Here is a 57,671-nt window from a genome sequence, read left to right on the forward strand (position 1 = left end):
ACCGCGCACGGGGAGATTTTCAAAAAGGAATTTGTTCAGTTCGGACATGGTGTGTCTTGGCTCAGGTTGATGACCACGGATGCAACTCGCGCGCGAAGCGGCGGGCATTGTCCACGTAATGGGCGGCACCTCGGCTGAAGCGGGCGATTTCTTCGGCGCTCAAGGGTCGAACCACCTTGGCGGGACTGCCCATGATCAGCGACCCAGCGGGGAACGCTTTGCCTTCGGTGACGAGCGATCCGGCCCCGACCACACAGTTGGGGCCGATGCGGGCGCGATTCAAGAGGATGGCGCCGATACCGATCAGTGAGCCGTCGCCGATCTCGCAGCCGTGCAGCATGCAGCGGTGGCCGACGGTGACGTCGTTGCCGATGCGCAACGCCATGCCGGCATCGGTATGCAGAACGCTTTGATCTTGGATGTTGCTGCGCTCGCCGATCAGCAGCCGGTCGGTATCACCGCGCAGCACGCAGCCGAACCACACACTGCTATCCATGCCGATCTCAATCTGGCCGATCAGTTGAGCGTCGGGTGCCACCCAGACGCTGGGATGAAGCTTGGGGGCATGGTTGCCGAGTTGGTAAAGGGCCATGATGAAACCTGTTGGAAAGCGGATTGAAAAGCGGATTGAAAGTCAAGATGGGCAAAATTGTAGGGATGGAGCTGAGACAACTTGCCTTGGAGGCCCTGTGCCTCACTGACCCCACCGCCAAACTGGCGGCCGTGCATGGCTTATGGGCCCAGCGACAGGCTCTGCCACTCGTGACGGCAGCCATCCCTGTGACGCCGGACCGTGTCTCCCAAGTGCCCGGTCGCCCGGATCGGCCGCAACGCATTGAGCCCTCCAAAGTACCCTCGCGCTCGCCCTTCACCCCTGAAGGCCGGGCGGCGTTGTTGCATGCGATCGCGCACATCGAATTCAATGCCATCAACTTGGCGCTTGACGCGGTGTGGCGCTTTGATGACTTGCCCGAAGCGTTCTACTTGGACTGGCTACACGTGGCCGAAGAAGAGGCCAACCACTACAGCTTGCTGGTCGAGCATATGGCCCCCATGGGGTACGCCTACGGCGACTTCGACGCCCATGACGGCTTGTGGTTGATGGCCATGCGCACCCAAGACAGTGTGCTGGCCCGCATGGCCTTGGTGCCGCGCACGCTCGAAGCGCGCGGTCTCGATGCCACGCCCGCCATCCGGGCCAAGCTGGCACAGGCGGGGGATGCGCGCGCGGGGGTGATTTTGGACCTGATCTTGCGCGAAGAAATCGGCCATGTGGCCATCGGCAACCGTTGGTATGCCTGGGCTTGCGAGCAAGCGGGTATCACCGATCATGAAGCGCACTATCGCGAACTCTTGCACCACCACGGTGCACCATGGCCACGTGCCATGAACCATGCTGCACGCCTCGAAGCGGGCTTCACGGCGGAGGCGTTATCCGCTTTAACGGCCGTCTCAGCTCAGCGTCATAACCATGCCTGGCCTCGGCGGTGACAATCTGCACCATGACTGAGGATTTGTAGCCGTGCATATTTCCAACCTGACCTTGGCTGACATTCTGACGCGCGATGTCGCCTGCATCGATATCGATGCTTCCGCTGAAGCGGCGCGTCAGCAGTTGTGTGAGCCAACCATCGGTGCTGTGGTGGTCTTGGCTGGGATGCGTCCTGTGGGGGTGATCACCGGACGGGATTGGGTTCGGGGATATGCCCAAGGCATGCGTTCGGTGCGTGAGGTGATGGGGCCCATGTGGGTCGAGCCCATGCATGCCGACTATCGCGGTGCTTATCGCCGCATGGTGATGGGGGCCGTGCGGCTGGGGGTGGTGGTGGATGCCGCCGGTGAACTGGCTGGGATCGTCACCGAAGAAAATTTCATGCGCCATCTGGGCACAGAATTTCTCTGGCATTTGCGGCATGTCGATCAGGCCATGACGCAGGAGGTGTTGGTGCTGGAAGTGCCGGCGCTGGCGTCGGTGGCGTTGCAGCAACTCGATGCCACCGCGTCGTCGTGTTTGGTGTTGATGGCCAACGGTGTCCCAGTGGGCATGTTGACCGAGCGTGATTGGGTGCGTTGGTTGCCCATGTTGCAGCCCGACACCCCCGTCACGGCGATCATGAGCAGCCCGATTGAAACGGTGCAAGCCAACGCCTCGTTGGTCCAGGCCTATGACCAGATGAGTGCTCGACGCATGAGCCAATTGGTGGTGCTTGATGGCCGGGGTAACTTGCAGGGATTGCTGCGTCGGCAAGACATCGTGCGCTTGATCTACGAGCGCTGGGTGGAGCGCCTCCAAAGCCAAGAGCAACTTCATTTGCTGCATGCTTTTCTGGATCACTCCAGTGAGGCTTTTTTTGTCTCGCGTGTCACCGATGGGCGGCTGGTTTATGTGAATCAGCAGTGCTGTACGTTCAGCGGCTACACCCAAGCTGAGTTGTTGCGCATGCGGGTGCAAGACATCTCGGACATCTACACCACCGACACTTTCACCGAGCGTCTTCAAGAATACCGCCGCGTGGGGCGATTGGTGTTTGAGACCAAGCATCGCTGTGCCGATGGCCGCCATGTGCCTGTGGAGGTGAGCCTGAGCTATGTGACGGGGCCACTGGGCGATCACACCGTGGGGGTGGTGCGTAGCCTAGAAGAGCGTGAGCGCATCGCGTTGAGCCTGCTTGAGGCCGAGGATCGTTGGAAGTTCGCCATCGAAGCCACAGACCGAGGGGTGTGGGATTGGCATGTCCAGACCGACCATATTTATCTCTCGCCCAAATGGAAGGGCATGCTGGGCTTTGAAAGCGATGAATTGCCCAGCCAGATCGGATCGTGGTGGTCCCACATTCATCCCGATGATTTTGCCGGGGTGCAAGAGGCCATCGACCGGCACGTTCGCGGTGAGGTGGATGTCTATCGCTGTGATCACCGCTTGCGTTGCAAAGACGGTGCTTACCGTTGGGTGCAGTCGCGTGGCAAGGTGGTGACGCGTGACGCCGAGGGACAGGCTCTGCGCATGATTGGCACCCACACCGACATCACCGAGCGCAAACGCATTGATGCCGAGTTGGCGCTGCGTGAACGCATGGCGCGCTCGCTGCTGTTGCTTTCGCAAGCCTTGGAAAGGGCGCAGACCCTGAAAGAAATCCAACAAGCCGCCCAACATGAGGTTCAGCTCATTTTGGGGTTGCCGCGTTTTTGGCTTCATCAGCTCCATGACACTCAAACGCAGCCCGAGCAGAGAAGTCCCCTGCAAATTCCATCGGTCATGGGCATGTTGATGGCCTCACCGTCGGAGCTGATTTGTATTGCCGATGTCGGGCAGGAACCGCGCACTGCTTTGATGGCCGACATGGGCTATCAAAGCATGTTCGGCATGAGTTTGTGCCAGAACGAAGTTTCCTTGGGGGTGTTGGGTTCGGCCATGCTGGTGCATGAAGAGGGCCGTCAGAAGTTCTCCTCCATTGAGCTGGAGTACCTCTCCAGTTTGGGGGGGCGGGTGGCTGCGGCCTTGGAGCGTGTGCAAGTGCACGCCGAGTTGCAGCAAGCGGTGGAGCAGTTGCGGGCCAGCGAAGCGGTGCTGCGCCATGCCCAGTCGATTGCTGAAGTGGGCAACTGGGTGTGCGAGTCCGATACCGGCTTATTCATCGATTCGGGACCCTTGGCACGTGCACTGGGCCGCGAGCCGCATGAGCACTTCACGTTCGAAGACTTGCTCAACGTGGTGCATCCTGAGGATCGCCTGCGGGTGATCCAGCATTGGAAGCCGGTGCCGGATCGTCAGCCGCGAGAAATCGAATTTCGTTACCTCTCCGCCGGTCAAATTCGCTGGGTGCAAATCCGGGCCGAAGCCCAGTTCAACGACGCCAACTGGATCACCCGGGTGGTGGGTGTGAGCCGGGATATCACCAAACGGCGCTTGGCCGAGCTGATTCAACGCACCCGACTGGCCGTGCTTGATCGCGTGGTGCGCGCGGACCCACTGGCCCAAGTGCTCGAAGAAGTGGCGCATCGTTTAGAGGAGGTGCATGCCGAGTGGCATGTCTCCATCGTGCTGGTGATGCCCGATAACCGGCTGCATACCGTGGCCGCACCCACCTTGCCGATGTGGTACACCGAGCTGGTGGATAGCCTCACCATCGGCGTCGGTGTGGGTTCCTGTGGCACGGCCGCTTATTTGGCCGAATCGGTCTGGGTGGAGGATGTGCAAGTCAGTCCGTATTGGCAAGACTTCCGCGCCCAAGCGGAACAGATGGGGGTGCGTTCGTGCTGGTCCACGCCGTTCAAAGATGAAGGCGGTCGGGTGTTGGGGACTTTTGCGGTGTACCGCGCGCACGTGGGGCTGCCCAATCAAGCCGAGGTTGATCTGCTGACGGAGTTTGTCGATATCGCTGCCTTGGCCGTGCAGCGGGTGCGAGCGGGTGAAGCCTTGCGTCAAGCCGCCGCCGTGTTTGAAAGCACCCATGACGGTGTGCTGATCACCGATCTGAACGCCAACATCGTGGCCGTCAACCAAGCTTATTGCCGCATCACGGGCTATGGCGAACAGGCTTTGCTCGGTCAAAGCCCGAGCATGTTGAAGTCCGGGCGACATGACGCCGATTTTTACGATCATTTATGGGCTGATGTGAGGGCCCAAGGGTACTGGCAGGGCGAAATGTGGAACCGCCGCCGCAGTGGCGAGCTCTATCCACAATGGTTGACGATCAATACCGTGCGTGATGAGCGCGGTGAGCCCAGTCATTACGTCGGGATTTGCACCGACATCACCCGTATCAAGCAGTCTGAGCAGCAACTTGAGCACTTGGCGCATTACGACCCGCTCACGGGGTTGCCCAATCGTTTGTTGGCGCAGTCGCGCTTGTGTCATGCCTTGGAGCGGGCCTCAGCACCACAGGCCGGTACCAACAGCGGTGCTTTGGCGGTGCTCTTCATTGATCTGGATCGCTTCAAAACGGTCAATGACAGTCTGGGCCACCCGGCTGGGGATGAGTTGTTGGCGGGTTTTGCCCGGCGCATCCAAGCGCTGCTGAGCGAGGTGGACACCTTGGCCCGTTTGGGCGGCGATGAGTTCTTGTTGTTGCTCGAAGACATCCAGAGTCCGGCGCAAGTGGCTGCACAGGCACAGGCCTTGCTTGACGCCTTGGTGCCCCCGTTTTTGCTCTCTTCGGGTCAAGTGCTCTATGTGACCGCCAGCATCGGTGTGAGCCTTTATCCCGAAGATGGGCGCAGTGCTGATGAGCTGATCCAGCATGCGGATTCGGCCATGTACCAATCCAAGGCTCAGGGGCGCAATGCCTATCACTTCTACACCGAAGCTCTGACCCAAGCCGCGCATGAACGCTTGGAGCTGGAGTTGCAAATGCGCCGCGCCTTGGCACGTGACGAATTCCATCTGCATTACCAGCCGATTCTGCCCACCTACCGCGATGGTTGGGTGGGCGTGGAGGCTTTACTGCGTTGGGATTGTCCTGGCCGTGGGCCGGTGGATCCCTTGCGCTTTATCACTTTGGCCGAGGAAACCGGGCTGATCGTGCCTTTGGGCGCTTGGGTGTTGCGCGCCGCTTGTCGGCAGGCGCGGCAGTGGTTGGATACTGGTCAACCCTTGTGCGTGGCGGTCAATCTTTCGGCGCGGCAATTTATGCAGTCCGATCTCGTCAAGACGATTGCCGAGATCTTGGGCGAGACGGCGTTGCCACCGCAATGGTTGGAGTTGGAAATCACCGAGAGCATCCTCATGGCCTATCCCGAGGGCGCCATCGAAACCTTGCGTCAGTTGCGGGCGCTGGGCCTGCGCTTGTCGATCGATGACTTTGGCACCGGGTACTCCTCACTGGCGTATCTGACACGCTTCACGGTGGATAAGCTCAAGATTGATCAGAGCTTTGTCAAAGGCTTGCCACAGCAGCAAAGTCAGTTGGCCATCGTGCGGGCCATCATCAACATGGCCCATAGCTTAGGCATGGTGACGTTGGCTGAAGGGGTGGAGAACGCGGCGCAGTACCGTGCTTTGCGGCGAGCTGGCTGCGATTTGATGCAAGGCCACTGGTTCTCTCCGGCGTTATCGGCCGATGCGGTCCAGCAGTGGGTCATGGAAGCTCGGGAGCGTCACACGACATGTCTGGTGCCTGTCGTCGCGCTTGAAAAAGACGTCGCTCACACGCGCCATCCCCGCATCGTCCGCAAACGTGATGCCAGTTGGATGAAGCCGAATTGACGGATCGTGCCTTGGCCTTGGGGTGCGCCGCCGCCCGATCAGCGCCTAAGGCCTGATCCACCGCGCTTTGCTGCTCGGTCAGCGTGGTGCGACGGATCACTGCGAAGTTCAAATTGGCGCTCAGCAAGGCTTGGCGCCAGCGACCGAGTCGGGCGCTTTGAGCCGGCGAGGCGCTGCTCAGTAGGCACAACAGCACCAAGGTCGGCAACGGGTCGCGGATCGCAAGGATCTGTTCGGGCTCAATGTCCGAACACATCAGATCCAGCGTGATCACTGTGGCCGTGGCGGTGTTGGCGGCTGTACGGATGACGATGACGTGGGCTGTTGCTGAAGGGTGTACTGCACCAAGATCTCATCCGGCTTGATCATGCCGAGCTCACCCCGAGCCTTTTCCTCGACCATCTCCAGCCCCTCTTGCAGATCGCGCACTTCCGCCGTAAGGCGAGCGTTGTGCTCGCGTTGCTCGGCGTTGCTTTGCTGCTGCTGGGCCAGTTGCCGGTTCAGATCCATGACCCGGCCCATGCCCCCACGCCCGAACCAGAGTTCGGCGTGCACCAGACCCAACAACACGAGCAAGGTGATGGTGACAACACGCATGGGGGATGAGGCTTTTCTTCAGCAGAGAGAAGACGTGATCAGCGCAGGTTGTAGAACGCGCTACGACCGGGGTACACGGCCACTTCGCCGAGGTCTTCCTCGATGCGCAGCAGTTGGTTGTACTTGGCCATGCGGTCCGAGCGGCTCATCGAGCCGGTCTTGATCTGACCCGCGTTCAAGCCCACCGCGATGTCAGCAATGGTCGAGTCTTCGGTTTCACCCGAGCGGTGCGACACCACAGCGGTGTAGCCGGCGCGCTTGGCCATCTCGATGGCGGCGAAGGTCTCGGACAGGGTGCCGATTTGGTTGATCTTGATCAGGATCGAGTTGGCGATGCCTTTCTCAATGCCTTCTTTCAAGATCTTGGTGTTGGTGACGAACAGGTCGTCGCCGACCAGTTGCACCTTCTTGCCCAAGCGCTCGGTCAGGATCTTCCAGCCGTCCCAGTCGCTTTCGTGCATGCCGTCCTCGATCGAGATGATCGGGTACTTGTCCACCCACGTGGCCAGCATGTCGGTCCATTGGGCCGAGGTCAGCTTGATGCCGCCTTCGCCTTCGAGCACGTACAGGCCGTCGTGATAGAACTCGCTGGCCGCGCAGTCCAGACCCAGCGCGATCTGGGTGCCGGGGGTGTAGCCGGCTTTTTCGATGGCTTGCAGGATCAACTGGATCGCCGCTTCGTGGCTTTCAACGCTGGGGGCAAAGCCGCCTTCGTCGCCCACGGCGGTGCTCATGCCCTTGTCGTGAATGATCTTCTTGAGCGCGTGGAAGGTCTCAGCACCCCAGCGCATGGCTTCGCGGAACGACGGTGCGCCCACGGGGATGATCATCAACTCTTGCAAGTCGAGGTTGTTGTTGGCGTGTTCACCGCCGTTGATGACGTTCATCATCGGCACCGGCAATTGCACCCCGCCCATGCCGCCGAAGTAGCGGTACAGCGGCAGGCCGGCTTCTTCAGCCGCAGCACGCGCCACGGCCATCGACACAGCCAGCATGGCGTTGGCGCCCAGGCGACCCTTGTTGTCGGTGCCGTCCAAGTCGATCAAGGTCTTGTCCAAGAACGCTTGTTCCGAAGCATCCAAGCCCAGCACGGCTTCGGAGATTTCGGTGTTGATGTTGTTGACCGCCTTCAGGACGCCCTTGCCGAGGTAACGGCTCTTATCGCCGTCACGCAGTTCAATGGCTTCGCGCGAACCGGTGGACGCGCCTGAGGGCACAGCAGCGCGGCCCATCACGCCGCTTTCCAGCAGCACATCACATTCCACGGTCGGGTTGCCCCGGCTATCCAGAATTTCGCGACCGACGATATCAACGATGGCACTCATGCAATCACTCCAGGTTTGAAAAATCGTTTTCGAGCAGCGGCTGGGCCTTGACGACGCGGTCCAGCGCTTTGAGTTGTTCGAGCAGGGCTTTCATGCGCTTCAGGGGCACGGCGTTGGGGCCGTCGCTGAAGGCCTGGGCCGGATTCGGGTGGGTTTCCATGAACAAACCGGCCACGCCGGCCGCCACGCCGGCCCGGGCCAGCACCGGCACCATCTCGCGCGCGCCACCGCTGGTGCTGCCAAGCCCACCGGGCTTTTGCACCGAGTGGGTGACATCGAACACCACCGGCGCACCCGAGTTGCGCATCTCGGCCAGGCTGGTCATGTCGGCCACGAGGTTGTTGTAGCCGAAGCTCACCCCGCGCTCGCAGGCCATGAAGCGGTCTTCCGACAGGCCGGCTTCGCGGGCAGCGGCGCGGGCCTTGTCGAGAACGTTTTTCATGTCCCAGGGCGCAAGAAACTGGCCCTTCTTGATGTTGACCGGCTTGCCCGACTTGGCCACGGCGTGGATGAAGTCGGTCTGGCGGCACAGAAAGGCCGGGGTTTGCAGCACATCGACCACGCTGGCCACTTCGGCAATCTGCGCCTCGTCATGGACGTCGGTCAGCACGGGCAGGCCGGTCTGGCGACGCACCTCATCGAGGATCTTCAGGCCGGCTTCCATACCGACACCGCGCTTGCTGGTGCCGGAGGAGCGGTTGGCCTTGTCGAAGCTGCCCTTGTAGATCAGCGGGATGCCTAAGCTGTCGCAGGCTTCCTTGAGCTGTCCGGCCACGTCGAGCGAGATTTGCAGCCCCTCGATCGAACAGGTGCCGGCGATCAGGAAGAAAGGCCGGTCCAGGCCGACGTCGAAGCCGCACAGTCTCATGCCGATTCCGCCTCATCACCAAGTTGCTCGGCCACCTGCGCCATCATGGCTTGGTGGTGGAGGGCCGCAGCCACAAAGCTGTTGAACAGCGGGTGTCCGTCCCAAGGGGTCGATGTGAATTCGGGGTGGAACTGCACGCCCACGAACCACGGATGCGCTTCGGTGGGCAGCTCAATCATCTCGGTGAGCTTTTCACGCTGCGTGATGGCACTGATGATCAAGCCGGCTTGCTGCAAGCGATCCAGATAAAGCTCGTTGGCTTCATAGCGGTGGCGATGACGTTCGGTCACCACGTCGCCGTAGATCTTCTGCGCCAAGGTGCCGGGCTTGACGTCCGAGCTTTGCGAGCCCAGACGCATCGTGCCGCCCAAGTTGGAGCTGGCGTCACGCTTTTGGATCGAGCCGTCGGCGTCTTGCCATTCGTCGATCAGAGCGATCACCGGATGCGGCGTTTCAGGATCGAACTCGGTTGAGTTGGCCCCGGTCAAACCGGCCTTGTTGCGAGCGTATTCGATCGTGGCCACTTGCATCCCGAGGCAAATGCCGAGGTAGGGAATGCCGTTTTCACGCGCATAACGCGCCGCGGTGATCTTGCCTTCGACGCCGCGCTTGCCGAACCCGCCCGGCACCAAAATGGCGTCGTAGCGTGCCAGTTGTTCGGCGTTGTCGTCCGTGAGCGATTCCGAATCAAAGTACTCGATGTTGACGCGCACGTGGTGGTGGATCCCTGCGTGGCGCAGCGCCTCATTGAGCGACTTGTAGGAGTCGGACAGGTCGGTGTACTTGCCGCACATGGCGATGGTCACGTCGCCGCGCGGATGCTCGACTTCGTAGACCAGCTTGTCCCAACGACGCAGGTGGGCCGGGCGGGTGAGCAATTGCAGCTTCATGCAAATCAGCTCGTCCAGACCCTGCTCGTGCAGCATGCGCGGCACTTTGTAGATCGTGTCCGCGTCCCACACCGAGATGACCCCTTGGGGTGCGACGTTGGTGAAGAGCGAAATCTTCTCGCGCTCTTCGTCAGGGATCGGGCGATCCGCACGGCACAGCAACGCGTCGGGCTGCAAGCCGATTTCGCGCATCTTCTGCACGGTGTGCTGCGTGGGCTTGGTTTTGAGCTCGCCAGCGGCCGCGATCCACGGCACATAGGTCAGATGCACAAAGGCCGAGTTGGTCGGCCCAAGCTTCAGGCTGAACTGCCGCACGGCCTCCAAAAAGGGCAGGGACTCGATGTCGCCCACCGTGCCGCCGATTTCGCAGATGGCCACATCCACCGCTTCAATCTGGCTGTCAGGCATCAGGCCTGCACCGCGCTTGATGAAGGTTTGGATCTCGTTGGTGACGTGCGGGATCACCTGCACGGTTTTGCCGAGGTAGTCGCCGCGACGTTCTTTTTCTAGAACGGTCTTGTAGATTTGTCCGCTGGTGAAATTGTTGCTGCGACGCATCCGCGCTGTGATGAAGCGCTCGTAGTGGCCCAGGTCCAGATCTGTTTCGGCCCCGTCGTCTGTGACGAAGACCTCACCGTGTTGGAACGGCGACATCGTGCCCGGATCCACGTTGAGGTAGGGATCGAGCTTGATCAGGGTGACCTTCAGGCCGCGCGATTCGAGGATGGCTGCCAATGAGGCGGCGGCAATGCCCTTGCCGAGAGAGGACACCACGCCACCAGTGACGAAGACAAACTTGGTCATGTCAGAAGGCCCACGCTTACGAAGAGATCGCTCGGAAGTTGTTCCAAGTCGCCTCCCCCGAATGGGCCGTGATGGTAAACCGCGATTATAGGCGGGCGGGGGTGGTCGGCCCCATGCCTTGTTTATGCAGATTTCATCTCGGCCAACAAGTCGAGCACCGTGGCAGCACTCTCTTCGGGGTGTTCCAGCGGAAAAAGGTGGCTGCCTTCGATCCAGCGCAAGCGGCCTTTGGTCAGGCTTTGGGTGGCGGCCATGCCGACTTGACGGATCTCACGGCTGCGGGTGCCGCCCACAAAAGCCACCGGCGCTTTGGGGGGATGGCGCTTGAGCAGGTGGGGCATGTGATGCGGCAAGGTGTTGTAGATCCGGCTCTCGACGTGTCGATCAAAGGCCAAGTGCACGCCGCCGCCTTCGCCGGGGGCGGCCTCCAAGCCGCAAGCCATGTAGTCCTCCAGCACGCGCCTCGGCCAACGGGCAAAGAGCGGTTTGCTGGCGAAGTGCGCCAGAGCCTCGTCGGCGCAGGCCCAGCGTTCACGGCGACGGTGTGAAACCTGCGCGGGCGAAAAGCGCTTGATGAGTCCCGTGGCCTTGGCGAACTGCACGGTGGTGGCGCGCCAGCCGGCCACCACGGGGGAGTCGAGCAAGACCACGCCTCGCACCCACTCAGGCCGCTGGCAGGCCAGCAACAAGCTCACAAAACCACCCATCGAGTGACCCACCAGATACACCGGGCCGGTTTGCAGCGCTTCGATGAAGGCGCGCAGCTCATCGCTCAGATGCGGCCAGTTGCTGCTGACTGGAAAACGCGGGTCGTGGCCGAATTTGGGCAAGGCTTCCACCCGCCAGCCCGCTTGGCGCCAGATCTCGAACAAGGCGTTGTAGGTGCCTGCGGGAAAGCTGTTGCCGTGAGAAAAAACCAAAGTAGGTGAGGTGGGTGAAGTGAGGGATGTCATGACGCTGAATGCTTTATTTTTACCCGGGTATAATTGATCATCAACTCAATCCCGAGCGTGAAAGATCATCGTATGGATTCTTCTTACACCCAGCCCACATGGATCGCCTTTGTGGCGTCGCGCCGACTCGCCATCGGCACCCCCACCGAGGTGGCGACAGCCGTTAAGGCGCACTTCGAGGCCTCTCCCGACGCAGGTGTCTTGATCTTCGATGCGCACAGCAGCACACCAGTGGAGCTCGATACCCGTGGCACGCTCGACGCGGTCTTGAGCCGTTTGCCCATACCGCCGATGCCTACGGTGCGCACACCCGGTCGGCCCAAGCTGGGCGTGGTGGCGCGGGAGGTGACTTTGTTGCCCCGGCATTGGGACTGGCTGGCCGCGCAGCCGGGTGGGGCTTCGGTGACGCTGCGCAAACTGGTCGAGCAAGCGCAGCGTGCACATCGCCAAAGCGATCAGATGCGCCAAGCCCGTGACGCTGCCTACCGCTTTATGCACGCCATCGCGGGCAACGAGTCGGGCTTTGAGGAAGCCTCGCGGGCGCTGTTTGCCGACGATAGGGCCCGGTTGCAAGCTTGTTTGGCCCCTTGGCCGGCCGATGTGCGTGAACACACCTTGAACCTCGTCCAAGGCACGGGTGTTGGCCTATAGTCCGCACCCTGTTTCAAACCCTCGAACCCTTTTTTCTATTTCTGATCTGCCATGTCCGCCACACCCGCTTGCCCCCAATGCACCCTTGAAAACACCTACCAAGACGGCGACAACTTGGTCTGCGCCGACTGTGGCTTTGAGTGGCCCGCCGTTGCTACGGCCGCCGCCGGCGACGACGAAGCCGATGCGGTTATCAAGGACGCCAACGGTCAAGTCTTGGCCGATGGCGACGCCGTGGTGCTCATCAAAGACCTGAAGGTCAAGGGCTCTTCGATCACCTTGAAGCAAGGCACCAAGGTCAAAAGCATCCGCTTGGTCGGTGGCGATCACGAAGTGGACTGCAAGATGGACGCTGGCAACTTCATGCTGAAGGCGTGTTTCCTGAAGAAGGTGTGAGCAGCCTGAATGCGTGGGCGGCTCCCCAGTCGCCCATGGCTTGCAAGATGGGTTCCAGTGATTGCCCCAAAGGGGTGACGCTGTAGACCACGATCAGCGGTTTGGCTTGAACCTGTTCGCGCTCAATCAAGCCGAGCCGTTCAAGATCACGCAACTCTTGGGTCAGCACCTTTTTACTGATACCGGGCATCATGCGTTCCATCTGACCGAAGCGTTCGATGCCGTGGGTGATGGCCCAAAGGATCACCATTTTCCATTTGCCACCGATCAGTTGCAGGGTGGCTGATACCGGGCAGCGATAACCGCCGGTGGCGGGCATGGGTGGGTTTTCCATGGTTTCCTTCAGGTAACTACTTGAGATTGGTGAATTCATGGTTAAGCTGCGCGATTGGATGTCTTATCAATCGTAGATAAAGCAAGTAGAAACACCATGGATAATAAAGAAGTCGCTTTGACCGTTTCGCGTTCGATCATGAATGGCGATTGGAAAACTTTGGATGGATTGTTGGCTGACGATTTTACATATACCGGTGATGGCTTGGTTTTTACCAAGAGTCAATATATCGGTTTTATGCAGGATCTGAAAGCCGCGATGGCGAACATGCATATGGAGTTTACCCATGTGATGACCGATGGTGATTTGGTCAGTATTCGCTTTGTGACGACCGCAAAGAATACCGGCAAGTTCATGGGTGCTCCCGCCAGCAACAAGAATCTCACGATCAACGGCATTTTCATGCGCAAGATTTTGGGCGGCAAAGTGGTGCAGGAATGGCAAACCACTGATTTGCTCGGCATGATGACCCAAATGGGTTTTGGGGCGCTGTTTGGATATTCGGTGGCGGTGGGATTGTTCAAAATCAATCCCAAGCCGCCAGTCATGAAACCCTACTGACGAGGGTTGCCCCAGATTAGACGATTTTTTCGTTCGGGGTGGTGATCTTGCGCACCGTCTCGAAGCGGCCCGAGCCCACCATCAGCGGATGGTCAGCGTCGCCACCGTCCCAGCGCGGATCGTCGATGGCTTCAAAGACTTCGCGCAGGCGCTGACCCCACGTGGTGTGGATCATTTTGAAGTAGGGGTTGTCGTCGTCGATGCAGACCACCTGATCGGCCTTGAAGCTGCCTTCTTGGTAGACCACCAAATCGAGGGGCAGACCCACGCTCAAGTTGGATTTGAGGGTCGAATCCATCGAGACCAAGGCGCACTTGGCGGCTTCGTCCAGCGGGGTGATGGGCGTGAGGACGCGGTCGAGGATCGGCTTGCCGTATTTGGATTCACCCACTTGGAAAAAGCACGTTTCGCGCGTGGCTTCGATGAAGTTGCCCGCCGAGTAGACCAAGAACATGCGCATCGCTTCGCCCTTGATCTGCCCCCCGAAAATCATGGAAACGTTGAAGTCGATGCCCGCAGCGCGCAGCGCGGGGCCGTCTTGTTCGTAGACCCGGCGCACGGCCGAGCCCAGCACGCGGGCAGCGTCGAACATGCTGGTGGCGTTCCAGATCGTGATCGGCTCGTTGTCGCCGTTGTGGATCTTCTCCACCTGCAAGATCTCGCGCACCGACTGGCTGATGCTCAGGTTGCCGGCCGACAGCAGCACCATGAAGCGGTCGTCAGCCTTCTCGTAGACCATCATCTTGCGAAAAGTCGAGATGGCGTCCACGCCCGCGTTGGTGCGTGAGTCCGAGAGAAAAACGAGGCCAGCGTTGAGCCGGATGCCGATGCAGTAGGTCATGGTGGTACAGCTTGAGAGTGAAACGGAGTTATGAAAGCAGGGCCTTGAGGCGATAGAGCGCGTCCAGCGCCTCACGCGGCGTGAGCAGATCGGGATCGAGTTCGATCAGCGCGTCCAAGGCCGGGGCGTTGGGTGGGGCAGTTTCTGGGACGACTTCTGGGACAGTTTCTGGGAAGGTCTCTGGGACGGTTGCGGGGCTGGCAAAGAGATCGATCTGCGCTTGGCCCGTGCGGGCTTGGGATTCGAGGGCCGCCAAGGTGGTGCGCGCTTGGCGCAGCACGGTTTGGGGCATGCCCGCCAGTCGGGCCACTTGCACGCCGTAGCTTTTGCTCGCTGGTCCCGCTTCGATGGCGTGCAGAAAGACGATGTCGTCTCCGCGCTCAACCGCGCTCACATGCATGTTGGCGGCTTGCGGATGCCGGGTCGGAAAGGCCGTCAGCTCAAAGTAGTGCGTGGCAAACAGCGTGAAGGCGTGATTGCGGTTGTGCAGGTGGCTGGCGATCGAATCCGCCAGCGCCAAGCCGTCGAAGGTCGAGGTGCCCCGGCCGATTTCGTCCATCAAGACCAGTGAATGTGCGCTGGCGCTGTGCAAAATCGCCGCCGCCTCGGTCATCTCCAGCATGAAGGTCGATTGAGCGTTGGCCAGATCGTCGGCCGCGCCGATGCGGGTGTGGATGGCATCGATGGGCCCGAGTCGGCAACTGCGGGCTGGCACGAAGGAGCCGACCGCCGCCAACAGCACGATCAGGGCCACTTGGCGCATGAAGGTGCTTTTGCCGCCCATGTTGGGGCCAGTGACGATCAACATGCGCCGACCCAAGTCCATGCGGCAGTCGTTGGCGATGAAGGTTTGACCGGCCTCGGCCAGACGGGCTTCGACCACCGGATGCCGGCCGGCTTCGATCTCGATGCACGGCGGGTGGACGAAGCTGGGGGCGCACCAGTTCAAGGTGTTGGCGCGCTCCGCCAAACAGGCCAGGGCGTCCAAACTGGCCAAGGCCTCGCCCACATGCACAAGGCTTTGGACATGGGCTTGCAAGGCGTCGAGCACCTGCTCAAACAGCCACTTTTCGCGCGCCAAAGCCCGGTCTTGGGCCGAAAGCGCTTTGTCTTCAAAGGCTTTGAGTTCGGGCGTGATGTAGCGTTCGGCGTTCTTCAGCGTCTGGCGGCGTTGGTAGTCGGCCGGTACCCGGTCCAGACCGCTGCTGGTGACTTCGATGTAGAAGCCGTGCACCTTGTTGAACTGCACGCGCAAGTTGCCGATGCCGGTGCGGCTGCGCTCGCGGGTTTCCAGATCGAGCAAGAAGGTGTCGCAGTGCTGGCTGATGTTGCGCAGCTCGTCAAGCTCAGCGTCAAAGCCGGGCGCGATCACGCCGCCGTCGCGCAGCAGCACCGCCGGCTCAATGGCGATGGCCTGATGCAGCAGGGCGTGGATGGCCGGATCGGGTGCCAACGCGGCGTGCAGCTGGTCCAGCAGCATGGAGCCTCCTTGGGTCGCCACAGAGGGTACGTGCTGGCGCAGTTCGGGCAGCGCGGCCAAGGTTTCGCGCAGGCCGGAGAGCTCGCGCGGGCGCACCTGACGCAAGGCGATGCGCGCGCTGATGCGCTGCACATCGGCCACGCCGCGCAGGGCTTCGCGCAGGCGCTCAAAGCCGTGGACGTGCAGGGTTTGGATGGCGCTGTGGCGCTCTTGGGCTGGGCTGCGGTCGCGGCTCGGATGCGTCAGCCAGTGGCGCAGCAAGCGGCTGCCCATGCCGGTGCGGCAGGTGTCGAGCAACGACAGCAGTGTCGGGCTGCGTTCGCCGCGCAGGGTGCTGGTGAGTTCGAGATTGCGATGGGTGGCCGGCGGCAGGTCGATCAGCGCGTCGCTTTGTTCGACGTGCAGCGTGTTGACGTGCGCCAAGGCTCGGCCTTGGGTGTGCTCGGCGTAGCTCAGCAAGGCGCTGGCCGCCGCGTGCGCCAAGGACAAATCCTCGGCCTTGAAACCGGCCAAATGGGCCACGCCCAGTTGTTCGCACAGTTTGCGCTGCCCCAAACTGGCCTCGAACTGCCAGACCGGCCGAGGGGTGATGGCCGCGCCGCAGTCGCGCACGGCAGCCGGTAAACGCTCGCCGTGGACCAGCACTTCGGCTGGGGCCAAGCGGGCCAGCCACGCGGGCAGTTCGGCTTGGCTGCATTCGCACAAGCCCAGCGGCCCGCCGGTGAGCGATAACCAGGCCAAACCAAAGCGCAGGTTGGCGTGGTCTTTGGCCCGGCTGGAGGACGCTGTCAGGGCCAGCAGGCGTGTTTCGGTGCGTTCGTCGAGCAGTTCGGTGTCGGTGACGGTGCCGGGCGTGACCACCCGCATCACCTTGCGCTCCATCGGCCCCTTGGTGGCCCCCGGCTCGCCGACTTGTTCAGCAATCGCGACCGCCTCGCCCAAGCGGATCAGCTTGGCCAGATAGCTTTCCAAGGCATGCACCGGCACGCCCGCCATCACCACCGGCTCGCCTGCGCTTTGGCCCCGGGTGGTCAGGGTGATGTCGAGCAAGCTGTGGGCCCGGCGGGCGTCGTCGAAGAACAGCTCGTAAAAGTCGCCCATGCGGTAGAACACCAACGCGTCCGGATGCGCCGCCTTGATGCTCAAGTACTGCGCCATCATGGGGGTGTGGGCGGTGGGGTCAGAAGCCATGCTGGGTCGGGTGGGGGTGAAAAGGGGAGAAGGGTCAGGGCCGTTCAATCAAGATGGCGCGGAAGTCGTTCACGTTGGTGAGCGTCGGGCCGGTGATGATGGCGTCGCCCAAGGCTTGGAAGAAGCTGTGGCCGTCGTTGCGATCGAGACTGTCTTGGGGTGCGATGCCCAGCGCCCAAGCGCGCTCCAGCGTGTTGGGGGCGAGGTAGGCGCCGGCAATCTCTTCTTGACCATCCACGCCGTCGGTGTCACCGGCAAGGGCGTGGATACCGGGCTCGCCTTTCAAGGCCACACCCAGCGCGAGTAGACATTCAACGTTGCGCCCACCCCGACCTGTGCCGCGCACGGTCACGCTGGTCTCCCCGCCCGAAAGCAGCACGCACGGGGCTTGGAAGGGCTGGTTGCGGCGCGCCACTTGCAGCGCGATGGCCGCCAGCACCTTGGCCACATCGCGCGCCTCGCCTTCGAGGCTGTCGCCCAAGATCCACGCCGAAAGGCCCGCGTCTTGTGCCACGCGCGCAGCCGCTTCGAGCGCCTTTTGTGGGGTGGCGATCAGGTGGGTTTCGGCTCGGGCCAGACGCGGATCGCCGGGTTTGATCGATTCACCGCGACCGCTGCTCAAGGTGGCCATCACGCTCTCAGGCACCGGGATGGCGTAGCGCCGCAGGATGGTCAAGGCGTCCAAGCAGGTGCTGGTGTCGCCCACGGTCGGGCCCGAGGCAATATCGACCGGCTGGTCGCCGGGGACGTCGGAGATCAGCAGGGTGATGACGCGCGCTGGGTCGCACGCGGCGGCCAGACGTCCGCCCTTGATGGCGGAGAGATGACGCCGCACGGTGTTCATCTCGCCAATCGACGCCCCTGAGCTTAGAAGGGCGCGGTGCACCGCTTGTTTATCGGCCAGCGAGATGCCGTCCAGCGGCAGGGGCAGCAGCGCTGAGCCGCCGCCCGAGATCAGGCACAGCACGGTATCGTTGACTGAAAGGCCGCGCACTTTGTCGAGCATGCGCTCGGCCGCTGCCAGACCTTGGGCATCGGGCACCGGGTGCGCCGCTTCGACGATCTCGATGTGCTGGCAGGGCACAGCATGGCCGTAGCGGGTCACCACCAGCCCTTCAAGCCGTGCGGTCTCCGTATCCGGCCAGTGCGCTTCCACGCAGCGCGCCATCTCGGCCGAGGCCTTGCCTGCGCCCAGCACGATCAGTCGGCCGCCAGCGGACAAGCTGGCCCGCAAGGCCATGAGATAGGGGGGCAGGCAGTGCCTCGGTTGCGCCGCCTCGATGGCGGCGGCAAACATGCGCTCTAGCAGCTCACGAGCGGTGCTGACGAGGGCGCTCACAAGGGGGCATCTTCAACGTCGGCCTTTTTGATGCGGCGCACCACCTTCTTGACAGGGATGGCGTCGGCAACGGCGGCGGATGTGGGGGCGGGCGATGATGGGTCCATCGCTGCGGCCAAGGCATCGATGGGGGTCAGGCCTTCGGTGGCGGCACCGTCTTCAGCCGGGGCGTCTTCCTTGATGACGCGGGTGTGCGGCGCCAAGATGCGCACCAATTGGGCGTAGATCTTGGGGTTGGCGGCGATGATTTCGCGCTGGTAGAGGAAGTCCGGCTCGCCGGTGAAATTGCCGACCAAGCCGCCAGCTTCGGTGATGATCAACGAGCCTGCCGCGCAGTCCCAGGGCGACAGGCCCGTTTCAAAGAAACCGTCGTACCAGCCCGCAGCCACGTAGCAAAGATCCAGCGAGGCCGCACCCGGGCGACGCAGGCCGGCGCAGTTTTGCATCACTTCCTCAAAGATCTTCAGATAACGCTTGAAGTTGTCCCCCTTGCGGAAGGGGAAGCCCGTGCCGATGAGCGAGTCTTGCAAGCGGATGCGCTTGGAGACACGCAGGCGCTTGTCGTTCAAGAAAGCGCCCCGGCCCTTGGTGGCGTAGAACAAGTCGTTGCGCGTGGGGTCGTACACCACCGCTTGCTCGATCTTGCCCCGGAAAGCGAGGGCGATGGAGACGGCGTAGACCGGCAAACCGTGGATGAAATTGGTGGTGCCGTCGAGCGGATCGATGATCCAGAGGTATTCGCTGTCACGCGCCCCAAAGGTGCGGCCCGATTCTTCACCCAAGATACCGTGGCCGGGAAAGGCTTCAAGCAAGGTTTGGATGATGGCTTGCTCGGCGGCACGGTCCACTTCGGTCACAAAGTCGTTGTGGCTCTTGGCCGTCACCGAGATCCGGTCCAGATCCATGCTGGCGCGGTTGATGATGGCACCGGCGGTGCGTGCTGCCTTGATGGCAATGTTGAGCATCGGGTGCAGATTGGATTGCGACATGGCAGGCAGGCTCTCGGCGGCTGGAAAAGAAGATGAAAAAACGGGTCTAGCGATGAAAAGAACGCAAAGGCCGCAGGGCGGCCTTCTAAGATGCGCCCATTTTACCTGCCGCGCCTGCGAATGACCATGACTCCTGCTGATGTTCCCGAACCGCGAACTCGCTTTGTGTTGATCAACACCAGCCATCCCGGCAACGTGGGCTCCACCGCTCGCGCCATGAAGGTGATGGGTTTTTCTGAATTGGTGCTGGTGGCGCCGCGCTTTAAAGATGTCCTGAGTCGCGAAGAAACCGTCGCCATGGCCAGTGGTGCGGCCGATATCTTGGTGCGGGCTCGCATCGTTGATACCTTGGAAGAAGCGCTCGAAGGCGTGCAGGTGGCCTGTGCCACTGCCATGACGCCGCGCGACTTCGGCCCGCCGACGCGTTCACCTCGCCAAGCCTTGCCTAGCTTGGCGCAGCAGGGCGTCTCGGTGGCTTTTGTCTTTGGCAGCGAACGCTATGGGCTGTCGAGCGAGGACGTTTGGCGCTGCCATCAGTGCTTGTCCATTCCGACGCCACCCGATTACGGCTCACTCAACTTGGCCCAAGCGGTGCAGATCATGGCCTACGAATGGCGTGAGTCGCTGGGGGCGTTTCCGGTGCTGGAGCGCACCAAGCCGGCCAAGTTGGCCAGCCAAGAAGCCTTGCGCGGCACCTTGGCGCACTGGCGCGAGGCCCTGATCGCGGTGGGTTATTTGGACCCGGCTGTGCCGCGCAAGCTCATGCCGCGCCTGACGCAATTGCTGCTGCGTGCCCAGCCGACCGACGAAGAAGTTCACATCCTGCGGGGCATCGCTCGGGCCATGGATCCGCTCACTCGAAAGCCACCACCGAAGGCTTGAGATGGCTCTCTGAGCCCATGGTGTGCATTTGCACGGTTTCGTGCCAGACCTCATCGCTGTCACCGACCTCTTGGCTGTGGTCAAGCAAGTGATGCAATGTTTGGCGTTCAGCCACGATGTCACCCACCAAGACGTGATGGGCCCCGTAGGTGCGTTCGGCCAAGCTCAGGGCTCGACCGAGTTGGATCAAGGCTTCATCAAAGCGGCCCATGTGTTGCAACTCATTCGACTTGCGACGCCAGCGCTGAATACGATCCCGAGCTTCCTCCCGTTCCTGGGCATCGGGCACGGGCTGGGCGGTGGGATGCAAATCGGTCAGCGTTTTGAGCCAAACGCCGGCCAAGGGATGGTCCGCGCCCAAGGTGGTTTCCACGATGGCCAAGGCGCGTTGCAACAGAGGAATGGCTTGTTCGGTTTGACCCATGGCCTGATGGATTTCGGCCAAATGGGCCAGACACGTCGCCGTGCTGGGCCGATCAGGGCCGATGACCTGTTCTTCAAGTTGCAGCACCTGCACCATCAGTTGGGCCACGCCTTGAAGCTGCTCGCTCAGTGGCGGTACCGGCACCTCAGCCGCAGGGCCTGGCTTGGTCGCTGGCGGGTGAACGGTGACGGTGTCTTCTTGGAGGTTCAGGCCCTGCTGAAAAACCGCCAGAGCGTTGTCGTGCTGGCCCAAGTCTTGAAGAAGCACGCTCAGGTTGTTGCGAACTGTGGCGGTCTTGACGTGATCGGGCCCAAAGATCGTTTGGTAGATCGTCAAGGCGCGCTCCAACAAGGGCTGCGCCTTGTCGGGTTGATCGATGGCTTGATAGAGCAAGCCGAGATTGTTCAAGGTGGTGGCGGTGTTGGGGTGATCGGGGCCGAGCGTGTTTTCTTTCAGGCTCAGGGCCCGTTCAAAATAGGTCAGGGCCTCGTCGATTTGGCCCATCTCCTGGCACAGGGAGCCCAAATTGTTCAGGCTCGGTGCGATATCCGGATGGTGGGGACCAAAGGCCTTTTCTTGGATCACCAAAGCCCGGCTCAACAGCGTCATGGCTTGGTCGTGGCGGTGCATGGCCTTGTAGAGCAAGCCCAAGTTGTTCAGGCTGGTGGCGGTGTCTGGATGATCCACGCTCATGGTTTTTTCGCGGATATCGAGAGATCGCTGCAACAGCGCCATGGACGCTTCGTGCCGCCCCGTGACCTTGTAGAGCATGCCCAGTTTGTCGATGCTGAAGAGCAGGTCTTTGTGATCTTCGCTGAACATGCGCTCGCGCAGGCGCAAAGCGCGTTCAAGCAGCGGCATGGCTTGGTCAAACTGACCCAGATCTTTGTGCAAGCTACCGACGTGGCTGAGGCTGGTGGCCAGCACGGGTTCCAAGTGGGGCGCCTGTTCCCAAAGGGCCAAGGCTTGCTGGCAATACACCAAGGCCTGATCCAACTGGCCCAAGTCTTGAAGCACGAGGCCAAGACTGTCGAGACAGACTGCGCGTTCTAGCGGGTTGACTGGTTTGGCGGTTTCACACAAGGCCAAGGCGTGGCGGATCAAGGGACGTGCTTTGCGACTGCGGCCCATGTCTTTGTAAAGAAGGCCCAGATGATTCAGGTACGGGGCCAGCTCGGCTTTGTGGCGATCGTCGTGCAACGCGGCCTTCATCACCATCAAGGCATGTCGCATCAAGGGCAGGGCCTGATCAAAGTGCCCCATGTCGCGCCACACCTGTCCCAAATGGCTCAGGCTCAGAGCCAGTTCTGGATGGTCGGGACGCAAGAACTTCTGCCGGATCGCCAGCGCATGCTTAAGCAGCGTCAGCGCATCCTCATGCCGACCGATATCGCGGTAGAGCATGCCCAGCAAGTCCAGACTCAAGGCGGTGGCGGCATGCTCGGTGCCGAAATGTTGCTCGGCCAAGCTGCGTGCTTGCTTGAGGGCGACCAAGGCCAACTCGAAATGACCATGCGCTTGATCCTGTCGGCCTTGGGCATGCAACTGGCGAATGTCGGGCGGGTCCGGGTTGAAACCGCCGGTTTCACCCGGTTGAGCTTCGTCGTGGCGGGTGGGATGGCCTTGGGTCGAACGACGTGGATCGGGTGCAATACGCCCCAGAAAATAGCGGTTGGCTTTGGTGTCGGCGTGATCCGCGCCCAAGACGTGTTGCCGAATCTCCAAAGCGCGCTGGAAATAGGGGCGGGCGGCGTCAAAGTGGCCGTTTTCTTGGTGGATAAAGCCGATATTGTTCAACAAGATGGCCACCCCAAGATGTTGAACGCCGAGGCGCTGTTCGGTGATGGCCAGTGCGCGCTCGTACAACGGCAAAGCCTCATGACGCTGCCCCATCGCCTTGTGGATGGAGGCCAAATTGTTCAACGCCGCCGCAGTCTGCGAATGGGTCGGCCCAAAACGCTGTTCACGCAGCATCAGCGCCTTTTGCGCCAACGGCAAAGCGACCTGGAATCGACCGTCGCGGTACAGCCGCGCCGCCCGCCGATGCATGAAGGATGCGGTCAATGCATGGGTGAAATTTTTGGCCAAAGTCAGAGGCTGGTGGATGTTCATCGTCCGCTTCTATACTGCGCCGCGCTGGGCAAGTCCAGTGAGGTTCTGAGGTTGAAATGAAGCGTTACAAAGCTGCTCCAAGTCGTTGGTTGATTGCGGTCCCAAGTATGGCCTTGGCTGTGCTGACTTCGGTGCCCATTCAAGCTGAAACTGCCAACAAACCCACCATGGCGGCGCTGCTGGGCCAGTCTTCCGAGCAAGCGCTGGGGGTGGAAGGTATCCGTGAATTCCGCTTGGCCAATGGCTTGCAAGTGTTGCTGGCCCCCGACGATGCCAAACCGACCGTCACGGTGAATCTGACCTATCGCGTCGGCTCGCGCCACGAAAACTACGGCGAAACCGGCATGGCGCACTTGCTGGAGCACTTGATCTTCAAAGGCACGCCCAAGACGCCCAATGCTTTTGCTGAGTTCAACAAGCGCGGTTTCCGGGCCAACGGCAGCACGTGGTTGGACCGCACCAACTATTTCGCCAGCTTTGCCTACAACGAAGATCACCTGCGCTGGTTTTTGGGGTGGCATGCCGATGCGATGGTGCACAGCTTCATCGCCAAACGGGATCTCGATACTGAGATGACGGTGGTGCGCAATGAGATGGAGCGCGGCGAGAACGACCCGCAGTCCATCTTGATGGGCAAGACCTTGGCCAGCATGTACCAGTGGCACAACTACGGCAAAGACACCATTGGCGCGCGTGCCGATGTCGAAAACGTCGATATTGGCCGCCTGCAAGCCTTCTATCGCACGTGGTATCAACCGGATAACGCCACCTTGATCGTGACTGGCAAGTTCGACGAAGCCAAGGTGCGACGCTGGATCGAGACCGAATTTGGCCGCATCCCCAAGCCCAAGCGCGCTTTGCCGCGCTTTTACACCTTGGACCCGGTGCAAGACGGCGAGCGCAGCGTGACGCTGCGCCGGGTGGGCGGTACACCGATGCTGTTCTCGGCCTATCACGTCCCGCCAGGGCCGCATCCCGATACGGCGGCGATTGAAATGCTGGGCCTGATTCTGGGCGACACCCCGGGCGGGCGGCTGCATAAGCGCTTGGTCGAAGCCAAGTTGGCCGCTTCGATCTTTGCTTGGAACGCGGCGCTGGCTGATCCGGGTTTTGCGCTCTACGGCGTGCAAATCGCCCCGGGCGGTGATGTGGACAAAGCGCGCACTGCACTGCTTGCCACGCTCGAATCCATCGAAACCGAACCGATCACGATTCAAGAGTTGGAGCGCGCTCGCTCCCGCTGGCTGAAAGATTGGGACATGCAGTTCAACGACCCCGAGCGCGTTGGGGTGGCGTTGTCGGAGAGCGTGGCCCAAGGCGATTGGCGGCTCTTTTTCTTGCTGCGCGACCGGGTGCGCTCGGTCACGTTGACCGATGTCGAGCGGGTGGCGATGGAGCGTTTTCAAGCCTCGAACCGCACCTTGGCCACCTACCTCCCGACCGACAAGCCCAAGCGGGCCCCGGCGCCGAAGCGGGTCGATCTGGCGGCCGAGATGAGCACTTTTGTCGCTGGGCCTGCTTTGGCCAAGGGTGAAGCCTTTGATCCCGACCCGGCCTTGATCGACAAGCGTGTGCAGCGTTCTAGCTTGGCCGGTGGGCTGAAGCTGGCGCTGTTGCCCAAGTCCTCACGCGGGCAGTCGGTCAACGCGCAATGGGTGCTGCACTTTGGCGACGCTGAGTCGCTCAAAGGTCAGCGCAGTGTGGGCACCTTGTTGGCGGCCTTGCTTGATCGCGGCACCCGCACCTTGAGCCGCCAGCAAATCAGCGATTTGTTCGACGCGCTCAAGGCCGAGGTCTCGATCCACGGCGGGCCGGATGGGCTGGTGGTGCGCATGCATACCCAGCGCAGATACCTGCCCGATTTGATCGACTTGGTTGGGCAGATGCTGCGCGAGCCGGCCTTGAGCCAGACGGCGCTGGACGAATTGCGCAGCCAACTGCTGGCCGATCTGGCCTCGCAGCGCCAAGAGCCCGAAGCCTTGGCTGAGAACGCCCTACAGCGCCACGGCAACCCGTATCCCCGTGGCGACATTCGCCACGCCCGCAGCTTCGACGAGATCGAGGCCGATCTGCGCAGCGTCACGGTCGAGCAGTTGCAGGCGTTCCACCAGCGCTTTGTCTCGGCGCGCCACGCTGAGTTCGCTGCCGTGGGTGACTTTGACACCACCGCGGTGAAAACCGCACTTGGCTTGGCAATCCAGCCTTTAGCGGCCGAAGCACCGTACACCCGCGTGCCCACGCCGTTGGTGAAGGTACCGGCCACCAAGCTGACGCTGGCGCTGCCCGACAAGCAAAGCGCCACGCTGTTGGTGCGCCAAGCCGTCGAGCTCTCCGATGCTGATGTGGACTATCCCGCGTTGATGATGGCCAACTGGCTCTTGGGCGGCCCGGGGGGGGACTCCCGCCTGTGGCTGCGCATCCGCGAGAAGGAAGGTTTGTCCTACGACGTGCGCAGCCAGATCCAGTGGAGCAACGTCGAGCCCCATTCGATCTGGTCAGCCTCGGTCAGCTTTGCGCCGCAAAACGCTGTGCGGGTTGAAACCGCCTTCCGCGAAGAAGTTGCTCGGGCCTTCAAAGACGGCTTCACCGCCAAGGAACTGGCCTCGGGGCAGCAGAGTTTGCTCAGCTTTCGCAAACTCAGCCGCGCTCAGGACGGTGCTTTGGCCGCTGCCATGGTCAGTCAGCTTGAGCTGGGCCGAACCTTCGAGCAAACACGCAAGGTGGACGAGGCCATCGCTGGATTGAGCCTCGACCAAGTCAACGCCGCCCTGCGCCGCTACCTGCACCCCGACGACTTTGTGATGGCGTGGGCTGGAGATTTGAAGCCGTGATGCCGTGAAGCCGTGTCCGTAAAGCGGTGGTTTACCAAGGGGGTAGATCGTCACCACCACCCAAGTCTGAGGGGGTGACGGCTGGCGCGGCTTCCTGCGGTACGGCTGCGGGGGTAGCTGGTCCTTGACCAAAGAGCTGTTCACCGCCCAGCGCCTCGATGAGTTCGGGGATGAGTTGAGCGAGTTCGCCGGTGGCGATGGCGATGTCGGCGTCGAAGCTGGCGTCTTGGTCGGTGGCGTTTGGTGCTTGGCCTTCAAGCACCACGTCGAGCAGTTCGATCTTTTTGAGCTGCATGGTGTCGGTGAGCAGCAGCGAGACGCGCCCAGCCCAGGTGAGCGCCAGTTTGGTGGGCAGCTTGCCTTGGGTGATGTGCAGGCGCACCTCGTCGATGTCGAGCGGATGGCGGGCGTAGCGCACCACCGATTTCATCTCGTCGCTCGATTTGAGCTCGCACTCGCGGTCCACCGTGAAGGCCACGGGCGGCTCGCCGTGCAGCAGCCAAGCGGACATGACAGCGGCCGGGGACTCATGGGTCAGCACCGGCGTGATGGCGAAGCCTTCAAGCGCTTTGACCAGCAAGGTGATGATGTTTTCAGTGCGGTTGGCGCTGCTGCTGTCGATCGCCAGCAGCTTGGCTTGCGGGTCGATCCAAACCAAGGTGGTGCTTTGCTTGGTGAAGGCTTGGGGCAGCAGTTCGAGTTGCGCTTGCTCGCGCAGTTCTTTGGTTTGCTTTTTGCCCGGTTTGTGGCCGCTGCTTTGCTCGATCTGCGCCGCCAGCTCATCGGCGCGGCGTTTGACCACCGAGCCCGGCAGCACGCGCTGCTCGCTCATGAGCTTGAGCAGCCATTGCCCGCCGACCGATTCGGCCAGCACGCCGTGGGCCGTGCCGCGTGGCGCCACCCAGCCGTCGGACTGGGCTTGGGTCGAGCCACAGGGGACGAATCGGCCCGCATCCAGGGCTGACTCGATCTGTTCCAAGCTGGCCGACCAGCTGGGTTGGATACGAAACAAGGTCAAATTTTTGAACAAGGGGGATCTCTGCAAGGTTGGACGTGGGTCGGAACCTTAGCAGAGCACCACAATCAAAAGCCATGAAGATCACCGCCTCCTCCATTCATCGCCCCCTCAGAGCATTCAGTGCGGCCAGCGTGTGGTTGGCCACCGCCACATGGCTTGTCGGGTGCAGTGGCGGTCACGGGGGCCATCCCTATCCGTCCACGGGACCGGCGTTGGTCACCGCACCTGCTGGAGCGAGTTTTCGCCCGACCTTGTTCAGGCCTGAGCCGCCGCCGCTGCAAAGCATGTGCGCGGCCACGCCGGTCACGGGGGCGAATGCCACGCTGGCACGCGTCTGGTTGGCCCAGACCCATCTGATGGAGCCGGGCTGGGCGTTTTGGAACTTGGTGCAAGACCGGGGAGCCTTGCTCAAAGTCGATGTGAGTGCGCCGAGTGGTTTGGGCGGCGCCGCGCCGCAAATCAGCGTCCAAGCCAGCTGGGCCGGCGGCAGTGCGACGCGCTGCATGGTGGCGCCAGCCACGCTGCCGACCACGGTGGACATGGACCCGCAACCGCAGCGCCAAGACCTGGCCAGCAGCTACACCCTGACCCTGCCACGCGATTGGATGCGGCCCGATCTGAGCTTGACCGTGAGTGTGGCGGGCGGCCCAAGCCGCACCTTGACGCCGGCCGATTTACGCCTTGAGACTCAGCCACAGCTGGAGATGGTGCTGACCGATGTGCTGCTTTTTGGTGACACCACGCCGCGTGATCAGCGCAGCCTGCAAGCCGAATTTGCCGCGCGTTTCCCGTTCACCGCTGTGGCTTTCTACGCTTGGCCGCAGCCGCTGACGCTGCCTCGGCTGGTGATTGCACCGCGCAGCGACGGGCGCACCGCCCAAGGCATCACCAGCGCGCAACCGGCTGTTTGGGCGGATCGCCTGCCGAGTTGCACCGCCGCCGAACAAAGCGCGGGCCAATGCACGCTCTACAGCGACTTTGGCGTGATCGCGGCCTCCTTGAGCCTGATGAGTCAGCTCAAACAGGCCAACGGCATGGCCGCAACCTCGGTTTGGTTTGGGGGACTGGGTGCGCATTCGGGGGGCGGTGGTGGCTTGGGCGGCGGTCAGCAAGCCAGTGGCAGCGACTATCAGCTGATCTTCAACCACGAAGTCGGCCACGCGCTGAGCCTGCCGCACCTTGGGGATGTGACGGCGGCGCATCAAACCGCAGTCACCGGATTGCTCGACCCCTACATCGGTGAAACCGTCAATGCCGCCAGTGTTGGCGGCTATGTGGGCGGCGGCTTCGGCAAAACCACCGCCTATGACGCGCTCGACAACACGCTGATGCCCTGGGGCTGCCATGGCACCTTGGTCGAGGCCCAAGACCCGATGCAGCGCGGCTGCAACAACGTGGCCAGTGGGCGCTTGTTTGACCATTTCTCTGACTTTGCCACCGTGCAGATGCAGCGCTACTGGCTCGGCTCAGCCAGCGCCTACGCTGGCAGCGTGCCCTACTGGAGCAGTTTGATCCCCGGCAGCAGTTCGGCCGCACCGCAAGCCGCTGCTTTCAATTTGCCGCAGCAAGGCGGCACGGTCCAAGCGGACTGGCGCAGCGCTATCACCAACGCAGCCCCCAACGATCCACCCACCTTGACCCGCTACAACCCGGCGACGCGCAGCCAAGAGATCGTGCTGCGTCCGCCCGGTGACGATGGCTTCGTCAAGCCGCTGCCCACGGCACCGGCGGGCAGCAGCTACGACAGCTACTACGACTTCCGCTTTCCACAGCAATACAACGTGCCGGGCATCACCGTGGTCGGGGCCTTCAACGGGCCGGATGATGCGCTGTCGGCGGTCTTGGGGGTCTTCAAGACCCAAGGGCATCTGCTGCGGCTTTGGGACCCGACCGATCCGGTGACCTTCAACCTGATCAAGCAAAGCATTTCAGGCGACAGCTTTTGGTGGGGGTGGAACTTGCACCTGCGGGTGGAGTACGCCGACGGCAGTTTTCGCCATGTGGCGCTGCACAACGACGTGAGTGCCACGGCCTTCAGCCACTGGGCGGTGAATTTGCCCGATGACGGGCGGGTGATTCGCCGCATCAGTTTGCTGCACCGTCCCTTGTGCGTGCGCAACGGCGCCGCCACCGACCGCAGCTGCGACATCAGCGTCGCGGCCAACGGCATCACGGCCACCAACATCTACCAAAGCGCGCGTACGGCGGCGGTGTGGTCGCCTTGAACCGTACGCGTGGAAAGTGCGCTTGACGGTGCACTTGACGGTGCTTATTTCACCGTGATGCTCTTCGAGACAGCGGTGGCTGCTTTCCAGACCGTATCACCGGCTTGCGAGGCGGTGACCTTGCAAGTCCCCGCCGCCACGCCGCTCAGCGTGGTGGTGGTGCCACTGACGCTCACGGTGCAGATCGTGGGGGTGGTGGAGGCGATGGTGACCGCCAAGCCCGAGGTGCTGGTGGCCGTCAACGCCAAGGTGGCCGGACGAGTCAGCGTGGTTGCTGGGGCAAAGGTGATGGTCTGAGCTTTGAGGACCGGGGCCGAGACGGTGATCTTCTTGGTCACCGCTGTTGCGGCCTTCCACGTGGTATCCCCGGCTTGGGAGGCGGTGATGGTGCAAGACCCCGCAGCGACCGGCGTGAGGGTGCTGCCGACCAAAGTGCAGATCGTCGGTGTGGTCGAAGCCAAGGCCACGGTCAGGCCCGAGGTGCTGGTGGCGGTGACCGTGCCGGTGGTGCCCAAGGTCAAGGTGGTGGGCGCCGTGACCGTGAGGGTCTGAGCCTTGAGCACCGGTGCGGAGACCGTGATCTTGGACGTGACAGCGGTGGCGGCCTTCCACGTCTGGTCGCCCGCTTGGGTGGACGAAAGGGTGCAGGCCCCCGCGATCACCGGGGTGATGGTGCTGCCTGAGACAGTGCAGATGGTCGGCGTGGTGGCCGTGATGGTGACCGGCAAGCCCGAGGTGCTGGTGGCCGTGATGGTGCCGGTGGTGCCCAAAGTCAGGGTGGTGGGTGCGGTGACCGTGAGGGTCTGCGCTTTCAAAACCGCTGCACCGACGGTGATGTTCTTGCTGACATTCGGGGCTGGGTTCCAGCTGGTGTTGCCGATTTGGCTGGCGACCACCGTGCAGGTCCCTGCGGCAACGCCTGCAACCGTGTTCCCGTTGACCGAGCAAGTGGCTGGCGTTTGGCTGCCAAAGCTCACTGTCAAGCCTGACGTGGCGGTGGCGCTGAGTGTGCCGCTGGTGTTGGCGGTCAGGGTCGGCAGGGTGCCGAAGGTGATGGTCTGGTTGCTCATCGGCACCGTGACTGGGAAGCTGGCGCTGGCTTGGGGTGCTGGGTTGATGCTGGCGTTGCCCACTTGATCGGCCGAGACCGTGCAAGTGCCTGCGGCCACCGCTTTGACGGTTGCCGCGCTGACGGTGCAGACGGTGGGGCTGAGGGTGCCGTAGCTGACCCCAAGGTTCGAGCTGGCCGAGGCCACGAGCGTGGCACTTGCTCCGACGAGCAAGTTGGCGGGCACGCTGCTGAAGCTCACGCTTTGGTTGAGCTTTTGCACCGGCACGTTCAGCGTGGCCGTGGGCGCGGCGCTGTACACCGTATCCCCGCCTTGATCGGCGTTGAGCGTGCAAGTGCCTGCGGCCAAGCCGCTCAGGGTGTTGCCATTGAGCGCACAGGTGGCCGGTGTGATGTTGGTCAGACGCACGCTCAGACCGGAGGTGGCTGCGGCGGAGAGCGCACTGGTGCCGCCCACCATCAGGGCCTGGGTTGTACTGAGACTGATGGCTTGTGGTGTGGTGCCGGTGCTGGAGCCCACCACGATGGCCTGTGTGGCCGGCGGAGCGGCCACGTAAACCGCGTCACCGGGCTGGCTGGCCGTGATGGTGCACGTACCTGGACTCACCCCGGTCAGCTGGGTGCCGCTCAGGGCGCAAGTGCTGGTTGGGGCGGCGCTTAAGGAAACCGGTAGACCTGAAGTCGCCGTTGCACCGATGGTGGCCGTGGCACCCACCGATAAGTTGGGGGCCGGGTCGAAGTTGATGCTCTGAGTTTGGCTGGCCGGACTCGGGGTGATGCTCAGGCTGTAGCTGCGCGCGCCGGTGAAGGGGCCGCCTTGGTTGGCCGCCGTGCTGTCGGTGGCGCTGATCGTGAAACTGGCGCTGCCGCTGCTGGTGGGCGTGCCCGACAAGGTACCGTCGGCGGCCAAGCTCAGACCCGCCGGCAGCGAACCTCGGGTCACGGCGTAGGTGTAGGGTCCGGTGCCGTCAGTCACGCTGAGGGCTTGGGCGTAGGCTTGGCCCTGTTGGGCCGTGGGCAAGGCGCTCAAGCTCAAGCCGGTCAGGGCGCGGATATTGGCGTTTTCGCCGTAGGCATTCAAGTCGGTCCAACTCGAACCGTTCGAGCCCATGAAGCTGCGTCCAGCGACCGACGTCACCACCCCGGTGTAGCCCGGGACATTGGATTCGGTCGGGATCGGGAACGTGGTGCCGGGCGTATTGAGTTTGACAACCACCGAGAACTGTTGGCCGGGAGCCAAACTGACCGGGCTGGGCAAGCGGACCGTGTGGTAGCCCGCGTAGGCGATGGTGCCGGTGACGGTCGCCGCGCTTTGCAGCGTGCCGGTGGACGGGGTGGTCGTGACGTTGGTGTAGACGCGGACTTCATAGGCGCTATCGACACCGTTGGTGAAGAAGCTCACTGCTTGCAAGTTGGGCTCAGCCGCTCCGGCGGTGAAGATGTTGCCGATCCAACCCGTGCTGCTGCCGTAGCCCCACGAACCGATGTTGCCGTGCGGGTCGATCATGAACTGGTGGGTGTAATTGCTGACTGGCTCCGGGGCCAGCATGGCCACAGCTTCTTGCAACGAGGTGTCGTAGTACGACACATAGAAATAGCCGCTTTGGCCCCAGTTGCTACCCCACTGGTTTTTCAGAATATAGGCACCGTTACCGGGTGGTTGGGTGGCGAAACTTGACGCTGGATAATTGTCATCCCAGCCCACCAAGGTGACGGCATGGTTGGTGCCAGTGCCCCCGAAATAATAGTAAGCAGCGTTGGCGTTATTCCAATATTTTGGTTTGCCGGTCAAGGTATCCAAACTTGTGGTATCGATATTGAACGCAACGTACAGGCCGCCGTACTGTTGCAGGGCATATTTCCAGTTGATGTTGTCGGCTGAGGTGGCTCCGGCGGCTTTGTCGGGCAAGACCAGTACCTCTTGGGCGTGATAGCGCGGTACCAGGCCCGCCACCGAGGTGGCGGCGGTGGCGGTGTATGGATCATCGGCTTCAAGCACCGGCCCGGCTGTGTGCCCGCTGCTGTCACCCCAGCGTGTCAGGTACGCCATCGAGATGGTGGCGTTGCCCCCGCCGCAGGCTGGATAGGCAAAACCGTGGCCGACATTCAAATGGTTGGGCGAAAGGATGAAGCTTGGATCGCCTGTGGCGATGGTTTCCGACTCCATCGCGCCGAAAGTGGCAAAGGCCCAGCAATCGCCACAAGCTCCTTGATCACGCACAGGGCTGAGTTGGCCGGTGCTGCGCAGATCAAAGGCACTGGGGGGCACGTAACTTGTGGGCAAGCCGACGGCAGTGAATGTGCTGGTGGGTGCGGCTGTGGGGGCGGTGCTGGTGCCTGTGCCGGCGCCGACTTGGTTGTGGATCTTGGGCAGTGACTGCGGAACTTGGCCGCGCATGTGGCTGCGATCTACCGGCGAAGGGCGATGACCCACACCACGCACATGGCCCTTACCGTCGTCGATTTGCTGGGGTTGGCGGTCCACACCGCCCGGGCCCATACGGCGCGTAAATTCACCATCGTGTCCAGCTTTGCCTGAAGGCGGTTCTGCCATCGCCGGTGCCAAGGATGCGACCAGCAAGGCCACTGTGGCGGCCAGTATGGATGGCCCATGACCATGCATGGTTGAGTTATGGATGTTTTGGCGATTCAGCACGTATATCCCCTTGATAGGTTGATGAACATCAATATCGGCGATGTTTTTAAAACCGTCGACAAGGGTATGAATGAATATTGATTCAGGCCCGATGAATGTGCATCGAATTCTCGGAGAGGGTTTATACGAGGTCAATAAGCTTGTTTTGGGTCTGTGGCCAAATAGCATCAATGGCATGGTGCTATTCGGCAATAGTTGGCAGATAACTTGGCAAAGAGAAAACTGTTGCTTAACTGCGTCAGTGACGGCATGCGTCTTCTTGGGTTACTTCACGGTGATCGTCCGAGCAACCGTGTCGGCGGCTTTCCAGACGCTATCACCGGCTTGTAGGGCAGAGACTTTGCAGATGCCCGCCTCCACGCCCGTGAGCATGGTGCCGTTGAGGGTGCAGATCGTCGGGCTGGTGGATGTCAAGCGCACCGGCAAACCCGAGGTGCTGGTGACGACCAAGTTCACCGTGGCTGGGCGCGTGAGCGTGTTGGGGGTGGAGGGTGCAAAGCTGATGCTTTGCGTCTTGAGTGCGGGAGCCACGATGGTGATGGCTTTGCTGAGCGGTGGGGCGGGTTTCCAAGTGGCATCGCCCGTTTGGGATGCTTGGATTTGGCATGTGCCGAGGTTCAACCCTGTGAGGGTGGTGCCGCTGATGCTGCACAGCGTGGGGCTGCTGGATGTGAAGCGTACGGCCAAGCCGGAGGTGGCTTTGGCGGAAAGGCTCAGCGTGGTGCCTCGGACCAGCGTGGCTGCGGGAGCAAAGCTGATGCTTTGGGTCTTGAAAGGGGGCGCTGCCAAGATATTGAGCGACTTGCTGACGGCGTCGGCTGCTTTCCACATGCTGTCACCCGGTTGAGTGGCGCTGACCTTGCATGAACCCACCGCAACCGGGGTGAGGGTGTAGCCCGTCACAGTGCACGTTGAGGGTGTGTCCGACCTCAAGATCACGCCCAGACCCGAGGTGGCACTGGCCGAGACGGTGCCGATGCTGCCGATCGTGACGGTGGTGGGAACAAGGAGGCTGATTTGCTGCGCCTTCAGCACCACGTCGGTTACCGGAAAACTGGCGCTGGCTTGTGGCGCTGGTGAGGTATAGGCATTGCCCACCTGATCGACACTGACCGTGCATGAGCCTGCGGCCACCCCGATGACTTGAGCGCCGTTCACGGTGCAAACGCTGGGCGTGAGCGTGCCGTAGCTGACGGGCAGTTTCGAGCTGGCTGAGGCCACCAGGGTGGCACTGCTGCCCACTTGTACGTTGGTGGGGACACTGCTGAAGCTCACCGTTTGTTCTGCTTTACGCACCGGAATGCTCAAGGTCACCATGGGGGCGGCGTTGTAGAACGCATCGCCCCCTTGGGTCGCTTCAAGCACGCAGTTGCCTGCGACCAAACCGGTCAAGGTCGCCCCAGACGTGCTGTTGCTGCTCAGGGTGCAATAGGCGGGTGTGGTGTTGTCAAGGTGCACGCTCAGGCCTGAACTGGCCGATGCCATCAACGTGACCGCGCCACCCACCATCAGCGGGGGCATGCTGGCGAAACTGATGCTTTGAGTCAACGTACCGGCGTTGGCGGTGACGGGGATGTCTTGGGTGACACGCGGGGCTGACAGATAGATGGCATCGCCATCTTGGGTGGCTGCCACGGTGCAGGGGCCCGCCTTCAGTCCTGTCAACGTACTGCCGTCCAGCGGACAGTTCAAGGGCGTGGTGGAGCTGAAACTCACCGGCAAGCCGGACGTGGCCGTGGCTTTCACCTCCGCTTGGGTGCCCACGGACAAGCGCGGCGCCGGGCTGAAATGGATGCTTTGCGTCTTGGTGGCGCTGCTGGGTTGGACCGTCAGGGTGTAGGTGCGTGCGCCTGTGAAGGGGCCGCCCAGGGTGACAGACGTGCTGTCGGTGGCGCTGATCATGAAAGTGGCGCGACCGCTGGTGCCGGGCGTACCCGACAACGTGCCATCGCTGGCAAGGCTCAAACCTGCTGGCAGTGAGCCGCGCGTGACGGCGTAGGTATAGGGCCCGGTGCCGTCCGAGACATGAAGGTTTTGGCGATAGGCTTGGCCTTGCTGAGCATCGGGCAGGGCGTCCAAGCTCAGGCCCGTCATGGCCCGGATGTTGACTTGATCACCGCTGGTAGCGCGGTCACTCCAAGCGCGACCGTCATGACTGATGAAGCTGCGGCCCGCCACACTGATGACGCTGCTGGTAAAGCCGGGCACGCTTCTCTCAAGCGGAACAGGGTACGCAGACGTCGAGTTGACAAACTTGACCACCACCGAGAATTTCTCGTTGGGGGCCAAGGTCACCGGACTGGCCAAGCGGATGGTGTGATAGCCGGCATAAGGCAAGGTGCCGGTCACCGTGGCAGCGCTTTGAAGCGTGCCTGCACTCGGCGTGCTGCCGACATGGGTGTAGATGCGGGCTTCGAAGGCGACATCGATGTCGTTGGTGAAGAAGCTGATCGCTTGCAGGCTGGGTTCCGCTGCCCCCGCCGTGAAGATGTTGCCGCCCCAGCCGATCTTGCTGCCGCTGTAGCCCGAAGCGCTGGTCTGACCATGGGGGTCATGCATGAACTGGTGGGTGTAATTGCTCACCGGCTCGGGGGGCAAGTAGGCCACGGCGTCTTGCAAAGACGTGTCGTAATAAGACACATAGAAGTACCCGTTCTGACCCCAACTGCTGCCCCACTGGTTCTTCATCACATACGCCCCATCACCCGGGGGACGGGTGGCGAAGTTGCTGGCAGCGTAGCGGTCATCCCAACCCACCAGCGTGACCATGTGGTTGCTGGGCGCAGGTTCCTGCGTACTGCTGGTGTTGGGTTGGTTGTAGTAATAACTGGCGGTGCTGCTGCGCCAGTATTTGGGCTTACGGGTGCTGTTGTCTTGGGTTGAGGTGTCGATGTAGAACGACACCGCCAAGCCGCCGACTTGTTGCAACGCATATTTCCAGTTGAGGTTGTCGCTGGAGGCCTCGCCGCTGGCCTTGTCTGGCAGCACCCAGATGTCTTGGGTGTGATAACGCGGTGTCAGGCCTGCGACCGAGGTGCCTTTGGTGTTGGTGTAAGGGTCATCGATGTCCCAAACCGGCCCGGAGGCCCGGCCACTGGCATCGCCCCAGCGGCTCAGGTAGGCCATCGACATGGTGTTGTTGCCCCCGGCGCATGCGGCCCATGCAAAACCGTTGCGCACATTGAGATGGTTGGGCGACAAGATGAAGCTCGCATCGCCCGCCGCCAGCATCTCTGATTCCATGGCTCCCATCGCCGCAAACGTCCAGCAGTCACCGCAGCTCCCTTGGTCCCGCACGGGGGTCACGAAGCCCAAGCTGCGGGCATCAAAGCTGACAGGCGCGCTGTAACCCATGGGTGCTGTCACACGATGGGGGGTGTTGGCGAGGGTCAAAGCGTCGGTGGTCACCGGTGCAGGGGGCAAGACTGACATCGTCTGAGGCTTGGCCCCACGCATATGGCGTCGATCCAAGGGATCGGGCCGATGTCCCGCACCACGCAGGCCCCCTTGTCCATCGTCCACCCATGCGCCACTGGCCCCGGTCAGGGCATTGGGACTGCCTTTGACCCCGCTGGGCGATTTGCCGCCCCGACCCATGTGCTGGTCAAAGCTGGGGTTGTTGGGGGCATCGACCGTCACCTGTTCGGCTTGAACAGCCCCCGCCATCACGGCCCACAGAGCCAAAGCCGAACGCAAGGTTTTCTTGGGGGGTAAGGTGGGATAGCGGCGCACGATCAGTCCTCCATGGTTTGATTATGAATTCGCAAATAACTGATGTGATGGCAAGGACCTTGTGAGTATGGAAACGATTCGTGCACCGGATTCAGTGGTTTTAAACGTGGGGGCGACGTGGGCGGTGGCGTTGCCTGCCAACCCCACCACGGGCTACCGCTGGGAACTCCTGCCCATCGACCCGCCCTTGGTTCACCAAGTGGGTGACGCCGTCTTTGAGCCCACGTCTTCTGAGCCACACCGGGTTGGCGCTGGTGGCATGGAACGCTTCTTCCTCCAAGCCGATGCCCCCGGCCACGTCACCCTGCAATGGGTTTACCGGCGATCTTGGGAACACCACACCGAACCGGCTGAAACGTGGCAGGTGGTGTTGAGGGTGCAGCCGTGAGACGGGGGGCGGCGTGGTTTTTCAGTCATGGCGCGTTTTCAACATGCTGACCTTGAACAGCGACAGGATCGAGGTCTGGCGTGAGCCGGGGACAAGGTGGAAAGATTCGCCGGCGCGCAGGCGGCCTGGGGTGGCGACTGAAAGGTAAACACCACAAAACCCGGTTTGGGCCATCTTTTTTGCCGCCAGTTTGTCGCCCATCACGGCGTTGAATTTGAAGCAAGGCTGGCGCGGCTGGGTGACACGCAACACACAGTCGCTGAAGTGCCATTCGTCGCCGACGAAAAGATCCGTCTCCAACAAACCCGCCAGCGTCAGGTTTTCGCCCATGCTGCCAAAAGGCAAATCAGGCGATAACCCAGATGCTTGCCGCTGTTGTTGCCAATAAGCGTAGTGCTCTGAAGGGTAGGCATAGACGGCTTTCGCCAGCCCCCCATGCACCGACAAATCCGCCTGCTCATCGCCATCCAACCCCAATCGCTGCACCTTGACCGGCCCCGCCACCGCCGTCTTGCCAATCGCCGATAACACCCGTGATTCACCCACGGGGTCACCTACGGGTAGTGACTTGGCGATGCCGATTTGGAGGCTGAGGAGTTTCATGCTGCTTGATCGAGTGCGCGGCTGGCGCCTTCGAGGGCGGGGGAGGTTTCGGCTTGGATGAGCCAGATGGGCAGGGCGCAGAGGTAGTCGGTGAAGCGGCCCTTGGCAATGAAACGCTGGTGGAAGGGCGAGCGTTCGATGAAGTCACCCCAGCGGGGGAGGATGCCGCCGCCGATGTAGACGCCGGCGCGGGCGCCGAGGGTCAGGGCGAGGTTGCCGGCCACCGAACCGAGGAAGGCGCAGAAGTGGTGCAGGGTGGCGACCGCATCAGTATCGGTGCCGTTCAGGCCCAAGCGGCTGATATCGGCAGGTCCTAGATCAAGGACCGGGTGGCCTTTGACTTCGGCCACAGCGCGGTAAAGATGGGCCAAGCCGTTGCCACACAAGACACGCTCGGCCGAGACGTGTTCAAAGCGGTGGCGCAGGTTGTCGAGCAAGGCGGCTTCCAAGGCATCGGTGGCGGCCAAAGTGACGTGACCGCCTTCGCCCGAGATGGGCGCCCAGCGCCCGCCCGGTAAGGGCAACAGCCCGGAAACACCCAAGCCGGTGCCTGCGCCCAGCAAAGCCACGGGACCGGAGCGGATGTGCTCGGGCGTAAGCGCCGTACATGGCCCGGCGATCTGGCGCAGTTGGGGTTTACGTAGCGAAGGCAGCGCCAAAGCCAAAGCAGTGAAATCGTTGATCACCACCAGCTTGCTCAAGCCAAGCTCGGCTTGCAGCCCAAGGATGCTGAAGCGCCATGGGCTGTTGGTCATGCGAATCAGATCGCCTTGCACCGGGGTGGCGATACCCATGGCCATGGCTTCGGGTTGAGGCAGACGCTCGACCAGCAAATAGGACCGGACGGCCTCAGCCACCCCCGCATGGTCGGCGTTGATCAGGTTGCGGATATGGGTGATGTCGTCACCGGGGGCGGCTTGCCAGCCGAAACGGGCGTTGGTGCCACCGATGTCGGCCACCAAGCGAGGAAAGGAATGCGTTGTCATGCCGTGATCATCGCAGGCCCAAGCCCGTTTATCGTGTTCAGGGCCCGACGCGCTGGCCTGTGGTTGTGTCAAAGAGATGCACAACCTCCGGTGACCAGCCGAGGCGTACCCGTTCACCCACACTGTGATGCACTTGGCCGGGGATGCGTGCCACCAGCACGCCCACGGCGGTATCGACGCTGACGTAGGTTTCTGGGCCGGTGGGTTCGACCAAGGTGATCTCGCCGGCCAAACCGGAGCTGGACTCTGGGCCGGCCTCGGGGTTGACCACCACATCTTCCGGACGCAGACCGTAGCTCAGGGCGTGGCCGACTTGCACGACACGTTGGGCACCGTCTTGCAACGCCAACGGTGTGCCGTGCACCAGCACATGCATCGCCTCGCCCTCCAACGCTCCGCTGCCTTCAATCAGGTTCATGGCGGGTGAGCCGATGAACTCGGCCACAAAGCGGGTGGCTGGGCGGCGGTAGATGTCATCCGGGCGGCCGAACTGTTGCACCACGCCGTCCTTCATCACGGCGATGCGGTCGCCCAAGGTCATGGCTTCGACCTGATCGTGGGTGACGTAAACGGTGGTGGTGTGGGTGCGCTGATGCAGACGTTTGATCTCGGCACGCATCTCGACACGCAGCTTGGCGTCGAGGTTGGAGAGCGGCTCGTCAAACAAAAAGAGTGCCGGGTTGCGGGCCAAGGCGCGGCCCATCGCTACGCGCTGGCGCTGACCGCCTGAGAGTGCGCCCGGCTTGCGGCTCAACAGGTGTTCGATCTGGAGCATCTTGGCCACGCGCAGCACGGCCGCTTCGCGCTCCGCCTTGGGCACTTTGCGCATTTCCAGCCCGAAGGCGATGTTTTGCGCCACGTTCATGTTGGGGTAGAGCGCGTAGCTCTGAAACACCATGGCGATGTCGCGGTCCTTGGGCAGGGCGTGGGTGACGTCGCGCTCGCCGATGTGGATCGTGCCCTCGGTGGGCGCATCGAGCCCGGCGATCATCGACAGCAGGGTCGATTTGCCGCAGCCCGAGGGGCCGACAAGGATCAAGAATTCGCCCTGCTCGATCTCCAGATCGATGCCTTTGAGGATGTGGGTGTCGCCGTAGCTCTTGCGAACGTTGCGGATGGAAAGTGCGCCCATGGTGCGTGTTCCTTGTCAGCCTTTGACCGCGCCGGCGGTGAGGCCGCGCACGAAATATTTACCCGCCAGCACGTAGATCACGAGGGTTGGCAACGCCGCGATCAGCGCCGCTGCCATGTCCACGTTGTATTCCTTGACGCTGCTGGTGGTGTTGGCCAGATTGTTCAGGCCGACGGTGATGGGTTTGGCATCCGAGCCTGAAAACACCACACCGAACAAGAAGTCGTTCCAGATGGCGGTGAACTGCCAGATCAGCGTCACGACCAGAATCGGGGTCGAGAGCGGCAGCAAGATGCGCCAGAAGATCCGAAACAGCCCTGCGCCGTCGAGCATCGCCGCTTTGATCAGCTCGGGCGGAATGCCCAGGTAGTAGTTGCGAAAAAACAGCGTGGTCGAGGCCAAGCCGACCAGCACATGCACGCACACCAAGCCCCAAAGCGAATCCGACAAACCCAGCCAGCCCAGCACCTGCGACATCGGCAGCAGCACCACTTGCAGCGGCATGAAGACGCCGAAGAGCATCAGCGAAAACATCAGCTCGCTGCCGCGAAAGCGCCATTGGGTCAGGATGTAGCCGTTCAGCGCCCCGAGCGCGGTCGAGATCAGCACGGCGGGCGTGACCATGAAGACCGAGTTCCAGAAGTAGGGCTTCAGGCCACCGCAGTCAGTGCCGGTGCAGGCACTTGACCAAGCCCGGCTCCAAGCTTCGGTGCTGAGGTGCGTGGGCAAGGCCAAAAGACTGCCGGTGCGGATGTCGTCCATGTCCTTGAACGAGGTGATCAGCATCACCACCATCGGCAGCAAAAAGACGGCGGCAAAGCCCAGCAACACCGAGATCAGTAAAAAGCGTTGCAAGTTTTTCATGATGAGTGGGCTCATGAGCGCTTGCGCAGCTCGCTGTAGAGATAAGGCACGACGATGGCCGCCACCGTCGCCAGCATCACCGTGGCCGAGGCCGCGCCCAAACCGATCTGACCGCGTGTGAAGGCCATGGCGTACATGAAGGTCGCCGGCATGTCGGTGGCAAAACCGGGGCCGCCCGAGGTCAGCGCCATCACGAGATCGAAGCTTTTGATGGCGATGTGCGCCAGCACCATCAGCGTGCTGAAAAACACCGGCCGCAGGCTCGGGATGAGGATGCGCCAGTAGATGCGCGGCAACGAGGCACCATCGACTTGCGCCGCTTTCAGAATCGAGTCGTCGATCCCGCGCAAGCCCGCCAAAAACAGCGCCATCACAAAGCCGGCGCTTTGCCACACCCCGGCGATCACCACGGTGTAGATGGCGCGGTCCGGGTCCACGATCCAGTCGAAGCGAAAGCTCTCAAAGCCCCAGGACTGCACCAGATGCTCGATGCCAAGCCCAGGGTTCAAGATCCACTTCCACGCCGTGCCGGTGACGATGAAGGACAGCGCCATCGGGTAGAGATAGATGGTGCGCAGCGCCCCTTCGGCGCGAACTTTCTGGTCTAGCAACACCGCCAGAAGCAGCCCGACCGCCATGGCCAGGCCGATGAACAGGGTGGCGAAGACCAGCAAGTTGCGCAGGGCCACCCACCAGCGATCACTCTCGAACAAGGCCACGTAATGCTCAAAGCCGACGAAGGTGTAATTGGGCAGCAGCCGTGAGGCCGAGACCGACAACACCCCGTTCCAAGCGATCAAGCCGTAGATGAACAGGAACGAGAGCAGGAATCCTGGGGCCAAGACAAGCTTGGGCAACCAGTGATCAAAGCGGCGGATGGCCATGGTCGGACTCGGCGTTTAGGCTTTAGGCGTCAGTGCGTCTCAGTGGATCTTGGCTGCGCTGGCGATCTTGTCCATCGCTTCAGTCGCAGTCATCTTGTCGCTGTTCCAGAACTGGCTCACCACGTCTTGGATCGCGCCCTGAGCGGCAGAAGGCACGGCCATGCCGTGGGCGATGGAAGGCACCAGCGAGCCCGACTTGGCGGTATCGACGAAGTCCTTGCTGGAGAGCTTGGCGCAGTCGTCAAACTTGCTCAGGTCCATGTTCAAGCGCACCGGGATGGAACCCTTGTTCAGGTTGAAGATCTCCTGGAACTCGGTGGACATGATCGCGGCGGCCAGATCCTTTTGTGCTTTGACGTTGGCTTCGCTTTTCAGCTTGAACATCGCAAACGAATCGACATTGAAGGTGAAGGACTTGGCGGTCCCCGGTGCGGCTGAACAGCTGAAGTCTTTGCCCGGCACTTTGCCCGCAGCGATGAACTCACCCTTGGCCCAGTCACCCATCAACTGCATACCGGCTTCGCCCTTGATCACCATGGCGGTGGCCAAGTTCCAGTCACGACCGGGGGCGTTTTTGTCGGTGTAGTCCTTGACCTTCTTGAACGTGGTCAGCACCTTGGTCATGGTGGGGCTCTTGAGGGCACCTTGGTCAAGTTGCACCAAGGCTTTTTTGTAGAAGTCCGCCCCGCCCACGCCCAGCGCGACGCTCTCGAAGGTGGTGAAGTCTTGCCAGTTCTGACCGCCATGGGCGACCGGAATGATGCCGGCGGCCTTGAGCTTGTCTGCCGCGACAAAGAACTCGTCCCAATTGGTCGGCACCTTCGCACCAGCCTTCTTGAACGCAGCCGGATTGGCCCACAACCAGTTGACGCGGTGCACGTTGACCGGCGCAGCGATGTAGTTGCCCTTGTACTTCATGACGTTGGCGACCACTGGCGGCAGCAGGCTGTCCCACTTTTCGGCCTTGGCCACATCGTCGATGTTGGCCAGCACGCCTTCAGCAGCCCACTCTTGCAGGGACGGGCCCTTGATTTGCGCCGCAGCCGGGGCATTGCCCGACACCACACGCGACTTCAGCACCGTCATGGCCGAGTCACCGCCGCCGCCAGCGACGGCAAAGTCTTTCCACGTGTGGCCCTTGGCTTGCAGGGTGGCCTTCAGAGCTGCCGCCGCCTTGGCTTCACCGCCGGAGGTCCACCAGTGCAGCACTTCAACTTCACCCGCTTGGGCCGCGCCAGCGGTCAAACCCACCACCACGGCCGAAGCCAGCGCCACGGGAAGCATGCGCAATGTTTTCATGATCAATCCTTGGTTTCAAAGAGGAAGAAAGCTCAGCTGCAAAGCGCAGTCTTAGAACCACATTTCAGCTTGCAAGCCCATGCTGGTGGCGCTGGTCTTGGTGGAGAGCGCTGGCACGCCGGTCAGGCCGTTGGCCCCTGCTGCGGCGTTGGCGGCGTCGTTCCAAGTGGCGTGGGTGACGTAGAGGCGCAGTTCAGGACGGTTCCAAAAGCCCGGGCCGACGGCCAACGTCGGGGCCACGGTGATCTTGGTGAGTTGTTGCGCGTCGCTGCCATCGACCTTCTTTTGCGACAGGCCCACTTCACCCAGCAGCTTGAAGTTGCGGGTGAAGGCGTAAGACACCCGGCCACCGTAGGAGGTAGACGCCGTTTTGACACCTGCGGCATCGTCGTTTTGCACCATGGCCAAAGCTTGACCGCCAAAAGCGCCCACTTGCCACGTCATGCTTTCCACCAAGCGGGTGCTCTTGATGTTGCTGTCGTTGCTCAGGCCGCCAAAGTTGCCATCCAGACCGGCTGAACCTTGCGCGGTTTGCAGCCACAGGGTGTTGCCGCCGCCCAAGCCCAAGAACTTGTCTTGGTTGTGTTGAATCGTCAGGCCCATGCCCGAGGTGCCTGCGGCGTAGGTGTTGCCCGTGACGGTGCTGGCGCTGAAGTTGCCTTGGGTGGCGGTCAAGAGCACGCGCAGCTTGCCGTCCTTGTTGACGTTGATGTCAGACAGATCGACGTTGAAACGGTTGCCCGATTGGGCTGCGTCCACGTCCTTCTTGAAATAGGCCAAACCCAATTTGCCGAAGCTGAGCGGAATGTCCGCCCCGCCGCCCACGCCGCTGAGGTTGGTGAAGAAGGTATCGACGATGTGCACGTCAGCGCGGCCATAGAAGCGCTTGCCGATCCAGAACGCGGTGTTCGGCGCGACGTCGTAACCCTTGCCTTCGACAAACATCTGGTTGATGCCGACGGTGGCTGCACCGGTGTCGGTTTGCGGGTTGTACAGGTTGGTCATCAAGGTGGCTTTGTAGTCCACGCCTTCGGACTTCAGACCTTGCGAGAGGGCGAATTCACCGTAGATGTCGCACTCGTTGCCCAAGCGGTACTTCAGGCCCGGACCGCTCAAGCCATAACAAGCCCGTGAAGCGTCTTTGTCGGCCGTGGCCGGACCCGCGCGGAAGTAACCACCCCAATCCACCGCTTGTGCCGAACCGGCCAAGGAACCAAACGCAAGAAGGATGGCTGCGGGCAGCAGGCGGCGAGCAGTGGAGGACTGTGACATGGGGAAATCTCCTATTCGGTAAAGGCGCCGGTTCACTCCGGCTGAACAGAAGATTAAAGATTTATAAAAGTTTAACGATAGGTAAATTCCCGAATACAGCCTCTTGGGAAGCGATGACCTGCACGACATGATCGGTAACGTCCGGGAATGGGTGGCTGACTGCGACAAAAAGAGCCACGAGGCCCCCCCAACAGCCATGGCCCCATGCTCGGCTTGCGCGTTGCCAAGGTGCTGCCCTAAGTCATCTTGGCGGCAGCACCTGCAGACGGTCACCGCCCTAGGCTTAGTAAAATGGGCCCCAAGCTCATGCGGCAAAAATCTCGCAGCGAACTGCCGCCCCGACGGTAAATACGGCGGGGTGACCCACACCCGATTGGGTCGGAGTGAAAACGACTGAGATGCGAGCCAGTCGCGCATGAGACACAGGGGTTACCGGGTGCCCCCTACCATCATCACTTGACAACTACCACCGTGAACATGGTGGGCGACCCGCTGCATCCCCCGACTGCTCTGCCGTCATCTTGTTTCAATCCACGCCCACCACGAATATGGTGGGCGACTGGCCGAGGACAAGGCCCGGTCGAAGGTGATCGATGTTTCAATCCACGCCCACCACGAATATGGTGGGCGACGTCGTCGAAAAGCTCGAAGCGCGTGAAGATCAATGGTTTCAATCCACGCCCACCACGAATATGGTGGGCGACGCGAGTACCGCCGTGCCCGAAACCAACGAGATTGTTTCAATCCACGCCCACCACGAATATGGTGGGCGACTACCCCCAAAACCGCCGAAGCCCAAACCATCAAAACGGTTTCAATCCACGCCCACCACGAATATGGTGGGCGACGCGGAGCTAGTGCGGACGCGGAGCGGTGAGGCTCTGTTTCAATCCACGCCCACCACGAATATGGTGGGCGACGATGCGATCAAACGCTTGACCGACGTCGTCTTTTTGTTTCAATCCACGCCCACCACGAATATGGTGGGCGACCAGGAACGCCCCACATGGGGGGCTATCTGGGGAGGCGTTTCAATCCACGCCCACCACGAATATGGTGGGCGACACCAATGGGCGCCCCCACGGCCCCAGAGATTGCCAGTTTCAATCCACGCCCACCACGAATATGGTGGGCGACCCCCAAGGGGGGGGATGCAAGTCGTTTCAACCGCGTTTCAATCCACGCCCACCACGAATATGGTGGGCGACGTAGCCAAAGATTTGCTCCTGGGCGTCGATGCCGTTTCAATCCACGCCCACCACGAATATGGTGGGCGACCTGCGGTAATTTGGGCTGGACGTGGGATCAAGTTGTTTCAATCCACGCCCACCACGAATATGGTGGGCGACGAAAAACGGCTTTTGTGATCCAGTGCATCAAGGATGTTTCAATCCACGCCCACCACGAATATGGTGGGCGACCATCCCGCGCCTGTACTTGAACAAGGCAGCCATCGTTTCAATCCACGCCCACCACGAATATGGTGGGCGACCATCCACGGCATGTTCACCGGGGAGGCGTACAAAGCCGTTTCAATCCACGCCCACCACGAATATGGTGGGCGACGTGGTGATTCTTGGCCGCATTGTCCACAAACAAAGTGTTTCAATCCACGCCCACCACGAATATGGTGGGCGACTAGATCTCGTTGATTGCAAACCCGGCGACTCCGCTGTTTCAATCCACGCCCACCACGAATATGGTGGGCGACCTTGATGATCTTGGGTGATCCCTGCACCCTGACGGTTTCAATCCACGCCCACCACGAATATGGTGGGCGACATGGCTGAACATATTAGCTTCTGATGTTCAGCATGTTTCAATCCACGCCCACCACGAATATGGTGGGCGACTCAGCAAGCCATCGCTGTGCCCAAGACTCACGACCGTTTCAATCCACGCCCACCACGAATATGGTGGGCGACCCGCTTGGTGACATCGATGTCAACCGCCTTCAAACCAAGTTTCAATCCACGCCCACCACGAATATGGTGGGCGACGCTCGATGCGCTGATCAGATCAATCCCATCCTTGTTTCAATCCACGCCCACCACGAATATGGTGGGCGACCCCCGTGGACGGCCCGCCAAGGCGGCTGGCACGACGTTTCAATCCACGCCCACCACGAATATGGTGGGCGACCCCAAAAAAGCCCCCGATCGCATCAAAGAAGATCGTTTCAATCCACGCCCACCACGAATATGGTGGGCGACGCAGGCCGTGCTATGGCGCACCCGTTCCCGCGCCGTTTCAATCCACGCCCACCACGAATATGGTGGGCGACCACTTTTTTGGAGATGATCCGTTGACGGTGCAGCGTTTCAATCCACGCCCACCACGAATATGGTGGGCGACAGCCAGGCGTCGTGGTCTGTGGCGCTGAGCACAATGTTTCAATCCACGCCCACCACGAATATGGTGGGCGACCCGCGATGGTAGGACGGGGTGAAACTGAAGGCGTAGTTTCAATCCACGCCCACCACGAATATGGTGGGCGACTGGCGCTGATCGGCTGCTGCTACAGCACTGACGAGTTTCAATCCACGCCCACCACGAATATGGTGGGCGACCTGTCTGGGTGCATAGACGCCCCTGACAGTCCGCTGTTTCAATCCACGCCCACCACGAATATGGTGGGCGACGACGTGACCGTTCGGCCCACAACAAGGTGATCCAGTTTCAATCCACGCCCACCACGAATATGGTGGGCGACCGTGGCACCTTGAGTCAGACCAGCGTTTACCCCCGCGTTTCAATCCACGCCCACCACGAATATGGTGGGCGACTTGGCGTAACCCTGCACGCGGGTCGGGGTACGAGGGTTTCAATCCACGCCCACCACGAATATGGTGGGCGACTGTGGCTCTTCACGGTGTCTCTCCTTTGGGTTTAGTTTCAATCCACGCCCACCACGAATATGGTGGGCGACCTGCGCCGCAGGTTGGAAGACCCGAACCTGCCAGTTTCAATCCACGCCCACCACGAATATGGTGGGCGACGTAACCCTGCACGCGGGTCGGGGTGCGGGAGAGGGCGTTTCAATCCACGCCCACCACGAATATGGTGGGCGACTCCACTCTTTGAAAGCAACCACCATGTCAGCAACTGTTTCAATCCACGCCCACCACGAATATGGTGGGCGACCGGCGCGGTACTCGGTCGGCCAATACTGGCTGGGAATGTTTCAATCCACGCCCACCACGAATATGGTGGGCGACGCCGCTGATCCAAGTCGGGGTGGGAGAACGACATTTCGGGCGTTGAACGCGAACCCGGCGGGCCTTGTGGGTCCGGGGGAGCGAGTTGGGGGCACGAGCATGGGTTTTCTTTGGTCTGACAAGGGGTTGCGGCTCGCGCGAACCTCAGAGGGGCCGAGGTGGTCACTTGGGGTTCGCGTGAAGGTGGCGATCATAAGACCAATGGGTCTTCAAAGTCGATAGACCGGAAGTTTCCGTGTTGGCGAACTTCGCAGCCTCGGGTGTCGGCCATCCGATACAAGCGCAGGCAATCGGTATCTGGGGCGATTTCAGCCAGCAAGCGGCGCTCTAAATCTTCCATCTGTGCCAGCGTCACTTGGCATTCAAACACCGATTTTTGCACCCGTTGCCCGGTGCTTTCGCAGACTTTGGCCACCCGGCGCAAGCGCCGACGTCCTGCGCGGTCTTCGGTGTTCACGTCATAGCAAACGATGATGAGCATGGTTGTGGCTGGTCTTCAGTGCATGGCAAAAGGCAAGTAGGCCGAGGATTCGCCGCGTACATGACGGGCCAGTAAACGTGCCTGCACCAAGGGAATCAGCCCAAGCGGCACGCTTTCGGCCAAGAGTGGATGGGTTAGCTCCTCTTGCTTGCGCTCCTGAAACGCCACCACCACCGCTTTGCGGGCATCGCCTTCGAGCAGCACCGCACCCCCTTCGCGCTCTACAAAATCGTCCGCAGCCAACTGGCCTCGGTTGACCAAGGTTAGCGCGAGTCGGTCGGCCAGTGGGCGGAACTCTTCGACCAAATCCAGCGCTAAGGCGGCGCGGCCTGGGCGCAGGGCGTGAAGAAAACCCAGCTGGGGATCAAGCCCTGCGGCTTCAATCGCACTGCGGCAATCGTTCATCCACATCGTGTAGAGAAAACTCAGCAGGGCATTCATGCGGTCACGGGGTGGGCGACGGCTGCGGCCATCCATCGAGAAATGCTTGCGCTGATCAGGACGAACCAGCCGGTTCAAGCCAGCAAAGTAGGTGCGAGCCGCTTCACCTTCCACGCCGCGCAGCACGTCCAAGGTGGTGGCTTCAGGCAAAGTGCGCAAGCTCGCGGCCAAGTCTTGGGCGGCACGACTCAGGAGGGCCTCGTCTTCAGCCACTTTGGCATCACGTGCCCCACGCAGCAGCACATGGCGTTGATTGCGCAACTTGCCCGCCACAACCGATCGGGCGGCTTCGAGGGTAAAAACATCGCTATCCACAGCGTGATGTTGTGCCCGACGCAGCAACACATTGCCGCCGACTTCACCCTCTAGTCGTGCCTTGAAGCGGCCGTTGCCATCCAAAAGCACCAGTGCGATGCCTTCATCAGCCAGCCGATGCATCAGCGGTGAGCTGAGGTTGACGTGTCCAAAGCAGACTACGGCTTGCAAGTGATGCAGGGGTACACGCAGCCGGGTTTCGCGTTCCACCTCGACCCGCAAGGTGTCGTTGTCTAGCCGCAGATAACTCTCAGCCAAGGTGACGTAGAGGGTGTTGAGAAGTTGCATCAATCCTCCGGATCAAACAGCTTGGCGCGCACATCGGTGCCGCCGTGCATCTGCCGCCAAACCTCCGGCTGGCAGCGGTCGCGCAGCGAGCAGCCTTTGCAGCGTCGGGTGTCGGTGGTGGGTGGGGGTAGCACGCCGCTGGACAACATGGCTCGGATGGCTTGAGCGTTTTCCAGCACCTGCGCTTGCAAAGCGGGTGTGATTTCCACCACGCGGCGACGTTTGGAGCTGGCGTAGTACAGCGCCCCTTCAGTCACAGCGTGACCACTCATCTCGGCCAAGCAAAGAGCTTGGGCGGCAAGCTGGATATCGTCAGCCGCCGCAATGTCAGCCGCTTTGTGGCGCGAGCCATGTTTGTATTCCACGGGGTACGGCACGCCGTCCGCGCCGTACTCCACCGCATCGGTCTTGCCAATCAGCCCAAAAGTGTCACTCCATACGGGCAGGGCGCGCTCAATGCGCAAGCCTTTGCGCAGCTCCATGCCCGGCTTATCCACCTGGGCATGCACCGCCTGCCCACGCAAGGTGTGCAGGTTGTCCTCAAACACCTGTTCTAGATGGATCAAGCCGCACTGCCTTGGGCAATACGCCCAGTGCTGCAAGGCCGACAAAGCAATGGGATCGAGCGGCTCGTCCATAAGAAAAGGGTGAAAAGGCAAGTTGTTAAAGAACTGGCTGATGGTTTGATGCCTTGACGGCTGAGTCTGTTTAGCAGCGCCGGGTCAGCTTCACACCCGTGGCTGCATCCAAGCTTTGACCCACAGCAAGGGTTTGGCCGTCGAAGGTCACGGCATAAGCATCAAAGCTGCGCGCCGGGCTGCCAGGTTCTGTGGGTTGAACTTTGAGTCGGTCAAACAGGCTGTGGGCGTGGGCGTTGCCGAGTTCGCTCTCATGCTCAAACACATAGAGACCTCGGGTACTCATCTCGCCGCGCGCTGCCGATCGGTCATGCTCGAACATGCTTTCTAGGGCCTTGAAAAACAGCTCTAAATCGTCGCCAGAGAAGCCGGTTTGCTTTGCCAGAAAAGACGACACAAACCCATGCGAGCGGTACAGCCCATAGGGCACGGTGTGCTTGCGGCCCATGGTGCGGTTGTCACCGCCTTGTTTTTCAGATTCAGCTTCACTCGCCACCGCCATGCGGGTGATGGAATGCTCCAGCGCCACGATCGGTTCGATGGAGCGGGCAAAGGTCATCTGCACCGGACCACGCACTTGGCCGCAATTCACACCAGTGGACATCACGGCACCAAATGTGCGGACATCGAAGAAGTTGCCACACATCCATTGGCGTGCGCGTTCCACGCTGTCTGCGCTGCCTTTGCGGCCCTTTTTGCCGTCATCCACCAATTCATCTTCGGCACCGATGGCCTTGTAGGCGGTGCGATGGTTGCGCTCAAGCACCCCTTTTTCACGGATATAGATGTCGAAACCGCTCTTGGCTGCTCCATCTGCTTCAGTCTGGGCCATGCCAATGAAGTTGCGCACTTTGCGCTTGAGGGAAACATCGGTCATCAGTCCGTGGCCGGTTTCAGCATCCATGCGAGGCAGATTGCCGGCATCTGGGTCGCCGTTGGGGTTGCCGTCTTTGACGTCAAACAACAAAACAAAGTCATAACGTTTGGTCAGGGTCATGGTCAAACTCCCGTGGTTTCTGGGGTAGAGGACGAAGATTCATCGGCCGTGGATGCAGCCTCAGATTTGGTGAAAAAGGCCTGACGCTGGTGGTAGTAGCCCAGCGCAAAACGTCCTTGATCTGGCAAGTTCATGTGATTGGGAAATTCGCTGATACCGCTGGTGATTTCGCCAATCAGCTTCTCGAAATTCATCGCCCGGCCACGGTTGCTGAGTTTGGCCAAGTGATGGTTTTTGAGGCGAAGTAGCGTAGTGAATACGGCCACCGGGGTGCTAGAGGCCGCCCCGAAATAACGCTCACGGATCGTGGCATTGAGGCCGGGGCTGGCTTCTTCTTGAATTTTTTCAAGGGCGGCAAACAACCGGCCAAGCCGGTAGGCCACATGGGGGTTTTGCAGATCGAGCATGGGTTTGTAAACCTCCTCTGATGCAGGGTTTTGGTGGCGAATGGAACGGTTCAGGCATGCCTTGATGGCAGCGGCACGCATGTAATTGACATGGCGTTCGGCGCGGCAGCGTTGCACCGCAGTGTTGAGCCATAGCGATGGGAATGGCCCTCCGTTGAGGATGGCGCGCATCACATCGCCGCCCAGATTCGGTGGGACGTTTTCTGATTTGGCTTGTAGGGCGATGGCATTGAGCAGCCGAAAAAGGCTCGGGAATTCTGGGTCGTGGGGTGCGCGCACGATCTTCAGATCATCGAACCATGTCGTGATGCGCTCTGCCATCTCATGCAATGGGGCCGCGTGCCAGAAACGGATCGAGATTCGGGCCGCATTGGGTGCAAGCCCGAGCACAAAGAACTTGCGCTGGCCAGCATCACCTTGGAATCGGCCGCTGTGATGCACCGAATCGAACAACGCACGTACCTGCTCGGTATGCGCATCGGGGTCATCGGGGATATCCGCAAACAACAGACCAAACCCGTCTTCGAAATCCGCGTCTGCTTCTTCTTGCGCCCAAAAAACGGTGCTGGCATCACCGACCTGCATCCGCTGACGTGATCCCTTGACCAATAAGTGATTCAAGGCCGTGGTGTACGCAAAGGCGGCAGCCGAACTGACCGGGGCGTTAGCACCTTGCTCCTTGCCGAAGGAACGAAAGGCATCCAAATTGAAGGAAACAATGTTGGCACCTGACGTTTGCGCCCCCCAGACACCTTTGACGGCGTTATGCAACCGCTCCGGTTCGGCCACCCTCCCCGTGATCAAGCAGGGCAAGACTTGGGTAACGTTTGCTGCGGGCATCGTGACAGCGTTTGCCATGGCCGCGACCACGGCGGGTCGCTGACAGATCAAATCAATATCCGTTGCCAAGCGCAGGGCGACAACCGGGTTTTTTGCATCGACGACGTCCTGCCAGTTAGGCTGGGCTTGTGCCTGAGTCAGTGCTTCTGGTCCGATGAAGCCAAGAGCTGCTGACAACCCCAAGTCACCAGGAACAAGCAGCGCCAAATGCTCTATGCGTTGTCGAAAGGCTTGCACTTGTTCTGCGACACGCTCAGGTTTTCCTTTGACGTCAAACCCCAGAACATATTCAGCGGTATCCCAAAGTAGATTGGCTGCCACACCTGAGGTTTTCTTGATCCCCTGCGGCACCTGAAAACGTCGGGCGAGCTTTTTCTTGCCTTCTTGAGTGCGCGTATCCGTGATCTGAATCAGTTGACCCTCAGGCGACAGCTCAAGGATGAAGGGGATTTCCTTGTCTTCTAGGCCAGCAGCAGGCAAACGGCGTGCTGGGTCTGGGTCGGCCATCTTGCGTTGGTAATAGCCGTGTAGGGCTTGCAGGATCATGACCGCACCTCCACGCCGTTCAGATCAAGGACACCGTGCTTGACCTGAGCACGAAAGAAGGTCGGCCGTGGGTCGGCTGGACGGGTGAAATCCATGTCGTGGAGCATCCAGCCGTAATCGCCATCCATCTCGGCCAAAGCAGGGTCTTCAGCATTCAGATCGGTGACGAGCCGGAAGCGTGCATCGAACTCGCGGCAACCCAGATACGGTTGGTTCACGCATTGGCCTTTGGTGGCTCGGCGGCTGAACATTTCGGCGTACTTGGCTGGATTTTGGCGGGCGTCGTCACCCACCAGATCCATGCGTGCATGCACCCGATAGGCCACATCACGCAGAAACAGCCCCGCGCGTTGCTGGCGTTCGTCCTCCACGTAGAGGCCCAGTTCACCATGACCGTTTTGCATGGCGGACTGAACGTTGCGGGTCGAAATCACCGCGCCAACTTCGTTGCGCCGCACGCTGATCCAGCGCACGGGGGCGAGGATTTCAATGCGTTCGATGTGCCAGCGGATGGCCGGTTTCCAAAGAATGGCCTCAAAGACAGCGCGGGCTGCTGAGGGGGTGATGAAGTCGTAGGACACCCGTTCAACCTTCATTTCAGGTCGGGTGAAACAGGCGTACTCGCCTCGGACGTCGAGACAGAAACGTGGCATGGCGGGGTTTCCTCCTGGGGACATCTCAACAAACGTAGGAAGCTGGATCACCCGGTGCGCCGCTGACTTGGGCACCGAGCAAAGGGTCGTAGAAAAGGTCGTTGTGCTGCACATACAAGCCGGGGATGGCCGGTATCTCACGCACATCGCAGTGCTGGATCAGTCGTTGCAGGTCTTGGCGATAGACGGTGACACCGTAGCGTTGCAGCTTGCGCATCAACCAGCGTTGCTGTGGACCGTCACGCTCCAACAGTCCGACGAGGGCACGCACGTCATCGCGACAGCGCGCACTTTGGTGATAGACGATGACGGTGGCACCGTCTTGTTCGTCGATCAGTTTGAAATCATCCGAAGCATCGCGAAACCGAACCGCCAAGGCTTGAGCCGGTCGATCTATCTGGAGCCGGAGGGCTTCGCAGATGCCTTTTTTGTCGAGTGAGGTTGCATCACCGTAGAGACGGGCAAAGTAGCGTGACACGCGCTCCAGCGCTAGCGGATCGCTCAGAGCATGGGTTTCGTCGTCTTCTGGACGGTCGTGCCAGACCAAGCGGCAGCTTTGTGCGGCCTGTCTCAGCAACCCCGGTGGGGGCATTTTGGGTGGCACGAACACATGCACATCACCCCGTTCGAGCTGACCTTCACGGTTGCAGCGTCCGGCTGCTTGGGCGATGGAGTCCAGCCCAGCCAGAGCGCGGAAGACCACCGGAAAATCCAGATCCACCCCCGCCTCAACCAACTGGGTGCTGATCACGCGCACGGGGTTGGCGGGTTCACCTCTAGCGATAGCGTCACGACGAGCGGCCAAGGCGGTTTTGATGTCGGCAATGACTTCGCTACGGTGCTGGGCGCACATCAAGGCGGAAAGGTGCCACAGACCTTGGTGACCTGTGGGCAGTTCCCTGCCGAGGCGCTCGAACAGCTCCCTTGCATCGGCTCGGCGGCCAACGATGGCCAAAACAGCTTCATGGCGACCCACCTCTAGGGCGGTTTTCTCCCACGATTGCGCGGTATTCAGATCCGCAGGCAAGTGGACGCGGACCCGTTTTAAAGCAGCGTAGAGCGCTGCTTCGTTGTCGATGATCGCGGTGACTTCACCTGAGATATAGCCTCGCAGGCCCTTACCGCCAAAGTGATTCTGCTGAGTTAACGTGGGTTGTGTGGCGGTGCAAAGCACGACGGTGACGCCGTGATCTCGTACCAATAGACGCAGCACATCGACGCAGGGTTGCAGAAACTCCACCGGCAGCAATTGGGCTTCATCAATCACGATCACGCTGTTGATGAGGTTGTGTAGCTTGCGGCAGCGCGAGGTGCGGCGCGCAAACAGGCTTTCAAACAACTGCACGTTGGTGGTGACGACGATGGGTGCATCCCAGTTCTCACAGGCTAGGCGTGAGCGGCTTGTTTCATTGCGAGGGTCGCTTTCAGCATTGCTGTGGTGCTCCACCACGATGTCATCACCCAGCGGTGCAAACACATCGCGGTAGACATCGGCACTCTGCTCAATGATGCTGGTGTAGGGAATCGCCACAACGACCCGGCGCTTGTTGTGGCGCACTGCATGGGTCAATGCAAAAGCCAGACTTGCCAGCGTTTTGCCGCCGCCAGTCGGCACGCTTAAGGTGAATGTTCCGGGAGCGCATGCAGCCTTGGTACGGCAGTCCGCTAGCACCTGTGTACGCAAGCGGTTGACGGGGTTGCTTACCACGCCTTGGGTCTTGATCGCCATGAAGGCATTGAACACGTCGAGTAAATCCGCCATCGAGGGTGTTTCCCGAGGTCGGACCACCGCTTTTTCCGGGTTCATGAAGGCTTCGGTGTCGAGAAAGTCAGCATCCACCAGCGCCGAAAAGAGCATCCGAAGCCACAAGGCGAATTGGCCGGGGATTTCTTCGCGTGCTGCTATGGGTAAGTCGGCCAGCTTGGGCAGAGGTAGGTTGGGGCACAGGATGTCTGTCGATGGAAGGGCAGCGGTTGCTTCTTCAAATTCGGTTTTGGCGTTTTGGCCGACAAGCCGACCCTTCAGGCCATCCTCCCAGTTATCGAGCCCAGCATGATGGCCAGCGATCACGTACTGAAGGATGCGGCTGATGATTCGGCCTTCAGCACCTCGTAGGTCACTAAGGTGTTTTTCAGCCCAAAGAGCTCCGGCAGCCGAATGTGACTTGTCACTACCGTGAGGCAACTTCCCTTCGATGTGGGCATCGTTGACCATGCGGATGTAGCGCTGAAACCCCGGGCGGTACTTGCCTAGGTCATGCCAGAGCCCCGCAAGATAGGCCAGTTGGGCCGCTGGTTCATCCACGGTTGAAGACGCGGCCAAGTGGGCCACGCTGAGCAAGTGCTCCTCAAGTGCATGATCCCGACCCCCTTCTTCAGGGGATTTATGTGCAATCGCCACAGCCATGAAAGACGCTCCCTGTTCGTCGATTTGGTCAATGGACACCCGCCATACGCTCGTTCGGCGTTCTTATGGCGAGTGCGTGCTCCGGACGATAAACCAGAAATCTGCCGAAACAGGGGGCTGTGATCACATTTCACGTGATTCTGATCTGTCGCAACGTTCCATCTCGTCGCGAGCTGTGCTGGTGAAATTATTTCGGATACGGGGATGGGTGAAGGATGGTCAAGCTCTGGTTGAAGGTAAGGGGCGGCAGTTGCCGCCAACTGCAAGGCTCGCATGTCTGACGACATGGGCTCGTGCGGGTGCAGCGAGGAGGGTGCTCGGGCACACCATGGGCCACGCTTGGGCACTGATGGGCCCCTGCTTGAGCACATGGCATGCCATGCTCGGGAGCAAGTTGGTCGGTGCTTGGGCACACCGTGGTCACTGCTTGGGAGCACAGAGGTGGGTGCTCAGGCACACCATGGGCCGTGCTCGGGCACATGGCGGTTACTGCTTGGGCGCAGATACGTAGGTGCTCGGGCGCACTGCTGTCCTTGCTCGGGAGCGGATAGATCGATGCTCGGGCACATGCCGAGATAACTTGGCAAGCGCATCGATAATCCACCCCCATGCCCACCCCGCCTCAACCCTCTCATGGCCTTCATCTGATGGCTGAATTGCACGGCTGTGGCTGTGCGGTGGCCGGGTTGTGCGATGCGACGTGGCTACGGGCGCTGTGTTTGGCGGAGGTGCACCGTGCTGGCTTGCATGTGGTGGGGGAGCTGTTCCACAGCTTTGCGCCTGAGCATCCCGAAACTCCCGCTGGGGTGACGGGGGTGCTGTTGCTGGCCGAGTCGCACTTGGCTTTGCATACTTGGCCCGAGCTTGGCCTTGTCACCTTGGATATCTACGTTTGCAACCGTAGCCATGACGCGGGCCCGGCGGCGCGGCGGGTGTTTGAGGCGTTGGTCGAGCACTTTGCGCCGCAGCGGGTGGTGCACCGAGAGGTTGACCGATCTGCCGTATGTGCCGCTGGTTAGTCCAAGGGGCCGGCCTTTGGCGAGTGTGGGCCTTGCTGCCGCTGTTGTCGCTGCTGCTGGTGTCGTCGGCCCATGCTGATGAGCCCGGGACTCTCCCAACGTTGATTCGCCAGCCCATCCAGCTTCAAAGCCGGTTTGACCTTGTGGCGCTGCCACAACACGAGTCCTTGGGTTTGCTGGGTGGGGCCTTGCTGTTTGACATCGACGCTCAATGGGCCGCTGGGCCTGCCTTGATCGGGGCGGCCAGCGGTCAGCGCGGGGGGTTCTTTGCCTTGGGGGCACACGTTGAGCACCGCTGGCAACTTGACCCGGATTGGCGCTTCAACGCTGGGCTCTATGTGGGCGGCGGCGGGGGTGGTGCGGCCCCTGTGGGGAGTGGTTTGCTGGTGCAGCCGTCGCTCCAGTTGTGGCGGCGTTGGGGGGCGTGGCAAACGGGTGTGTCGCGGTCGCAGCTGTGGTTTCCGGACGGTGCGATCCGCAGCCAGCCTTGGGGGCTGATGCTGAGTTGGGACGGTGAGTTCAAGCACGTTGCTACCGAGGCCGTGGGCCGTGTCTTGTCGATAGAGGCGCCTGCAAGCGAGTTCGGCTTTGGCTTTGATCAGACGCAGTTGATCCTGAGTCAATACACCACCCGCGTCCGGCCGTTGATCCCATCCACCCACATTCAGCTGGTCGGGATGCGCTTTGAGCGACCCATCGAGGCTGGCTATCCCGACGTGTCTTTCAGCCTTGAAGCGGCTGCGGCCACCCACGGCGGAGCGGACGGCTACATGGAATTGCTGGCGGCGTTGAGCGTGCACCCATCGGCCAGCGCGTGGGGTCTGCCGCCGTTGCATGGGGGTCTGCGCGGTGCCCTGGGCTTAGGGGGCGGCGGCGGTTTGGCCACGGGCGGCGGCATTTTGGCCAAGGCCGCGTTGCAAGTGTCTTGGGATCTGGCCCCGAACGCACAGGTAGGCTTGGAGACCGGGGTGGTGCAGGCGCCGGGGTTGGCGGCACAGACGTTCCAAGCCCGAACCACCCAGCTCTATGTGGGTTGGCGCTTTGATGATCTGGGCGGACGATCGGCGGCCCTAGTGCGCGGCATCGAGTGGGAGCCGAGTTGGCAGCACACCGTGCGGGCGCTGCGTCGCCAAGGCCCTGTGCTGCCGCTGGATACCGTGGGTCTCAAGATCCATCGCTGGCTGGACGAGCACCTTTATCTGACCGGGCAATGGCACAGCGCCTTTGCCGGTCAGGCCGGGGCTTACGGCTTGGGTCTCCTTGGGCTGGGTTGGGCCGAGCGTTGGCTCACACCGCAGCTTTCAGGATCGATGGCCTTGCTGGCTGGTGCTGCCGGCGGCGGTGGGGTGCTGACCGAAGGAGGTGCTGTCAGTCAACTCATGACTCAACTGGGTTGGCGCATGGGGGTGGATGACCGTCTCCAGCTCGGCGCTGGCTATCTAAGGGGGCGCAGCGCCCAGTTTGCCAGTCCAGTGTTTGAGCTGAGTTGGAGCCACAGCTTCGGCGTGGGTGAGCGTCAGCCTTAAGGGCGCGCATAGAATCGCGCCCCATGTCTTGGGTGAGATCTAAGTACCGGCGTGTCTGGCGCGTGATGGGTTGGTGGGCCTTGGCGCTAGCTTG

The 57,671-nt window shown here is 61.3% G+C and carries 42 protein-coding genes and 1 CRISPR repeat array (1 of these 43 running past the window's edge); of the genes, 13 read left to right on the forward strand and 29 right to left on the reverse strand.

What is annotated here, in order from left to right; translation table 11 throughout:
* Positions 1-61: 61 nt before the first annotated feature.
* The gene (locus AB3X39_RS08235) at positions 62-592 is read right to left on the reverse strand and encodes a gamma carbonic anhydrase family protein (RefSeq protein ID WP_369416885.1); all 531 of its coding nucleotides are present in this window, start codon (positions 590-592) and stop codon (positions 62-64) included.
* A gap of 65 nt (positions 593-657) precedes the next feature.
* Between AB3X39_RS08235 and AB3X39_RS08240 the strand changes: the two genes are divergently transcribed.
* Both AB3X39_RS08240 and AB3X39_RS08245 read left to right on the forward strand, forming a co-directional pair.
* Positions 658-1,491, forward strand: a complete 834-nt coding sequence (locus tag AB3X39_RS08240) for a ferritin-like domain-containing protein (protein ID WP_369417011.1) — start codon at positions 658-660, stop codon at positions 1,489-1,491.
* Positions 1,492-1,522: 31 nt separating this feature from the next.
* Positions 1,523-6,205 (forward strand): EAL domain-containing protein, encoded by a 4,683-nt coding sequence (locus AB3X39_RS08245; protein WP_369416886.1) that lies wholly within the window; start codon positions 1,523-1,525, stop codon positions 6,203-6,205.
* 270 nt (positions 6,206-6,475) lie between these two features.
* On the opposite strand, the gene ftsB is transcribed toward AB3X39_RS08245, so the two are convergent.
* The 5 genes from ftsB to AB3X39_RS08270 all read right to left on the reverse strand — a co-directional run bounded on the left by ftsB (position 6,476) and on the right by AB3X39_RS08270 (position 11,642).
* Complete coding sequence (ftsB, locus tag AB3X39_RS08250; protein ID WP_369416887.1) at positions 6,476-6,802, reverse strand: cell division protein FtsB; 327 nt, start codon at positions 6,800-6,802, stop codon at positions 6,476-6,478.
* Between the two features lie 38 nt (positions 6,803-6,840).
* Positions 6,841-8,127 (reverse strand): phosphopyruvate hydratase, encoded by a 1,287-nt coding sequence (gene eno / locus AB3X39_RS08255; protein ID WP_369416888.1) that lies wholly within the window; start codon positions 8,125-8,127, stop codon positions 6,841-6,843.
* Positions 8,128-8,131: 4 nt separating this feature from the next.
* Positions 8,132-8,995, reverse strand: coding sequence for a 3-deoxy-8-phosphooctulonate synthase (gene kdsA / locus AB3X39_RS08260; RefSeq protein ID WP_369416889.1), 864 nt, complete (start codon positions 8,993-8,995; stop codon positions 8,132-8,134).
* Positions 8,992-10,689 carry a CTP synthase gene (locus tag AB3X39_RS08265; RefSeq protein ID WP_369416890.1) on the reverse strand — a complete coding sequence of 566 codons (1,698 nt, stop codon included), beginning with the start codon at positions 10,687-10,689 and terminating at the stop codon, positions 8,992-8,994. The genes kdsA and AB3X39_RS08265 overlap by 4 nt, the downstream gene beginning before the upstream one ends.
* Before the next feature lie 122 nt (positions 10,690-10,811).
* The gene (locus AB3X39_RS08270; RefSeq protein WP_369416891.1) at positions 10,812-11,642 is read right to left on the reverse strand and encodes an alpha/beta fold hydrolase; all 831 of its coding nucleotides are present in this window, start codon (positions 11,640-11,642) and stop codon (positions 10,812-10,814) included.
* A gap of 72 nt (positions 11,643-11,714) precedes the next feature.
* Here AB3X39_RS08270 and AB3X39_RS08275 point away from each other — a divergent pair, with 72 nt between their 5' ends.
* Positions 11,715-12,293, forward strand: a complete 579-nt coding sequence (locus tag AB3X39_RS08275) for a DUF2239 family protein (RefSeq protein WP_369416892.1) — start codon at positions 11,715-11,717, stop codon at positions 12,291-12,293.
* Positions 12,294-12,344: 51 nt separating this feature from the next.
* Positions 12,345-12,689, forward strand: a complete 345-nt coding sequence (locus tag AB3X39_RS08280) for a zinc ribbon domain-containing protein YjdM (RefSeq protein ID WP_369416893.1) — start codon at positions 12,345-12,347, stop codon at positions 12,687-12,689.
* On the opposite strand, the gene AB3X39_RS08285 is transcribed toward AB3X39_RS08280, so the two are convergent.
* Positions 12,655-13,062, reverse strand: a complete 408-nt coding sequence (locus AB3X39_RS08285; RefSeq protein WP_369416894.1) for a winged helix-turn-helix transcriptional regulator — start codon at positions 13,060-13,062, stop codon at positions 12,655-12,657. The genes AB3X39_RS08280 and AB3X39_RS08285 overlap by 35 nt on opposite strands.
* Positions 13,063-13,119: 57 nt before the next feature.
* Here AB3X39_RS08285 and AB3X39_RS08290 point away from each other — a divergent pair, with 57 nt between their 5' ends.
* Positions 13,120-13,584 (forward strand): ester cyclase, encoded by a 465-nt coding sequence (locus AB3X39_RS08290; RefSeq protein ID WP_369416895.1) that lies wholly within the window; start codon positions 13,120-13,122, stop codon positions 13,582-13,584.
* A 16-nt stretch (positions 13,585-13,600) separates the two neighbouring features.
* Here the strand turns inward: AB3X39_RS08290 and AB3X39_RS08295 are convergent, their stop codons facing one another.
* From AB3X39_RS08295 to AB3X39_RS08310, 4 genes are read right to left on the reverse strand one after another with little or no spacing between them, the layout of a single operon-like run.
* Positions 13,601-14,425, reverse strand: a complete 825-nt coding sequence (locus AB3X39_RS08295) for a proteasome-type protease (RefSeq protein WP_369416896.1) — start codon at positions 14,423-14,425, stop codon at positions 13,601-13,603.
* Positions 14,426-14,453: 28 nt separating this feature from the next.
* Positions 14,454-17,096 carry a DNA mismatch repair protein MutS gene (gene mutS / locus AB3X39_RS08300; protein ID WP_369416897.1) on the reverse strand — a complete coding sequence of 881 codons (2,643 nt, stop codon included), beginning with the start codon at positions 17,094-17,096 and terminating at the stop codon, positions 14,454-14,456.
* 34 nt (positions 17,097-17,130) lie between these two features.
* Positions 17,131-18,393, reverse strand: a complete 1,263-nt coding sequence (locus AB3X39_RS08305; protein ID WP_369417012.1) for a glycerate kinase type-2 family protein — start codon at positions 18,391-18,393, stop codon at positions 17,131-17,133.
* Between the two features lie 38 nt (positions 18,394-18,431).
* Positions 18,432-19,424, reverse strand: a complete 993-nt coding sequence (locus AB3X39_RS08310) for an inositol monophosphatase family protein (RefSeq protein WP_369416898.1) — start codon at positions 19,422-19,424, stop codon at positions 18,432-18,434.
* 126 nt (positions 19,425-19,550) lie between these two features.
* Here AB3X39_RS08310 and AB3X39_RS08315 point away from each other — a divergent pair, with 126 nt between their 5' ends.
* Positions 19,551-20,306 carry an RNA methyltransferase gene (locus AB3X39_RS08315; RefSeq protein WP_369416899.1) on the forward strand — a complete coding sequence of 252 codons (756 nt, stop codon included), beginning with the start codon at positions 19,551-19,553 and terminating at the stop codon, positions 20,304-20,306.
* Here the strand turns inward: AB3X39_RS08315 and AB3X39_RS08320 are convergent.
* On the reverse strand, positions 20,278-22,842 hold the full coding sequence (locus tag AB3X39_RS08320; protein ID WP_369416900.1) for a tetratricopeptide repeat protein: 2,565 nt from the start codon (positions 22,840-22,842) through the stop codon (positions 20,278-20,280). The two genes, AB3X39_RS08315 and AB3X39_RS08320, sit on opposite strands and share 29 nt — an antisense overlap.
* Before the next feature lie 56 nt (positions 22,843-22,898).
* Between AB3X39_RS08320 and AB3X39_RS08325 the strand changes: the two genes are divergently transcribed.
* Complete coding sequence (locus tag AB3X39_RS08325) at positions 22,899-25,673, forward strand: M16 family metallopeptidase (protein ID WP_369416901.1); 2,775 nt, start codon at positions 22,899-22,901, stop codon at positions 25,671-25,673.
* Positions 25,674-25,704: 31 nt separating this feature from the next.
* On the opposite strand, the gene AB3X39_RS08330 is transcribed toward AB3X39_RS08325, so the two are convergent.
* Positions 25,705-26,703 (reverse strand): recombination-associated protein RdgC, encoded by a 999-nt coding sequence (locus AB3X39_RS08330; RefSeq protein WP_369416902.1) that lies wholly within the window; start codon positions 26,701-26,703, stop codon positions 25,705-25,707.
* A gap of 62 nt (positions 26,704-26,765) precedes the next feature.
* On the opposite strand from AB3X39_RS08330, the gene AB3X39_RS08335 reads away from it, so the two are divergent.
* The gene (locus tag AB3X39_RS08335; RefSeq protein WP_369416903.1) at positions 26,766-28,916 is read left to right on the forward strand and encodes a M66 family metalloprotease; all 2,151 of its coding nucleotides are present in this window, start codon (positions 26,766-26,768) and stop codon (positions 28,914-28,916) included.
* A gap of 44 nt (positions 28,917-28,960) precedes the next feature.
* Here the strand turns inward: AB3X39_RS08335 and AB3X39_RS08340 are convergent, their stop codons facing one another.
* Both AB3X39_RS08340 and AB3X39_RS08345 read right to left on the reverse strand, forming a co-directional pair.
* Complete coding sequence (locus AB3X39_RS08340) at positions 28,961-32,641, reverse strand: lectin like domain-containing protein (protein ID WP_369416904.1); 3,681 nt, start codon at positions 32,639-32,641, stop codon at positions 28,961-28,963.
* Positions 32,642-32,905: 264 nt separating this feature from the next.
* On the reverse strand, positions 32,906-36,373 hold the full coding sequence (locus tag AB3X39_RS08345) for a C1 family peptidase (protein ID WP_369416905.1): 3,468 nt from the start codon (positions 36,371-36,373) through the stop codon (positions 32,906-32,908).
* 67 nt (positions 36,374-36,440) lie between these two features.
* Between AB3X39_RS08345 and AB3X39_RS08350 the strand changes: the two genes are divergently transcribed.
* Positions 36,441-36,761, forward strand: a complete 321-nt coding sequence (locus AB3X39_RS08350; protein ID WP_369416906.1) for a protease inhibitor I42 family protein — start codon at positions 36,441-36,443, stop codon at positions 36,759-36,761.
* Between the two features lie 21 nt (positions 36,762-36,782).
* Here AB3X39_RS08350 and AB3X39_RS08355 read toward each other — a convergent pair whose 3' ends face one another.
* The 7 genes from AB3X39_RS08355 to AB3X39_RS08385 form a co-directional block, all read right to left on the reverse strand.
* Positions 36,783-37,364, reverse strand: coding sequence for an MOSC domain-containing protein (locus AB3X39_RS08355; RefSeq protein ID WP_369416907.1), 582 nt, complete (start codon positions 37,362-37,364; stop codon positions 36,783-36,785).
* A complete protein-coding gene (gene glk, locus AB3X39_RS08360) occupies positions 37,361-38,350 on the reverse strand; it encodes a glucokinase (RefSeq protein ID WP_369416908.1) in 990 nt (329 codons plus the stop codon). Before glk ends, AB3X39_RS08355 begins: the two co-directional genes overlap by 4 nt.
* Positions 38,351-38,387: 37 nt before the next feature.
* The gene (locus AB3X39_RS08365) at positions 38,388-39,482 is read right to left on the reverse strand and encodes an ABC transporter ATP-binding protein (RefSeq protein ID WP_369416909.1); all 1,095 of its coding nucleotides are present in this window, start codon (positions 39,480-39,482) and stop codon (positions 38,388-38,390) included.
* 15 nt (positions 39,483-39,497) lie between these two features.
* A complete protein-coding gene (locus AB3X39_RS08370; RefSeq protein WP_369416910.1) occupies positions 39,498-40,346 on the reverse strand; it encodes a carbohydrate ABC transporter permease in 849 nt (282 codons plus the stop codon).
* An 11-nt stretch (positions 40,347-40,357) separates the two neighbouring features.
* On the reverse strand, positions 40,358-41,230 hold the full coding sequence (locus AB3X39_RS08375) for a carbohydrate ABC transporter permease (RefSeq protein ID WP_369416911.1): 873 nt from the start codon (positions 41,228-41,230) through the stop codon (positions 40,358-40,360).
* Positions 41,231-41,269: 39 nt separating this feature from the next.
* Entirely contained in the window at positions 41,270-42,514 is a 1,245-nt protein-coding gene (locus AB3X39_RS08380; RefSeq protein ID WP_369417013.1) for an ABC transporter substrate-binding protein, read from the reverse strand.
* A 66-nt stretch (positions 42,515-42,580) separates the two neighbouring features.
* A complete protein-coding gene (locus AB3X39_RS08385; RefSeq protein ID WP_369416912.1) occupies positions 42,581-43,801 on the reverse strand; it encodes a maltoporin in 1,221 nt (406 codons plus the stop codon).
* 103 nt (positions 43,802-43,904) lie between these two features.
* On the opposite strand from AB3X39_RS08385, the gene AB3X39_RS08390 reads away from it, so the two are divergent.
* Positions 43,905-44,198, forward strand: a complete 294-nt coding sequence (locus AB3X39_RS08390) for an SUMF1/EgtB/PvdO family nonheme iron enzyme (protein WP_369416913.1) — start codon at positions 43,905-43,907, stop codon at positions 44,196-44,198.
* A 126-nt stretch (positions 44,199-44,324) separates the two neighbouring features.
* Positions 44,325-47,019: direct repeats of the CRISPR family, unit length 37 nt; unit sequence GTTTCAATCCACGCCCACCACGAATATGGTGGGCGAC.
* Between the two features lie 190 nt (positions 47,020-47,209).
* Here the strand turns inward: AB3X39_RS08390 and cas2 are convergent.
* The 7 genes from cas2 to AB3X39_RS08425 all read right to left on the reverse strand — a co-directional run bounded on the left by cas2 (position 47,210) and on the right by AB3X39_RS08425 (position 55,032).
* The gene (gene cas2 / locus AB3X39_RS08395) at positions 47,210-47,500 is read right to left on the reverse strand and encodes a CRISPR-associated endonuclease Cas2 (RefSeq protein ID WP_369416914.1); all 291 of its coding nucleotides are present in this window, start codon (positions 47,498-47,500) and stop codon (positions 47,210-47,212) included.
* A gap of 15 nt (positions 47,501-47,515) precedes the next feature.
* On the reverse strand, positions 47,516-48,544 hold the full coding sequence (gene cas1c / locus AB3X39_RS08400) for a type I-C CRISPR-associated endonuclease Cas1c (protein ID WP_369416915.1): 1,029 nt from the start codon (positions 48,542-48,544) through the stop codon (positions 47,516-47,518).
* Positions 48,544-49,182, reverse strand: a complete 639-nt coding sequence (cas4, locus tag AB3X39_RS08405; RefSeq protein WP_369416916.1) for a CRISPR-associated protein Cas4 — start codon at positions 49,180-49,182, stop codon at positions 48,544-48,546. The genes cas1c and cas4 overlap by 1 nt, the downstream gene beginning before the upstream one ends.
* 70 nt (positions 49,183-49,252) lie before the next feature.
* Positions 49,253-50,179 (reverse strand): type I-C CRISPR-associated protein Cas7/Csd2, encoded by a 927-nt coding sequence (gene cas7c, locus AB3X39_RS08410; protein WP_369416917.1) that lies wholly within the window; start codon positions 50,177-50,179, stop codon positions 49,253-49,255.
* Positions 50,180-50,181: 2 nt separating this feature from the next.
* Positions 50,182-51,972 carry a type I-C CRISPR-associated protein Cas8c/Csd1 gene (cas8c, locus tag AB3X39_RS08415; protein WP_369416918.1) on the reverse strand — a complete coding sequence of 597 codons (1,791 nt, stop codon included), beginning with the start codon at positions 51,970-51,972 and terminating at the stop codon, positions 50,182-50,184.
* The gene (cas5c, locus tag AB3X39_RS08420; RefSeq protein ID WP_369416919.1) at positions 51,969-52,625 is read right to left on the reverse strand and encodes a type I-C CRISPR-associated protein Cas5c; all 657 of its coding nucleotides are present in this window, start codon (positions 52,623-52,625) and stop codon (positions 51,969-51,971) included. Before cas5c ends, cas8c begins: the two co-directional genes overlap by 4 nt.
* Before the next feature lie 25 nt (positions 52,626-52,650).
* Entirely contained in the window at positions 52,651-55,032 is a 2,382-nt protein-coding gene (locus AB3X39_RS08425) for a CRISPR-associated endonuclease Cas3'' (RefSeq protein ID WP_369416920.1), read from the reverse strand.
* Between the two features lie 608 nt (positions 55,033-55,640).
* Between AB3X39_RS08425 and speD the strand changes: the two genes are divergently transcribed.
* From speD to AB3X39_RS08440, 3 genes are all read left to right on the forward strand, one after another.
* A complete protein-coding gene (gene speD, locus AB3X39_RS08430) occupies positions 55,641-56,051 on the forward strand; it encodes an adenosylmethionine decarboxylase (protein ID WP_369416921.1) in 411 nt (136 codons plus the stop codon).
* Entirely contained in the window at positions 56,036-57,577 is a 1,542-nt protein-coding gene (locus AB3X39_RS08435) for a hypothetical protein (protein ID WP_369416922.1), read from the forward strand. The genes speD and AB3X39_RS08435 overlap by 16 nt, the downstream gene beginning before the upstream one ends.
* A gap of 65 nt (positions 57,578-57,642) precedes the next feature.
* Positions 57,643-57,671, forward strand: the start of a protein-coding gene (locus tag AB3X39_RS08440) for a DUF2946 family protein (protein WP_369417014.1). Its footprint extends 331 nt past the window's final position; the window shows 29 of its 360 coding nt (coding positions 1-29); the start codon lies at positions 57,643-57,645; its stop codon lies beyond the right edge, outside the window.

The sequence above is a fragment of the Leptothrix ochracea genome, assembly GCF_041083635.1.
Lineage (GTDB): Bacteria > Pseudomonadota > Gammaproteobacteria > Burkholderiales > Burkholderiaceae_C > Sphaerotilus > Sphaerotilus ochraceus.

Excerpts from the sequence above, each read along its gene's own strand:
- AB3X39_RS08235 (WP_369416885.1), bottom strand. The coding sequence starts at position 592 with ATGGCCCTTTACCAACTCGGCAACCATGCCCCCAAGCTTCATCCCAGC.
- AB3X39_RS08240 (WP_369417011.1), top strand. The coding sequence starts at position 658 with ATGGAGCTGAGACAACTTGCCTTGGAGGCCCTGTGCCTCACTGACCCC.
- ftsB (WP_369416887.1), bottom strand. The coding sequence starts at position 6,802 with ATGCGTGTTGTCACCATCACCTTGCTCGTGTTGTTGGGTCTGGTGCAC.
- eno (WP_369416888.1), bottom strand. The coding sequence starts at position 8,127 with ATGAGTGCCATCGTTGATATCGTCGGTCGCGAAATTCTGGATAGCCGG.
- kdsA (WP_369416889.1), bottom strand. The coding sequence starts at position 8,995 with ATGAGACTGTGCGGCTTCGACGTCGGCCTGGACCGGCCTTTCTTCCTG.
- AB3X39_RS08265 (WP_369416890.1), bottom strand. The coding sequence starts at position 10,689 with ATGACCAAGTTTGTCTTCGTCACTGGTGGCGTGGTGTCCTCTCTCGGC.
- AB3X39_RS08270 (WP_369416891.1), bottom strand. The coding sequence starts at position 11,642 with ATGACATCCCTCACTTCACCCACCTCACCTACTTTGGTTTTTTCTCAC.
- AB3X39_RS08275 (WP_369416892.1), top strand. The coding sequence starts at position 11,715 with ATGGATTCTTCTTACACCCAGCCCACATGGATCGCCTTTGTGGCGTCG.
- AB3X39_RS08280 (WP_369416893.1), top strand. The coding sequence starts at position 12,345 with ATGTCCGCCACACCCGCTTGCCCCCAATGCACCCTTGAAAACACCTAC.
- AB3X39_RS08285 (WP_369416894.1), bottom strand. The coding sequence starts at position 13,062 with ATGAATTCACCAATCTCAAGTAGTTACCTGAAGGAAACCATGGAAAAC.
- AB3X39_RS08290 (WP_369416895.1), top strand. The coding sequence starts at position 13,120 with ATGGATAATAAAGAAGTCGCTTTGACCGTTTCGCGTTCGATCATGAAT.
- AB3X39_RS08295 (WP_369416896.1), bottom strand. The coding sequence starts at position 14,425 with ATGACCTACTGCATCGGCATCCGGCTCAACGCTGGCCTCGTTTTTCTC.
- mutS (WP_369416897.1), bottom strand. The coding sequence starts at position 17,096 with ATGGCTTCTGACCCCACCGCCCACACCCCCATGATGGCGCAGTACTTG.
- AB3X39_RS08305 (WP_369417012.1), bottom strand. The coding sequence starts at position 18,393 with ATGTTTGCCGCCGCCATCGAGGCGGCGCAACCGAGGCACTGCCTGCCC.
- AB3X39_RS08310 (WP_369416898.1), bottom strand. The coding sequence starts at position 19,424 with ATGTCGCAATCCAATCTGCACCCGATGCTCAACATTGCCATCAAGGCA.
- AB3X39_RS08315 (WP_369416899.1), top strand. The coding sequence starts at position 19,551 with ATGACTCCTGCTGATGTTCCCGAACCGCGAACTCGCTTTGTGTTGATC.
- AB3X39_RS08320 (WP_369416900.1), bottom strand. The coding sequence starts at position 22,842 with ATGAACATCCACCAGCCTCTGACTTTGGCCAAAAATTTCACCCATGCA.
- AB3X39_RS08325 (WP_369416901.1), top strand. The coding sequence starts at position 22,899 with ATGAAGCGTTACAAAGCTGCTCCAAGTCGTTGGTTGATTGCGGTCCCA.
- AB3X39_RS08335 (WP_369416903.1), top strand. The coding sequence starts at position 26,766 with ATGAAGATCACCGCCTCCTCCATTCATCGCCCCCTCAGAGCATTCAGT.
- AB3X39_RS08350 (WP_369416906.1), top strand. The coding sequence starts at position 36,441 with ATGGAAACGATTCGTGCACCGGATTCAGTGGTTTTAAACGTGGGGGCG.
- AB3X39_RS08355 (WP_369416907.1), bottom strand. The coding sequence starts at position 37,364 with ATGAAACTCCTCAGCCTCCAAATCGGCATCGCCAAGTCACTACCCGTA.
- glk (WP_369416908.1), bottom strand. The coding sequence starts at position 38,350 with ATGACAACGCATTCCTTTCCTCGCTTGGTGGCCGACATCGGTGGCACC.
- AB3X39_RS08365 (WP_369416909.1), bottom strand. The coding sequence starts at position 39,482 with ATGGGCGCACTTTCCATCCGCAACGTTCGCAAGAGCTACGGCGACACC.
- AB3X39_RS08370 (WP_369416910.1), bottom strand. The coding sequence starts at position 40,346 with ATGAAAAACTTGCAACGCTTTTTACTGATCTCGGTGTTGCTGGGCTTT.
- AB3X39_RS08375 (WP_369416911.1), bottom strand. The coding sequence starts at position 41,230 with ATGGCCATCCGCCGCTTTGATCACTGGTTGCCCAAGCTTGTCTTGGCC.
- AB3X39_RS08380 (WP_369417013.1), bottom strand. The coding sequence starts at position 42,514 with ATGCTTCCCGTGGCGCTGGCTTCGGCCGTGGTGGTGGGTTTGACCGCT.
- AB3X39_RS08385 (WP_369416912.1), bottom strand. The coding sequence starts at position 43,801 with ATGTCACAGTCCTCCACTGCTCGCCGCCTGCTGCCCGCAGCCATCCTT.
- cas2 (WP_369416914.1), bottom strand. The coding sequence starts at position 47,500 with ATGCTCATCATCGTTTGCTATGACGTGAACACCGAAGACCGCGCAGGA.
- cas1c (WP_369416915.1), bottom strand. The coding sequence starts at position 48,544 with ATGCAACTTCTCAACACCCTCTACGTCACCTTGGCTGAGAGTTATCTG.
- cas4 (WP_369416916.1), bottom strand. The coding sequence starts at position 49,182 with ATGGACGAGCCGCTCGATCCCATTGCTTTGTCGGCCTTGCAGCACTGG.
- cas7c (WP_369416917.1), bottom strand. The coding sequence starts at position 50,179 with ATGACCCTGACCAAACGTTATGACTTTGTTTTGTTGTTTGACGTCAAA.
- cas8c (WP_369416918.1), bottom strand. The coding sequence starts at position 51,972 with ATGATCCTGCAAGCCCTACACGGCTATTACCAACGCAAGATGGCCGAC.
- cas5c (WP_369416919.1), bottom strand. The coding sequence starts at position 52,625 with ATGCCACGTTTCTGTCTCGACGTCCGAGGCGAGTACGCCTGTTTCACC.
- AB3X39_RS08425 (WP_369416920.1), bottom strand. The coding sequence starts at position 55,032 with ATGGCTGTGGCGATTGCACATAAATCCCCTGAAGAAGGGGGTCGGGAT.
- speD (WP_369416921.1), top strand. The coding sequence starts at position 55,641 with ATGCCCACCCCGCCTCAACCCTCTCATGGCCTTCATCTGATGGCTGAA.
- AB3X39_RS08435 (WP_369416922.1), top strand. The coding sequence starts at position 56,036 with ATGTGCCGCTGGTTAGTCCAAGGGGCCGGCCTTTGGCGAGTGTGGGCC.